At 66.3% G+C, this 56400-nt stretch carries 52 protein-coding genes and 2 tRNA genes (2 of these 54 running past the window's edge); 20 read left to right on the top strand and 34 right to left on the bottom strand.

All coding sequences use genetic code 11. The features are described 5' to 3' along the window. The 3 genes from lpdA to ACORJG_RS13045 form a co-directional block, all read left to right on the top strand. On the top strand, window positions 1-1296 hold the 3' portion of the coding sequence (lpdA, locus tag ACORJG_RS13055) for a dihydrolipoyl dehydrogenase (RefSeq protein WP_427789608.1). Its footprint begins 117 nt before the window's first position; only the last 1296 of its 1413 coding nucleotides appear in the window; its start codon lies off the left edge, out of view; the stop codon is at window positions 1294-1296. Window positions 1297-1444: 148 nt separating this feature from the next. Beyond that, window positions 1445-2530 (top strand): DUF5694 domain-containing protein, encoded by a 1086-nt coding sequence (locus ACORJG_RS13050; RefSeq protein WP_427789607.1) that lies wholly within the window; start codon window positions 1445-1447, stop codon window positions 2528-2530. Between the two features lie 74 nt (window positions 2531-2604). Beyond that, the gene (locus ACORJG_RS13045; protein WP_427789605.1) at window positions 2605-3396 is read left to right on the top strand and encodes an SDR family oxidoreductase; all 792 of its coding nucleotides are present in this window, start codon (window positions 2605-2607) and stop codon (window positions 3394-3396) included. A 10-nt stretch (window positions 3397-3406) separates the two neighbouring features. On the opposite strand, the gene ACORJG_RS13040 is transcribed toward ACORJG_RS13045, so the two are convergent. The 3 genes from ACORJG_RS13040 to fsa are packed head-to-tail and all read right to left on the bottom strand — an operon-like array spanning window position 3407 to window position 5697. Next, window positions 3407-4336 carry a tyrosine recombinase XerC gene (locus tag ACORJG_RS13040; protein WP_427789603.1) on the bottom strand — a complete coding sequence of 310 codons (930 nt, stop codon included), beginning with the start codon at window positions 4334-4336 and terminating at the stop codon, window positions 3407-3409. Beyond that, a complete protein-coding gene (locus tag ACORJG_RS13035; protein ID WP_427789601.1) occupies window positions 4318-5019 on the bottom strand; it encodes a DUF484 family protein in 702 nt (233 codons plus the stop codon). The genes ACORJG_RS13040 and ACORJG_RS13035 overlap by 19 nt, the downstream gene beginning before the upstream one ends. 24 nt (window positions 5020-5043) lie before the next feature. Continuing rightward, window positions 5044-5697, bottom strand: a complete 654-nt coding sequence (gene fsa, locus ACORJG_RS13030; RefSeq protein ID WP_003166309.1) for a fructose-6-phosphate aldolase — start codon at window positions 5695-5697, stop codon at window positions 5044-5046. A 174-nt stretch (window positions 5698-5871) separates the two neighbouring features. On the opposite strand from fsa, the gene ACORJG_RS13025 reads away from it, so the two are divergent. Then, window positions 5872-8034 (top strand): primosomal protein N', encoded by a 2163-nt coding sequence (locus tag ACORJG_RS13025; RefSeq protein ID WP_427789599.1) that lies wholly within the window; start codon window positions 5872-5874, stop codon window positions 8032-8034. A 40-nt stretch (window positions 8035-8074) separates the two neighbouring features. Here the strand turns inward: ACORJG_RS13025 and ACORJG_RS13020 are convergent. The 10 genes from ACORJG_RS13020 to ACORJG_RS12975 all read right to left on the bottom strand — a co-directional run bounded on the left by ACORJG_RS13020 (window position 8075) and on the right by ACORJG_RS12975 (window position 16332). Continuing rightward, window positions 8075-8159 (bottom strand) — tRNA-Leu (locus ACORJG_RS13020). Window positions 8160-8250: 91 nt separating this feature from the next. Then, entirely contained in the window at window positions 8251-9258 is a 1008-nt protein-coding gene (locus ACORJG_RS13015) for a fumarylacetoacetate hydrolase family protein (RefSeq protein WP_427789597.1), read from the bottom strand. A 67-nt stretch (window positions 9259-9325) separates the two neighbouring features. Beyond that, window positions 9326-9616, bottom strand: coding sequence for a hypothetical protein (locus ACORJG_RS13010; RefSeq protein WP_427789595.1), 291 nt, complete (start codon window positions 9614-9616; stop codon window positions 9326-9328). Next, on the bottom strand, window positions 9607-10080 hold the full coding sequence (locus ACORJG_RS13005) for a methyltransferase family protein (RefSeq protein WP_427789593.1): 474 nt from the start codon (window positions 10078-10080) through the stop codon (window positions 9607-9609). The genes ACORJG_RS13010 and ACORJG_RS13005 overlap by 10 nt, the downstream gene beginning before the upstream one ends. Continuing rightward, window positions 10077-11162, bottom strand: coding sequence for an isoaspartyl peptidase/L-asparaginase family protein (locus ACORJG_RS13000; RefSeq protein WP_427789591.1), 1086 nt, complete (start codon window positions 11160-11162; stop codon window positions 10077-10079). Before ACORJG_RS13000 ends, ACORJG_RS13005 begins: the two co-directional genes overlap by 4 nt. A 277-nt stretch (window positions 11163-11439) precedes the next feature. Then, window positions 11440-11709, bottom strand: coding sequence for an ATP synthase F1 subunit epsilon (locus tag ACORJG_RS12995; protein ID WP_346530436.1), 270 nt, complete (start codon window positions 11707-11709; stop codon window positions 11440-11442). Between the two features lie 3 nt (window positions 11710-11712). Then, entirely contained in the window at window positions 11713-13233 is a 1521-nt protein-coding gene (atpD, locus tag ACORJG_RS12990) for a F0F1 ATP synthase subunit beta (RefSeq protein WP_427789589.1), read from the bottom strand. A 37-nt stretch (window positions 13234-13270) separates the two neighbouring features. After that, window positions 13271-14140: a F0F1 ATP synthase subunit gamma gene (locus ACORJG_RS12985; protein ID WP_303698890.1), complete on the bottom strand. Its 870-nt coding sequence runs from the start codon at window positions 14138-14140 to the stop codon at window positions 13271-13273. Window positions 14141-14177: 37 nt separating this feature from the next. Further along, the gene (gene atpA, locus ACORJG_RS12980; protein WP_427789587.1) at window positions 14178-15710 is read right to left on the bottom strand and encodes a F0F1 ATP synthase subunit alpha; all 1533 of its coding nucleotides are present in this window, start codon (window positions 15708-15710) and stop codon (window positions 14178-14180) included. 67 nt (window positions 15711-15777) lie between these two features. Beyond that, on the bottom strand, window positions 15778-16332 hold the full coding sequence (locus tag ACORJG_RS12975; RefSeq protein WP_427789585.1) for a F0F1 ATP synthase subunit delta: 555 nt from the start codon (window positions 16330-16332) through the stop codon (window positions 15778-15780). 332 nt (window positions 16333-16664) lie between these two features. Between ACORJG_RS12975 and ACORJG_RS12970 the strand changes: the two genes are divergently transcribed. The 3 genes from ACORJG_RS12970 to lepA are packed head-to-tail and all read left to right on the top strand — an operon-like array spanning window position 16665 to window position 20176. After that, a complete protein-coding gene (locus ACORJG_RS12970) occupies window positions 16665-17492 on the top strand; it encodes a TerC family protein (protein WP_427789583.1) in 828 nt (275 codons plus the stop codon). Between the two features lie 26 nt (window positions 17493-17518). Continuing rightward, complete coding sequence (locus ACORJG_RS12965) at window positions 17519-18307, top strand: glutaminyl-peptide cyclotransferase (protein ID WP_427793051.1); 789 nt, start codon at window positions 17519-17521, stop codon at window positions 18305-18307. A gap of 60 nt (window positions 18308-18367) precedes the next feature. Further along, window positions 18368-20176 carry a translation elongation factor 4 gene (gene lepA / locus ACORJG_RS12960; protein ID WP_427789582.1) on the top strand — a complete coding sequence of 603 codons (1809 nt, stop codon included), beginning with the start codon at window positions 18368-18370 and terminating at the stop codon, window positions 20174-20176. A 109-nt stretch (window positions 20177-20285) separates the two neighbouring features. On the opposite strand, the gene ACORJG_RS12955 is transcribed toward lepA, so the two are convergent. Beyond that, window positions 20286-23084 carry a M14 family metallopeptidase gene (locus tag ACORJG_RS12955; protein ID WP_427789580.1) on the bottom strand — a complete coding sequence of 933 codons (2799 nt, stop codon included), beginning with the start codon at window positions 23082-23084 and terminating at the stop codon, window positions 20286-20288. Window positions 23085-23485: 401 nt separating this feature from the next. On the opposite strand from ACORJG_RS12955, the gene ACORJG_RS12950 reads away from it, so the two are divergent. Continuing rightward, window positions 23486-24757, top strand: a complete 1272-nt coding sequence (locus ACORJG_RS12950) for a dicarboxylate/amino acid:cation symporter (RefSeq protein WP_427789578.1) — start codon at window positions 23486-23488, stop codon at window positions 24755-24757. 90 nt (window positions 24758-24847) lie between these two features. Here ACORJG_RS12950 and ACORJG_RS12945 read toward each other — a convergent pair whose 3' ends face one another. Together ACORJG_RS12945 and ACORJG_RS12940 are read right to left on the bottom strand one after the other, a co-directional pair. Next, window positions 24848-25114 carry a hypothetical protein gene (locus tag ACORJG_RS12945; protein ID WP_427789576.1) on the bottom strand — a complete coding sequence of 89 codons (267 nt, stop codon included), beginning with the start codon at window positions 25112-25114 and terminating at the stop codon, window positions 24848-24850. Between the two features lie 137 nt (window positions 25115-25251). After that, window positions 25252-25782 (bottom strand): hypothetical protein, encoded by a 531-nt coding sequence (locus ACORJG_RS12940; protein WP_427789575.1) that lies wholly within the window; start codon window positions 25780-25782, stop codon window positions 25252-25254. A 152-nt stretch (window positions 25783-25934) separates the two neighbouring features. Between ACORJG_RS12940 and ACORJG_RS12935 the strand changes: the two genes are divergently transcribed. Together ACORJG_RS12935 and ACORJG_RS12930 are read left to right on the top strand one after the other, a co-directional pair. Next, complete coding sequence (locus ACORJG_RS12935) at window positions 25935-27137, top strand: threonine ammonia-lyase (RefSeq protein WP_427789573.1); 1203 nt, start codon at window positions 25935-25937, stop codon at window positions 27135-27137. Continuing rightward, window positions 27118-27660 carry an FKBP-type peptidyl-prolyl cis-trans isomerase gene (locus tag ACORJG_RS12930; RefSeq protein ID WP_427789571.1) on the top strand — a complete coding sequence of 181 codons (543 nt, stop codon included), beginning with the start codon at window positions 27118-27120 and terminating at the stop codon, window positions 27658-27660. Before ACORJG_RS12935 ends, ACORJG_RS12930 begins: the two co-directional genes overlap by 20 nt. A gap of 156 nt (window positions 27661-27816) precedes the next feature. Here the strand turns inward: ACORJG_RS12930 and queG are convergent, their stop codons facing one another. The 3 genes from queG to ACORJG_RS12915 all read right to left on the bottom strand — a co-directional run bounded on the left by queG (window position 27817) and on the right by ACORJG_RS12915 (window position 30701). Continuing rightward, window positions 27817-28932 carry a tRNA epoxyqueuosine(34) reductase QueG gene (gene queG / locus ACORJG_RS12925; RefSeq protein WP_427789570.1) on the bottom strand — a complete coding sequence of 372 codons (1116 nt, stop codon included), beginning with the start codon at window positions 28930-28932 and terminating at the stop codon, window positions 27817-27819. 25 nt (window positions 28933-28957) lie between these two features. Then, window positions 28958-29644: a glutathione S-transferase family protein gene (locus ACORJG_RS12920; RefSeq protein WP_427789568.1), complete on the bottom strand. Its 687-nt coding sequence runs from the start codon at window positions 29642-29644 to the stop codon at window positions 28958-28960. A gap of 64 nt (window positions 29645-29708) precedes the next feature. Beyond that, entirely contained in the window at window positions 29709-30701 is a 993-nt protein-coding gene (locus ACORJG_RS12915; protein ID WP_427789566.1) for a cation diffusion facilitator family transporter, read from the bottom strand. Between the two features lie 136 nt (window positions 30702-30837). On the opposite strand from ACORJG_RS12915, the gene ACORJG_RS12910 reads away from it, so the two are divergent. After that, entirely contained in the window at window positions 30838-31644 is an 807-nt protein-coding gene (locus ACORJG_RS12910) for an undecaprenyl-diphosphate phosphatase (protein ID WP_427789564.1), read from the top strand. 155 nt (window positions 31645-31799) lie between these two features. Here ACORJG_RS12910 and ACORJG_RS12905 read toward each other — a convergent pair whose 3' ends face one another. From ACORJG_RS12905 to ACORJG_RS12870, 8 genes are all read right to left on the bottom strand, one after another. Next, window positions 31800-32771, bottom strand: a complete 972-nt coding sequence (locus ACORJG_RS12905) for a complex I NDUFA9 subunit family protein (RefSeq protein WP_427789563.1) — start codon at window positions 32769-32771, stop codon at window positions 31800-31802. Between the two features lie 120 nt (window positions 32772-32891). Beyond that, complete coding sequence (locus ACORJG_RS12900; protein ID WP_427789561.1) at window positions 32892-34556, bottom strand: amidohydrolase; 1665 nt, start codon at window positions 34554-34556, stop codon at window positions 32892-32894. A 92-nt stretch (window positions 34557-34648) separates the two neighbouring features. Continuing rightward, a complete protein-coding gene (locus ACORJG_RS12895) occupies window positions 34649-36616 on the bottom strand; it encodes a M1 family metallopeptidase (RefSeq protein ID WP_427789559.1) in 1968 nt (655 codons plus the stop codon). Window positions 36617-36675: 59 nt separating this feature from the next. After that, a complete protein-coding gene (locus ACORJG_RS12890) occupies window positions 36676-37947 on the bottom strand; it encodes a multidrug effflux MFS transporter (RefSeq protein WP_427789557.1) in 1272 nt (423 codons plus the stop codon). Between the two features lie 90 nt (window positions 37948-38037). Next, window positions 38038-39159: an HlyD family secretion protein gene (locus ACORJG_RS12885; protein ID WP_427789555.1), complete on the bottom strand. Its 1122-nt coding sequence runs from the start codon at window positions 39157-39159 to the stop codon at window positions 38038-38040. A gap of 13 nt (window positions 39160-39172) precedes the next feature. Continuing rightward, entirely contained in the window at window positions 39173-40873 is a 1701-nt protein-coding gene (locus ACORJG_RS12880; protein ID WP_427789553.1) for an MFS transporter, read from the bottom strand. Then, window positions 40870-41433, bottom strand: coding sequence for a TetR/AcrR family transcriptional regulator (locus ACORJG_RS12875; protein ID WP_427789551.1), 564 nt, complete (start codon window positions 41431-41433; stop codon window positions 40870-40872). Before ACORJG_RS12875 ends, ACORJG_RS12880 begins: the two co-directional genes overlap by 4 nt. A gap of 350 nt (window positions 41434-41783) precedes the next feature. Continuing rightward, window positions 41784-43511: a gamma-glutamyltransferase family protein gene (locus tag ACORJG_RS12870; protein WP_427789549.1), complete on the bottom strand. Its 1728-nt coding sequence runs from the start codon at window positions 43509-43511 to the stop codon at window positions 41784-41786. Window positions 43512-43704: 193 nt separating this feature from the next. Here ACORJG_RS12870 and ACORJG_RS12865 point away from each other — a divergent pair. Together ACORJG_RS12865 and ACORJG_RS12860 are read left to right on the top strand one after the other, a co-directional pair. After that, window positions 43705-43781 (top strand) — tRNA-Arg (locus ACORJG_RS12865). 635 nt (window positions 43782-44416) lie between these two features. Further along, window positions 44417-45601, top strand: a complete 1185-nt coding sequence (locus ACORJG_RS12860; RefSeq protein WP_409019861.1) for a hypothetical protein — start codon at window positions 44417-44419, stop codon at window positions 45599-45601. Between the two features lie 242 nt (window positions 45602-45843). Here ACORJG_RS12860 and ACORJG_RS12855 read toward each other — a convergent pair whose 3' ends face one another. From ACORJG_RS12855 to ACORJG_RS12835, 5 genes are all read right to left on the bottom strand, one after another. Next, a complete protein-coding gene (locus tag ACORJG_RS12855; protein WP_427789547.1) occupies window positions 45844-47166 on the bottom strand; it encodes a HEPN domain-containing protein in 1323 nt (440 codons plus the stop codon). A 29-nt stretch (window positions 47167-47195) separates the two neighbouring features. Beyond that, window positions 47196-47618 (bottom strand): hypothetical protein, encoded by a 423-nt coding sequence (locus ACORJG_RS12850; RefSeq protein WP_409019858.1) that lies wholly within the window; start codon window positions 47616-47618, stop codon window positions 47196-47198. A gap of 289 nt (window positions 47619-47907) precedes the next feature. Then, on the bottom strand, window positions 47908-49875 hold the full coding sequence (locus tag ACORJG_RS12845; RefSeq protein ID WP_409019857.1) for a DUF3732 domain-containing protein: 1968 nt from the start codon (window positions 49873-49875) through the stop codon (window positions 47908-47910). After that, window positions 49872-50354 carry a three component ABC system middle component gene (locus tag ACORJG_RS12840; protein ID WP_409019856.1) on the bottom strand — a complete coding sequence of 161 codons (483 nt, stop codon included), beginning with the start codon at window positions 50352-50354 and terminating at the stop codon, window positions 49872-49874. The genes ACORJG_RS12845 and ACORJG_RS12840 overlap by 4 nt, the downstream gene beginning before the upstream one ends. Beyond that, the gene (locus tag ACORJG_RS12835; protein WP_409019855.1) at window positions 50351-51562 is read right to left on the bottom strand and encodes an ABC-three component system protein; all 1212 of its coding nucleotides are present in this window, start codon (window positions 51560-51562) and stop codon (window positions 50351-50353) included. The genes ACORJG_RS12840 and ACORJG_RS12835 overlap by 4 nt, the downstream gene beginning before the upstream one ends. A gap of 426 nt (window positions 51563-51988) precedes the next feature. Here ACORJG_RS12835 and ACORJG_RS12830 point away from each other — a divergent pair, with 426 nt between their 5' ends. Continuing rightward, window positions 51989-52669, top strand: a complete 681-nt coding sequence (locus ACORJG_RS12830) for a hypothetical protein (RefSeq protein ID WP_409019854.1) — start codon at window positions 51989-51991, stop codon at window positions 52667-52669. Window positions 52670-52758: 89 nt separating this feature from the next. Here the strand turns inward: ACORJG_RS12830 and ACORJG_RS12825 are convergent, their stop codons facing one another. Next, window positions 52759-53043 (bottom strand): helix-turn-helix domain-containing protein, encoded by a 285-nt coding sequence (locus ACORJG_RS12825; RefSeq protein WP_375854047.1) that lies wholly within the window; start codon window positions 53041-53043, stop codon window positions 52759-52761. Window positions 53044-53094: 51 nt separating this feature from the next. On the opposite strand from ACORJG_RS12825, the gene ACORJG_RS12820 reads away from it, so the two are divergent. From ACORJG_RS12820 to ACORJG_RS12810, 3 genes are read left to right on the top strand one after another with little or no spacing between them, the layout of a single operon-like run. Next, the gene (locus tag ACORJG_RS12820; RefSeq protein ID WP_409019853.1) at window positions 53095-53613 is read left to right on the top strand and encodes a hypothetical protein; all 519 of its coding nucleotides are present in this window, start codon (window positions 53095-53097) and stop codon (window positions 53611-53613) included. A gap of 13 nt (window positions 53614-53626) precedes the next feature. Next, on the top strand, window positions 53627-54265 hold the full coding sequence (locus ACORJG_RS12815; protein WP_427789545.1) for a hypothetical protein: 639 nt from the start codon (window positions 53627-53629) through the stop codon (window positions 54263-54265). After that, window positions 54217-54468: a hypothetical protein gene (locus tag ACORJG_RS12810; protein ID WP_409019851.1), complete on the top strand. Its 252-nt coding sequence runs from the start codon at window positions 54217-54219 to the stop codon at window positions 54466-54468. Before ACORJG_RS12815 ends, ACORJG_RS12810 begins: the two co-directional genes overlap by 49 nt. A 201-nt stretch (window positions 54469-54669) precedes the next feature. Here ACORJG_RS12810 and ACORJG_RS12805 read toward each other — a convergent pair whose 3' ends face one another. Continuing rightward, window positions 54670-55284, bottom strand: coding sequence for a hypothetical protein (locus ACORJG_RS12805; RefSeq protein ID WP_409019850.1), 615 nt, complete (start codon window positions 55282-55284; stop codon window positions 54670-54672). Between the two features lie 105 nt (window positions 55285-55389). Between ACORJG_RS12805 and ACORJG_RS12800 the strand changes: the two genes are divergently transcribed. The 3 genes in view from ACORJG_RS12800 to ACORJG_RS12790 are tightly spaced (each overlapping or abutting the next) and all read left to right on the top strand, a layout consistent with a single transcriptional unit that may run on beyond the window. Further along, window positions 55390-55608 carry a hypothetical protein gene (locus tag ACORJG_RS12800; protein ID WP_409019849.1) on the top strand — a complete coding sequence of 73 codons (219 nt, stop codon included), beginning with the start codon at window positions 55390-55392 and terminating at the stop codon, window positions 55606-55608. Continuing rightward, window positions 55605-56351, top strand: a complete 747-nt coding sequence (locus ACORJG_RS12795; protein ID WP_409019848.1) for a TnsA endonuclease N-terminal domain-containing protein — start codon at window positions 55605-55607, stop codon at window positions 56349-56351. The genes ACORJG_RS12800 and ACORJG_RS12795 overlap by 4 nt, the downstream gene beginning before the upstream one ends. Further along, window positions 56351-56400 carry the 5' end (the start) of a hypothetical protein gene (locus tag ACORJG_RS12790; RefSeq protein WP_409019847.1) on the top strand. The gene runs 2068 nt beyond the window's last position, so 50 of the gene's 2118 nt are visible here — the first part of the coding sequence; its start codon is at window positions 56351-56353; its stop codon lies off the right edge, out of view. Before ACORJG_RS12795 ends, ACORJG_RS12790 begins: the two co-directional genes overlap by 1 nt.

The following is a 56400-nucleotide window of genomic DNA, read 5'->3' as shown; positions in this document are numbered from 1 at the left end:
CGCGCGACCCTGGGCGGCACCTGCCTGAACGTCGGCTGCATGCCGTCCAAGGCCCTGCTGCACGCCTCGGAACTGTATGAGGCCGCCAACGTCGAATTCGCCGGCATCGGCATCGAGGTGAAGCCCAAGCTGAACCTGGCCCAGATGCACAAGGCCAAGGATGACAGCGTCGAGGCCCTGACCAAGGGCATCGAATTCCTGATGAAGAAGAACAAGGTCGACGTGGTGAAGGGCTTCGGCCGCATCGCCGGGGCCGGCAAGGTGGAGGTCGAAGCCGAGGGCGGCGCCAAGACCACGCTCGACACGAAGAACATCGTCATCGCCACCGGCTCCGAGCCGACCCCGCTGCCGGGCGTCGATTTCGAGGACGGCAAGGTCATCGACTCGACCGGCGCCCTGTTCCTGCCCAAGGTGCCCAAGCATCTGATCGTCATCGGCGCGGGCGTCATCGGCCTTGAGCTCGGCTCGGTCTGGCGCCGTCTGGGCGCCCAGGTCACGGTCGTCGAGTTCCTCGACAAGGTCGGCGCGGGCATGGACGGCGAGGTCGCCACCGCCTTCCAGCGCGGCCTGACCAAGCAGGGCATGACCTTCCGCATGGGCACCAAGGTCACCGGCGCCAAGACGTCCAAGGACGGCGTTGAACTGACGCTGGAACCGGCCAAGGGCGGCGAAGCCGAGACGCTGAAGGGCGACGTGGTTCTGGTCGCCATCGGCCGCCGTCCCTACACGGCCGGTCTGGGGCTGGAGACGGTCGGCGTCACGCCGGATCCGCGCGGCTTCATCGCCAACGACCACTTCAAGACCTCGGCGCCGGGCGTCTGGGTCATCGGCGACGTGACGCACGGCCCGATGCTGGCGCACAAGGCCGAGGAAGACGCCGTGGCCGTCATCGAGCTGATCGCGGGCAAGCCTGGCCACGTCGACTACGACCTGGTGCCGTCGGTCATCTACACCGGCCCGGAAGTGGCCTGGGTCGGCAAGACCGAAGAGGCGCTGAAGGCCGCGGGCGTTTCCTACAAGAAAGGAAAGTTCCCCTTCGCCGCCAACAGCCGCGCCAAGATCAACCACGAGACCGAGGGCTTCGTGAAGGTCCTGGCTGACGCCGCAACCGACAAGGTTCTGGGCGTCCACATCTATGGCCCGCAGGCGGGCGAGCTGATCGGCGAGGCCTGCATGACCATGGCCTTCGGCGGCGCTTCGGAAGACGTGGCCCGCACCTGCCACCCGCACCCGACGCGCTCGGAGGCCTTCCGTCAGGCCGCCATGGGCGTCGAAGGCTGGACGATGCAGGCGTAAGCCTTTCCGGGCTTTCGGCTGAAATCAGAACGGCGCGCCCTGCACAGGGCGCGCCGTTTTCGTTAGGGACGGATTGCGGAAACTTAACTTGCCCGGACGCGGCCCGGCCCTCAGCTTCACGGCGGTTTTCAGGAGCGAGGGCGAAGCGATGCGTTTGGGACTTTGGCTGGCGGCGGCGGCCTGTGCGGCGATCGGTTCGGCCGCTGTGGCGCAGGATTATCGTCCCACGTTTCATCCCGACCAGTTGAAGGGCCCCCCGGCGGGCGCTCTCAATGAGGTTCTGGTGCTGGGCTCGCCGCACCTGTCCACCCTGCCGGGCAGTTTCCGGTCCGAACGGTTGGAGCCCCTGTTGACGCGGCTGGAAGCGTGGGCGCCGACCGCCATCGCCATTGAGAACCTGTCGGGCCTGCAGTGCGACGCCATGCGGCGTTATCCGTCGCGCTACGCCGAGACGGTCGAGGACTACTGCTATGACCCTGCCGAGGAAGGGCGGGCGCTGGGTCTGGACGTGCCGACAGCTAATGCCGAGGTCGAGCGCCTGCTGGCGACGTGGCCCAGGTCGCCGTCGGCGGGCGAACGACGGCGCCTGGCGGCCCTGTTCCTTGCAGCGGGAGAGCCCGCTTCCGCCTTGCTTCAATGGCTGCGTCTTCCCGCAGACGAACGCGTGGCGGGCGACACGCTGACGGACGACATGGCGGCGACGCTGAACCGCCGCGTGACGAGAAAGAATGAGGTTGAACTGATCGCCGCTGTCCTGGCGGCTCGGCTGGGCCATGAGCGTCTGTGGCCCGTGGATGACCACACGGCGGACTTCCCGACCCCGCCGAATGAAGAAGAAGCTCAGGGCAAGGCCATCATGGCGGCCTGGGACAACCCCCATGTCCAGGCGATAAGGGATATGGATCAGCGACTGGAGGCGGATCTGGACCAGGCAGACGGCCTGCTGAACATCTATCGTGCCTATAACAGGCCGGAGACACAGATGCTGGCCTATCGCGGCGACTTCGGCGCCGCCCACGTCGAGACCTCGCCGCAGGCGTTCGGGCGCCGCTATGTCGGCTATTGGGAGACCCGCAACCTGCGCATGGTCGCCAATATGCGCGACGTGCTGGGGCGATACCCGGGCACGCGGATGCTGACCATCGTCGGCGTCTCGCACAAGGGCTATTATGAAGCCTATCTGAACCAGATGCATGATGTGCGCCTGATCAGTTCGGACGAGGTGCTGAAGTAGGCGCTCGCCCTCGCAATCTGCGCCCGGCGTGACCATGTCCCTGTCAAACCACTACACAGTCAGGGATCAAGGGCATGGACCTTCAACTCACCGGCAAGCGCGCTCTTGTCTGCGGCGGCTCCAGCGGTTTGGGGCGGGCGGTGGCGACGGCCCTTGTGGCCGAGGGCGCGCATGTGGCCCTGCTGTCGCGTGATGCGGGAAAGCTTCAGACCGTGGTGGATGAGCTGAACGCCATGGGGCCGGGCAGGGCGATCATCGCCCCGGCCGATCTGGCCGATCATGACGCCCTGCTGGAGGCGGTGGACGTCGCCGAGGAAGGACTGGGCGGGCCGATCCAGATTCTGCTGAACAACACGGGCGGACCGCCGCCGTCGGGCGTGGCTGGGCTGGACCCGGCGCTGTGGCGCGAACACTTCGAGGCGATGGTGCTGTCGGTCTTCCGCCTGACCGACCGGGTGATGCCGGGGATGCGGTCGATGGGCTGGGGGCGGGTGCTGAACGTCGCCTCGACCAGCGTGATCGAGCCGATTGGGACGCTGGGCGTGTCCAACACCCTGCGCGCCTCGGTGGCGGCCTGGGCCAAGACGCTGGCCGGCGAGGTGGCGGCTAATGGGGTGACGGTCAACACCCTGCTGCCGGGCCGGATCGACACGCCGCGCATCGAGCGGCTGGACGCCGCCCGCGCCGCCGCCACCGGCGTCGAACCCGCCGAGGCGCGTGCGGAATCGGTCAAGACCATCCCGGCCGGACGCATCGGCACGCCCGAAGAGTTCGGCGCCGTCGCCGCCTTTCTGGCCAGCCCGTTGGCGGGCTATGTCACCGGGTCGCTGATCCGCATCGACGGCGGGGCGGTCAAGGCCGTCTGATGCGCTGGCTTCAGCCGCGCGGGTGGGCTTGGGCGTAGGCCGCCAGCAGGCGGGCGGCGTCGACCTGGGTATATTTCTGCGTCGTCGACAGGCTGGCATGGCCGAGCAGTTCCTGAATCGAACGCAGGTCGGCGCCCGCCCCCAGCAGATGGGTGGCGAAGCTGTGCCTCAACGCATGGGGCGTGGCCGAGGCGGGCAGGCCGAGGCGTCCGCGTAGCCGCTGCACCGTCGCCTGCACATGGCGGGCGCTTAAGGGGCCGCCCCGCCGCGCCCGGAACAGGGCCTGATCGGCGTCGATGACGAAGGGCTGCAGCGCCAGATAGGCGTCCGTCGCCTCGCGCACCTGCGGCAGGACGGGGACCATCCGCGTCTTGTCGCCCTTGCCGGTGATGCGAAGGCTGTCGGGCAGCGGGGCGTCCGATCGCTTCAGCGACAGGGCCTCCGAAATCCGCAGGCCGCAGCCGTAGAGCAGGGTCAGGACGGCGCGGTCGCGCGCGGCCTCCCACGGCTCAATGTCGGGATCAGCCTCGGGTTCGTGCAACAGGCCTTTGGCCTGATCCTCGCTGACGGGGCGGGGCAGGGACGGCTTGACCTTGGGCCCACGCACCAGAGCCAGCTGCGGCGTCGCCACGCCGAGGCGTCGGTCGAGGAAGGCGTGAAAGCCCCGGATGGCGGCCAGCGTCTGGCTGAGCGAGCGGGCGTTGAGCGGGCGGTCCCCACTGCGGCGCTCGGCCAGATGGGCGCGGACTTCCGCCGCCGTGACCGAGCCAAGATCAGCCGCGCTCTGCGGCCCGCCGCGATGGCGCTCCAGAAAGGCCAGATACAGCCGCCCGATGTGGCCATAGGCTTCCAGCGTGCGCGGCGACAGGCGGCGCTCATGGGCCAGATGCTCCAGCCAGGCGGCCAGAGCGTCCTGCGCGCTCAGGCTTCCAGCGGCCATCGCCCCGCCATGCGTTCGACGACGCGGGCGACAAAGGCCACCAGTTCACAGCCCATGGCGGGGGTGAAGCCGTCGTCCTCGCCTGAGCCGAAGGCGCACAGGGCCGCGCGCGGCGCCTCATCGCCGGGGGCGTTCAGGCTCATCCGCACCAGGGCGACCGAGGCGACTTCGCCCTCGGCCGGTCCGAACAGGCTGAGGCCGGTGAAGTTGGGGCCGAGCCAGTGCAGGCCGTCCTCGCCCAGCAGGGCGTCGACGCGGCCCGGCTCCAGCGCCTTCCAGCCGAAGGGGACGGCGCCCGGCTTCTCGATCGCCACGGCGGCGCCCGCCAGACCGAACCGGCCCTGCGCCACGGCGTCCAGATGGCGCGCCAGTTCGGCGTGGGTCTGGGCCTCCATCAGATCCAGAGCGGCGACGTGGGTCTGGGTCTGGGCGGCGAAGTTGGCGCGGGCGATCTCTTCAATCAGCTTGCGCGCGCCCGCTTCGCGCTGGGCCACGGCCTCCAGCCGCGCCAGGGCGGCGCGGCCGAAGTCGACGACGTTGCGGCCGCTGGCGGTCAGGCCCAACTCTTCCAGCAGGGCCCGGTCATCCAGCAGGTGTTCGGCGTGATCTTCCAGCCAGGCGCGCACCTGCGGCCAGTGCAGACTGTTCGCCGGGTCGGCAGAGAGGTCCAGGGAAGTGCTCAAGCGGGACCTCTCATCGGGTCAGAACTACAGGATGGACTGACCGGTCTTGCCCCAGTCCGCCAGGAACGCATCCAACCCCTTGTCGGTTAACGGGTGCTTGACCAAAGCCTTGAAAACGTCAGCCGGGATGGTCGAGGCGTCGGCGCCGGCCAGGGCGGCGGCGGTCACATGGTCCGCATTACGCACCGAGGCGGCCAGGATTTCGGTGCTGAAGTCGTGGATGTCGTACAGGGTGCGGATGTCTTCCAGCAGGCCCACGCCATCTGCCCCGACATCGTCCAGACGACCGACGAAGGGCGAGATGAAGGTCGCGCCCGCCTTGGCCGCCAGCATGGCCTGGGCCGCCGAGAAGCACAGTGTCACGTTGGTCTTGATCCCCTTGTCGGCGAAGGCGCGGGTGGCGCGCAGGCCATCCCAGGTCAGCGGCAGCTTGACCACGACGTTGGGGGCGATGGAGGCCAGCTTGTCGCCCTCCTTGACCATCGTCTCGAAATCGGTGGCCACGGCCTCTGCCGAGATCGGCCCCTCGACCAGGGCGCAGATTTCGGCGATGACCTCGGCGATGTTGCGACCCGACTTGGCGATCAGGCTAGGATTGGTGGTGACGCCGTCCACCATCCCGGTGGGCAGCAGGTCCTTGATGACGGCGACGTCGGCGGTGTCGAGAAAGAGTTTCATGAGGAAGAGTTCTAACCCTGACCAACGCGAAGGGCGACTCCGATTCTTCTCCTCCCCATTCCATGGGGAGGGGGACCACGTAGTGGTGGAGGGGCCTGTCCGGTTTGAAGCGGCCCCTCCGTCACGGCGCTGCGCGCCGCGCCACCTCTCCACGCAGTGTGGAGGAGAAGCCGCGTGAAGGTCGCCTCCGTCCTCATCCCCCTGCCGGTGCCGGAAGCCTTCGACTATGCGGTTCCCGAGGCGCTGTCGGTCGCGCGCGGCGATCAGGTCGCTGTGCCGCTGGGGCCGCGCCTGATCCGGGGCGTAGTGGCCGAGGTATTCGAGACGACCGGCTCCAATCGCAAGCTGAAGGCGGTCGAGCAGGTGCTGGACGATCCGCGCCTGCCGCAGCGGACGCTGGACTTCGTCGAATGGGCGGCGCGCTGGACTCTCAGCCCGCCCGGCGAGATGGCGGCGACGGCGCTGAAGGGCCTGCGCGCGCCCCGACCACGGCCCGAGCGGCGGGTGCGGCGCGTCGAGGGGCGCAGTCCCGCTCGTCCGACCGCGGCGCGCACGGCGGTGCTGGAGGCGCTGGGCGCGCGGTCCATGCCTGGCCCCGATCTGGCGCGGGCGGCGGGCGTCTCGTCCGGCGTGGTCAAGGGGCTGGTCGATGAAGGCGTGCTGGAGGCGTTCGAGGTCGAGGCCGTCGCCGCCTTCGATGCGCCCGATCCCGACCATGCGCCGGCGACGCTGAACCCCGATCAGGCGGCTTCGGCGGCGGCCATTGCGGACGCGGTGGCGGCGGGCGGTTTCTCCCCCTTTCTGCTGGATGGGGTGACGGGCTCGGGCAAGACCGAGGCCTATCTGGAGGCGGCGGCGCGGGCGCTGCGGGCCGATCCGGCGGCGCAGGTGCTGATCCTGCTGCCCGAGATCGCCCTGACCCAGGCGGTGATCGAGCGCATCACCGCCCGCTTCGGCGTCGCCCCGGCCGAATGGCACTCCGGCGTCGCCCCGCCGCGCCGGCGTCAGGCGTGGGAGGCGGTGGTCGCCGGGCGCTGCAACATCGTGGTCGGCGCGCGCTCGGCTCTGTTCCTGCCTTACGCCAACCTGCGCCTGATCGTGGTGGACGAGGAGCATGACGGCTCGTTCAAACAGGAGGAGGGGCTGGTCTATCACGGCCGCGACCTGGCCGTGGCGCGGGCGCGGATCGAGAGGGCGGCGGTGGTGCTGGCCTCGGCCACTCCGTCGCTGGAGACGCTGTGGAACGCGCATCAGGGGCGGTATCGCTGGCTGAAGCTGGCGGCGCGGCACGGGGCGGCGGTCCTGCCCGAGATCGGCCTGATCGACCTGCGCGAATGTCCGCCCGACCCGCAGACCTGGCTGTCTCAGCCCTTGCGTGAAGCCATCGGCGAGACGCTGGCGCGGGGCGAGCAGAGCCTGCTGTTCCTCAACCGACGCGGCTATGCGCCGGTGGTGCTGTGCCGGTCGTGCGGGCATCGGCTGACGGCGCCGGATACGGATTCATGGCTGGTCGAGCATCGCTACACCGGGCGGCTAGTCTGCCACCTGACCGGCTTCTCCATGCCGAAACCCAAGACCTGTCCGTCATGCGGGGCCGAGGACTCGCTGGTGCCGGTCGGGCCGGGCGTCGAGCGGGTCGAGGAGGAGGTGCGCCAGCTCTTCCCGCAGGCGCGCACCGCCGTCTTCAGCTCGGACACCGTGCCGGACGGCAAGTCGGCCCGCGCCCTGATACAGAGCATGGCCGACGGAGAGATCGACATTCTGGTCGCCACCCAGGCTGCGGCGAAAGGCCACAACTTCCCGCGCCTGACGCTGGTCGGGGTGGTGGATGCGGATCTGGGCCTGCGCGGCGGAGACCTGCGCGCGGCCGAGCGGACCTATCAGCTTCTGGCGCAGGCCACGGGTCGGGCGGGGCGGGCGGACAAGCCGGGCCGCGCTCTTCTGCAGACCTGGACGCCCGAACATCCGGTGCTGCAGGCGCTGGCGGCGGGCGACCGCGACGCCTTCGTCGAGGCGGAGATGGCCGAGCGCGAGGCGGCGTCCCTGCCGCCGCACGGGCGTCTGGCGGCGCTGATCCTGTCCAGCGAGAACGCGATGGCGGTCGAGAAGGTCGCCCGCGATCTGGCCGAGGCCATCCCCAACGCCGAGCGGCTGGAGGTTTACGGCCCCGCCGACGCGCCCCTGGCCCTGGTGCGCGGGCGACGGCGCAAGCGGCTGCTGGTGCGGGCCGACCGCGACGTGAACCTGCAGGCCTTCCTGCGCGCCTGGCTGGCGCGGGTGAAGGTCCCGGCCTCGGTGCGGCTGACCGTGGACGTGGATCCGTATAGTTTTCTGTAGAGGCGCGGCGCGGTTAGCTGCCTGCGCTGAAATCGACATATGGTGCCGGTGGTCGGACTCGAACCGACACTCCTTGCGGAACCGGATTTTGAATCCGGCGCGTCTACCAATTCCACCACACCGGCACGGTCTGGATCAAGGCGGCGCAATCTAGCGGCGGCTGTGGTCGCGTCAATCGGTGAAGCGCAGCCGCCGCCAGTTTTTAGATCAGACGACTCAGACCGGCTCCACCGTCTGTTCTATGGCGCCGAACAGGCTGTGGTTCTTTTCGTCCAGCATTTCGATGCGAACGCTGTCGCCGTGCTTGAGGAAGGGGGTCTTGGCCGCGCCGGTCTGGATGGTCTCGACCGTGCGGATTTCGGCGATGCAACTGTAGCCGAGGCCGCCTTCGGACACCGGTTTGCCGGGGCCGCCGTCGGCGTCCTTGTTCGATACCGTGCCCGAGCCGATGATCGTCCCGGCGCTCAGGGCGCGGGTCTTGGCCAGGTGGGCGATCAGGGTGCCGAAGTCGAAGGTCATGTCGACGCCCGCATCGGCGCGGCCGAACTCCTGGCCGTTGACCTGAACCAGCAGGGCGCCGTGCAGCTTGCCGTCCTGCCAGCGGGCGCCGAGGGCGTCCGGGGTGACGAAGACCGGCGACAGGGCGCTGGCCGGTTTGGACTGGACGAAGCCGAACCCCTTGGACAGTTCGCCGGGGATCAGGCCGCGAAGCGAGACGTCGTTGACCAGACCGACCAGCCGGATCGCCGCCAGAGCTTCTTCGCGGCTGGCGCCCAGCGGCACGTCGCCGGTGACGACCACGATCTCGGCCTCCAGGTCGCAGCCCCAGGCCTCGTCCTTCAGCGGGATGTCGTCGCGCGGCGACAGGAAGCCGTCGGAACCGCCCTGATACATCAGCGGGTCGGTCCAGAAGCTCTGCGGCATCTCCGCGCCGCGCGCCTTACGCACCAGCTCGACGTGGTTCACATAGGCCGAGCCGTCCGCCCACTGATAGGCGCGGGGCAGGGGGGCGGCGGCCTCATGCTCGCGGAAGCGGCCGCGCGGCACGGCTTCATGCTCCAGGCTTTGTGCAAGCGCGCGCAACAGCGGCTCGCAGCGCTCCCAGTCGTCCAGCGCCGCCTGCAGCGTCGGCGCGATCAGAAAGGCGTCGGTGAACCAGTTCAGGTCGTTGGAGACGACGACGAGGCGGCCGTCACGGCCGTGCTTGAGCGAGGCGAGTTTCATGAGGTGAAGCTAGTCTTGGCTGAGGCGATTGGGAAGCGGTGAGATGACCGACGCGAGCGCTGTTCGGTCAACGGTCAGGCGGGGTGATGACGGCGCGGGCCTCGGCGCCGACCTGTCGGGCCGGGTCGCGGACCTCGACCTCGACGATGACGGCCCCGGCGGGTTCATGCGACCACAGGTAGCGGCGCTCGATCTCGACCGTGCGGCCGGACGGCGCCATGCCCTCATAGGTATCGCCCCATGGGGTGATGGCCTTCATCTCGACCCAGCGCAGGCCGCAGGCGGCGTCCAGTTCCTCTATGGCCATTTCCGACAGTTCATCGGCGTGAGGCTCGGGCGTTTCGGAGCTTACAGCCATCGGCGGACTCTTTCTTTGTAGGCCGCGTATTGGCTGCCGAATCGGTCAGCCAGATAACGCTCTTCACGGGCGATGACGAAGCGGTCGATGACGATCAGACAGGGCAGGATGAGGCCCAGTGCGACCGGGCTGTCCATCGCGACCGCGAACCCCACGTAGGTCAGGGCGAAGCCCAGATAGATCGGGTTTCGGCTGAAGCGGTACAGCCCGCCGGTGGCCAGCGCCGTGGTCGGCTTCCATGGCTCGGGCGGGGTGCCCAGGCGGCGGAAGGTTCCCGCAGCGATCCCGTCCAGCAACAGGCCGCCGATCACCAGCACGAAGGCCAGACCGCGCCGCCAGTCCGTCGCCAGCCCCAGCGAGGGCTCGTCGATCAGGCGGCCGATGCCGAACCCGGCCAGCAGGAAGGCCAGATAGATCAGCGGCGGGGGCGCGAGGACCCCCGCATGGTCGCGACTGGCGTTCAACGCGCGCCTTCTTCGTCGCCGTAGATGGCCACGCGCGCAGGCGATGTCGAGGACACCGCCCCGCGATACATCCCCGAGGTGTTCATCGAGAAGGCGTGGACGCCGTCCTTGCCCATGACGATAACGCCGCCGTCGCCGCCGATGGATCCGACCTCGGCGATTTCGGCGTCGGCGGCCTGCTGCACGCTGGCGCCCTCGGCGGTGCGGCGGCAGATGTCGCGCGCAACCGTGGCGCGGATGAAATACTCGCCCGTGCCGGTGGCCGAGACGGCGCAGCCGTCGGCGTTGGAGGCGTAGGTGCCCGCGCCTATGATCGGCACGTCGCCGACCCGGCCCCAGCGCTTGGCCGTGGTGCCGCCGGTCGAGGTGCCTGCGGCCAGGCGGCCCTGACTGTCCACGGCCACGGCGCCGACGGTGCCGAACTTGCGCTCGTCCAGCGGGGCTTCATGCAGGTTGAAGGCCAGCGGCGCCGCCGGGCCAAGGCGGGCCGGTTCGGCGGGCGCGCCTTCGGGGCGCGGGGGCAGGGGCTCGCCCGCATCTCGCAGCGCCTTCAGCAGGGCCTGCCAGCGGCTCTCGGTGAAGAAGAAGCCGGGGCCGACTTCTTCCAGCCCGGCCGAGCGGGCGAAGGTCTCGGCGCCTTCGCCGATCAGCATGACGTGGGGCGACTTCTCCATCACGGCGCGGGCGGCGGCGATGGGGTGGCGGGTGCGGGTCAGGCCCGCCACGGCCCCGGCGTTCAGGTCCGTGCCGTCCATGACGGCGGCGTCCAGTTCATTCTTCCCGGCCGAGGTGAAGACGGCGCCCTTGCCCGCGTTGAACAGGGGGTTCTCCTCCATCACCTCGATGGCGGCCTGAACGGCGTCCAGCGACGAGCCGCCGCGCGCCAGCACGGCCGATCCGGCGTCCAGCGCCGCCTGCAGGCCCGCGCGATAGGCAGCGTCGCGCTCAGGGCTGAGCTGGGCGCGCTCGATCACCCCTGCGCCGCCGTGAATGGCCAGCGACCATTGCGGCGCAGTCTGAGCAGAGGCCGATGAGGCCAGAAGGGCGACAGCCGCAGCGGCGGCGAAGGCGATGAATTTCATTTCAGGCTCCCCGGTTGTTGCTTCTCTCCGGCTAATGAACGCTGATGACGCTGGAGGCAGGCGGGCTGGAGTGAGACCATCCTACTCGCCTGTTGCGCCACAGCCGTATCAACGGAGGAACAGGCGAACCTAGTCCCGCTGTTCAGGACTGAGGTCAAGTCGAGCGGTTGCGTCCCTGCCATATGCAGGTCAGCAAAAAGGCGCCGAAGCTGAAAGCTCACGGCGCCTTATGTCGCTTGTGCAGAGCCGGACCGAAATCCGGCGCTGTTCAGAAGCCTCAGGCCGAAGCCAGCTCCGAAGCCTCTTCGGCCAGGATGGTCAGGCCTTCGCCGTTGACGTCGGCGAAACCGCCCTTGACCTCGAAGCGGCGGCGCTGGGCGCCGTCATAGACCGTCACCACGCCTTCGCGCAGGGTGGTCATGAAGGGCGCGTGGCCCGGCAGGACGCCGAAGTCGCCCTCGACGCCCGGCGCATCGACCTGATCGACCGAACCGGCGAAGACTTCGCGTTCCGGGGCTACGAGGGAGAAGTTCAGCTTACCGGCCATGACTTAGGCTTCCGCAGCCATCTTGGCGGCCTTCTCGACCGCTTCTTCGATAGCGCCGACCATGTAGAAGGCGGCTTCCGGCAGGTGGTCATACTCGCCGTCGCAGATCGCCTTGAACGAGCGGATGGTGTCGGCCAGTTCGACGAACTTGCCCGGCGAGCCGGTGAACTGCTCAGCCACGAAGAAGGGCTGCGACAGGAAGCGGCTGATCTTACGGGCGCGCGACACGACCAGCTTGTCGTCTTCCGACAGCTCGTCCATGCCCAGGATGGCGATGATGTCCTTCAGCGCCTTGTACTGCTGCAGGATCTCCTGAACGCGACGGGCGACGGTGTAGTGCTCTTCGCCGATGACCAGCGGGTCCATGATCCGCGAGGTGGAGTCCAGCGGGTCCACGGCCGGGAAGATGGCCTGGGCGGCGATGTCGCGGTTCAGAACCGTGGTCGCGTCCAGGTGGGCGAACGAGGCGGCGGGCGCCGGGTCGGTCAGGTCGTCAGCCGGGACGTAGATGGCCTGGATCGAGGTGATCGAGCCCTTCTTGGTCGAGGTGATGCGCTCCTGCAGGTTGCCCATCTCGGTGGCCAGCGTCGGCTGATAGCCCACGGCCGACGGGATGCGGCCCAGCAGAGCCGACATTTCCGAACCGGCCTGCGTGAAGCGGAAGATGTTGTCGATGAACAGCAGGACGTCCTTGCCCTCTTCATCGCGGAAGTACTCGGCCTGGGCCAGGCCGGTCAGGGCGACGCGGGCGCGGGCGCCGGGGGGCTCGTTCATCTGGCCGTAGACCAGGGCGCACTTGGAGCCTTCACCGCCGCCGGCGACGTTCACGTTCGACTCGATCATCTCGTGATACAGGTCGTTGCCTTCGCGGGTGCGCTCGCCCACGCCGGCCAGAACCGAATAACCACCGTAAGCCTTGGCGATGTTGTTGATCAGTTCCTGCATGGTCACGGTCTTGCCGACGCCAGCGCCGCCGAACAGGCCGGTCTTGCCGCCCTTGGTGTAGGGGCAGATCAGGTCGATGACCTTAATGCCGGTGACCAGGATTTCCGACGAGGTCGACTGCTCTTCGAACGAAGGCGCCTCGCGGTGGATCGGGCGGAACTCGGTGGTCTTGATTGGACCGGCTTCGTCGATCGGCTGGCCGACGACGTTCATGATGCGGCCGAGCGTGCCCGGGCCGACCGGCGCCATGATCGACTTGCCGGTGTCGACGACGGCCTGGCCGCGCGTCAGACCTTCGGTCGTGTCCATGGCGATGGTGCGGACCATGTTCTCGCCCAGGTGCTGGGCGACTTCCAGGACCAGGGTGAAGGGCTCGCCCGTCTTCTGGTCGACGTTCTGGGTTTCCAGAGCGTTCAGGATGCCCGGCAGGTGGCCGTCGAACTCAACGTCGACGACGGCGCCGATGACCTGGGCGATCTTGCCCTGGCCCGCGATGGCGGCGGGAGCGGCAGCCGGAGCGGCCTTCTTGGCGGCCGGCTTCTTGGCGGCGGGTTTCTTCGGGGCGGTGGTGTCGGTCATCGGTGCTTGTCCGTGTCGAATGTCAGCTGTGTCGGGATCAGAGCGCTTCAGCGCCGGCGATGATCTCGATCAGCTCGGTGGTGATCTGAGCCTGGCGGGAACGGTTGTACTGCAGCGTCAGGGCGCTGATGAGGTCGCCCGCGTTGCGCGTGGCGTTGTCCATCGCGGCCATCTGGGCGCCGAAGAAGCCGGCCTGGTTTTCCAGAAGGGCGGCCAGGATCTGCGTCGTCAGGTTGCGCGGCAGCAGGGTCTCGAGGATGTCCTCTTCCGACGGCTCATACTCATAGAGCGCGCCGGCGTCGGCCGAGGCGTCGGCGTCGACTTCGGCCGGGGCCAGCTGACGCGACGACGGGACCTGAGAGATCACCGACTTGAACTGGCTGTAGAAGAGGGTGACCTTGTCGGCCTCGCCCGCCTCGAACTTTTCAGCCAGCAGTTCGGCGATCGGCTGGGCCGAATGCAGGCCCACCGTCTTGTGCTCGCTCAGCTCGAAGGTCTTGACGACCTTGTCGCCGAACAGGCGGGTCAGCTGGTCGCGCGACTTGCGGCCGACGGCCACGATCTCGACCGTCTTGCCGTTGGCGATCAGGCTGTTGATGTGGTCCCGCGCGGCGCGGATGACGTTGGTCGAGAAACCGCCCGCCAGACCCTTGTCGGCCGTGGCGACGACGACCAGGTGCTTCTGGTCGGCGCCGGTTCCGGTCATCAGGCGCGGGCCGTCGTCGCCGACGCCCGCCGCCAGGTTGGCGATGACCGAGGCCATCCGCGACGCATAGGGGCGGGCGTTCTCCGCCTGCTCCTGGGCGCGCTTCAGCTTGGCCGCGGCGACCATCTGCATGGCTTTCGTGATCTTCTGCGTCGCTTTGACGCTTCCGATCCGATCGCGCATTTCCTTGAGGCTAGCCATCCGGCTCTGCTCTTCCTTTGACTACAGGGCCGAACGATCAGGCGAAGGTCTTGGCGAAGGCCGCCAGGATGTCCTTCAGCTCGGCTTCCAGCTCGGGCGTCAGGGCCTTCTTGGTGCGGATGCCTTCCAGCAGCGAGGCGTGGTTGGCGTGAACGCGGGCCAGCAGCTCGCTCTCGAAACGGCCGACCTGCGACACTTCGATGCCGTCCAGATAGCCGCGCGTGCCGGCGTAGATCGACACGACCTGCTCTTCAACCGCCAGCGGCGAGTACTGCGGCTGCTTCAGCAGCTCGGTCAGGCGGGCGCCGCGCGCCAGCAGCTTCTGGGTCGAGATGTCCAGGTCCGAGCCGAACTTCGCGAAGGCGGCCATTTCACGATACTGGGCCAGTTCGCCCTTAATCGAACCGGCGACCTGCTTCATGGCCTTGATCTGGGCCGAGGAACCGACGCGCGACACCGAAATGCCGACGTTCACGGCCGGACGGATGCCCTGATAGAACAGGTCCGATTCCAGGAAGATCTGGCCGTCGGTGATCGAGATCACGTTGGTCGGGATGTAGGCCGACACGTCGTTGGCCTGGGTTTCGATGATCGGCAGGGCGGTCAGCGAGCCCGAGCCGTAGTCCTCGTTCAGCTTAGCCGAACGCTCCAGCAGGCGGCTGTGCAGGTAGAAGACGTCGCCCGGATAGGCTTCACGGCCCGGCGGACGGCGCAGCAGCAGCGACATCTGGCGATAGGCCACGGCCTGCTTGGACAGGTCGTCATAGATGATCAGGCCGTGCATGCCGTTGTCGCGGAAATACTCGCCCATGGCGGTGCCGGCGAACGGGGCCAGGAACTGCAGCGGGGCCGGTTCCGAGGCCGTGGCGGCCACGACGATGGTGTATTCCAGCGCGCCCGACTCTTCGAGGGTCTTGACGATCTGGGCCACGGTCGAGCGCTTTTGGCCGATGGCGACGTAGATGCAGTACAGCTTGGCGGACTCGTCGTCCGACTTGTTGACCGTCTTCTGGTTCAGGATGGTGTCGATGGCGACGGCGGTCTTGCCGACCTGACGGTCGCCGATGATCAACTCGCGCTGGCCGCGGCCGACCGGGATCAGGGTGTCGATGGCCTTCATGCCCGTCTGCATCGGCTCGTGAACCGATTTACGCGGGATGATGCCGGGGGCCTTCACGTCGACGCGGCGACGCTCGGTGAACTGGATCGGGCCCTTGCCGTCGATCGGCTCGCCCAGCGGGTTGACGACGCGGCCCAGCAGGCCCTTGCCGACCGGCACGTCCACGATCTCGCCCAGGCGGCGCACGTCGTCGCCCTCGGCGATGGCGGCATCCGCCCCGAAGATCACGGCGCCGACGTTGTCGCGTTCCAGGTTCAGGGCCATGCCCTTCACGCCGGCCTTCGTGAACTCGACCATTTCACCGGCCTGAACGTTGTCGAGGCCGTGGATGCGCGCGATGCCGTCGCCGACCGACAGCACCTGGCCGACGTCCGAGACATCGGCTTCCACGCCGAAGTTGGCGATCTGCGACTTGAGGATGGCCGAGATTTCGGCGGCGCGGATATCCATGATGGGCTCTTTCGGCTTTCGTCTTCGGTGCGGGCCCGCTGGCCCGGCTTAAACTGGAATTCGGGGCTTAGGCGCGCTTCAGCGCAAAGGTCATCTGGTCGAGCTTGGTCTTCAGCGAGGCGTCGAACAGTTTCGAGCCCACCTTGACCTTCAGTCCGCCCAGGATCGTCGGATCGACGCGGGCGGTCAGTTCGGGGTCGCGGCCCAGGGCGGCGCGCAGCTCGGCCTGGATCTTCTTGGTCTGGGCGGCGCTGAGCGCCACGGCCGAGACCACCTCGGCGGCCACCACGCCCGTCTTCTTGGCGTACAGCGCCTCGAAGGCGGCGATCACGCCCGGCAGGTCCGACGCGCGGCCGTTCTGACCCAACAGGCCCAGGAAGTTGCGCGTGGTCACATTGAACTTGGCCTGGTCGGCGATGGCCGTCAGGCCCTTGGCCTGATCCGCCGACGCCACGACAGGCGAGGTCGCCAGACGGCGCAGGTCCGCGCTGTCCAGCCAGGCGGCCTTCAGCGCGCCCAGATCGGCGCGCACAGCGTCAAGCGCCCCCGTCTCGTCCGCGAGGTCGAACAGCGCCTGTGCATACCGTTCGCCGACTTCCGTCGTCCTGAAATCGTCCGCCACTTATATTGGTCCGCGTCTGAAGCGATTGTCGCAAGACCGGCCGCAGTCGCCTGCGCCAGCCAAGGGCCTGATATGCTTTAAGAAAGCACGCTGGGGACGCATCTTGCGATACGCCCTTCGCTAAAGCCGCGCGGCTGATACCATGCAAGGCCGCAACCCGCAACCAATGGGCGCGGAACGATAACGCCGCACCCGCGCTCTCTTTGGTCGAAGACGCCCCGGTCAAGCTGGAGCGGTGTGAGGAGCCTGCGACGATGACGCCGCCGCCGACCGCTTGATGCGCGCTCACGCTCCCGTTACCGAAAAAATCTTAACCTCCATCAGGAACCCCGATGCTTGAGAGCATAACCCCGCTGTTGACCGATCCCGCCGCCTGGGCGGCCCTTGTGACCCTGGTGGTCATGGAGGTGGTGCTGGGGATCGACAACCTGATCTTCATCTCGATCCTGTCCAACAAGCTGCCGCCCGAGCATCGCCAGCGCACCCGGCGCATCGGGATCGGCCTGGCGCTGATCATGCGTCTGGGCCTGCTGGCCGCGATCGGCTGGATCGTCGGCCTGACCCAGCCGGTCTTCGATCTGGGCTTCCACGGCGAAACCTTCGACACCGCCTTCTCCTGGCGCGACCTGATCCTGATCGCCGGCGGCCTTTTCCTGGTCTGGAAGGCCACCAAGGAAATCCACCACGCCGTCGACACCACCCCGTCGACCGACTTGCTTGAGAAGGACAAGAAGGACGTCGTCATCAACAATGTCGGCGCCGCCATCGTCCAGATCATCCTGCTGGACCTGGTGTTCTCGGTCGACAGCATCCTGACCGCCGTGGGCATGACCGATCATGTGCCGATCATGATGGTCGCCGTGATCATCGCCGTGACCGTCATGCTGCTGGCCGCCGACCCGCTGGCGAACTTCATCGACAAGAACCCGACCGTGGTCATGTTGGCCCTGGGCTTCCTGCTGATGATCGGCGCAGTCTTGATCGCGGACGGCTTCGGCGTTCATGTGCCCAAGGGTTATATCTACGCCGCCATGGCCTTCTCGGCTATGGTCGAGGGGCTGAACATGTTGTCGCGCAACGCCAAGATCAGGAAGAGCCAGGCTGAGGACGCCGTCAGGGCCTCTCTCAACAAGGCTGAGACCGCCGAGCCGGGCGTCTGATCGTGCGTATCGGGCCGGTCATGGCGATGCTGCTGCTGGCGCTGCCCGCGTCAGCGGCGGCGCAGGCGCTGGGACCGGCCCCTTCTTCTCCGCACACACAGCCTGCGCCTGCCCGTGTTCCGGTCTATGGCTATGAAGTGGTGCGTACGTTCCCCCACGACCCGACCGCCTTCACTCAGGGGCTGGTCATCCGCGACGGCGTGCTGATCGAGAGCACCGGCCGCAATCCTTCCAGCGTACGCCGCGTGCGGCTGGAAGACGGCGTCGTGCTGCAGAAGCACGAACTCGATCCTGAATATTTCGGCGAAGGCCTGACCGAGAAGGACGGCCGCGTCTTCTCCCTGTCCTGGATCAACGGCGTCGGCTTCATCTGGGATGCAGACGATCTGAAGCCCGTCTCACGCTTCAGCTACACAGGCGAGGGCTGGGGGCTGACGCATGACGGGACGCGCCTGATCCTGTCGGACGGATCGGCGGCCCTGCGCTTCTTCGATCCCGACACCCAGGCCGAGACCGGCCGCGTCTCCGTCACCCTGAACGGCCGCCCGGTGCGCCTGTTGAACGAGCTGGAATGGATCGAAGGCGAGGTCTGGGCCAACGTCTGGCAGACCGACTACATCGTCCGCATCGATCCAGAGTTCGGCCGGGTGGTCGGGGTTATCGACCTCAGCGGCCTGCTGCCGAAAGATCAGGTGAAGGATCCAGTCGACGATGTGCTGAACGGCATCGCCTGGGATTCTGAGAACCGCCGCCTGTTCGTCACCGGCAAGAACTGGCCCCTCCTGTTCGAGATCAAGCTGACCGGGCCGAGGTAGGGGCGCCACGGTTTCACGCCTCCCGTGGCGCAATCGCTCGGGTCGTGCTACGCGCGCCGCATGACGACGCCTCCTATTGAACGCATCCGCAATTTCTCGGTGGTCGCCCATATCGACCACGGCAAGTCGACCCTGTCCGACCGCCTGATCCAGTTCACGGGCGGCCTGACCGCGCGCGAAATGTCCGAGCAGGTGCTCGACAACATGGACATCGAGAAAGAGCGCGGGATCACCATCAAGGCGCAGACCGTGCGCCTGAACTACAAGGCTAAGGACGGGCTCGACTACGTCCTGAACCTGATGGACACGCCGGGCCACGTCGACTTCGCCTATGAGGTGTCGCGCTCGCTGGCCGCCTGTGAAGGCTCGATCCTGGTGGTGGACGCCTCGCAGGGCGTCGAGGCGCAGACGCTGGCCAACGTCTATCAGGCCATCGACAACAACCACGAGATCGTCCCGGTCCTGAACAAGATCGACCTCCCCGCCGCCGAGCCGGAGCGGGTCAAGGCCCAGATCGAGGACGTCATCGGTCTGGACGCATCGGACGCCATCGAATGCTCGGCCAAGTCGGGTCTGGGCATCGAGAATGTGCTGGAAGGCATTGTCGCGCGCCTGCCTGCGCCCAAGGGCGACATCAACGCCCCGCTGAAGGCCATGTTGGTCGACGCCTGGTACGACCCCTATCTGGGCGTTGTTCTGCTGGTCCGCGTGTTCGACGGCGTGCTGAAGGCCGGAATGCGCGTCAAGATGATGCAGACCGGCTCGACCCATCTGGTTGATCGCGTCGGCGTCTTCCTGCCCAAGAACACCCCGGTCGAGCAGCTCGGCCCCGGCGAAGTCGGCTTCATCACCGCCCAGATCAAGGAAGTCGCCCACGCCGCCGTCGGCGACACCATCACCGACGAGAAGAAGCCCACGGCCGAACCGCTGAAGGGCTTTAAGGAAGTCCAGTCGGTGGTGTTCTGCGGCCTGTTCCCTGTCGACGCCGCTGACTTTGAAGACCTGCGCGCCGCCATCGGCAAACTGCGCCTGAACGACGCCAGCTTCACCTATGAGATGGAGTCTTCAGCGGCTCTGGGCTTCGGCTTCCGCTGCGGTTTCCTGGGCCTGCTGCACCTGGAGATCATCCAGGAGCGCCTGAGCCGCGAGTTCAACCTCGACCTGATCGCGACGGCCCCTTCGGTCGTCTACAAGATCGGCCTGCGCGACGGGACCGAGATCGACCTGCACAACCCGGCCGACCTTCCGGACGTCATGCAGATCGAGACGATCAGCGAGCCGTGGATCAAGGCCACCATCCTGACCCCCGATGAATACCTCGGCGGCGTGATAAAGCTGTGTCAGGACCGTCGCGGCAGCCAGATCGAACTGTCCTACGTCGGCGCGCGCGCCCTGGTGGTCTATGAGCTGCCGCTGAACGAGGTGGTGTTCGACTTCTATGACCGGCTGAAGTCGATCTCGAAGGGCTACGCCTCGTTCGACTATGAGATCACCGACTATAAGGTCGGCGACCTGGTGAAGATGTCGATCCTAGTCAACGCCGAACCGGTGGACGCCCTGTCGATGCTGGTCCACCGCGCCCGCGCCGAGACGCGCGGCCGCGGCATGGTCGAGAAGATGAAGGAGCTGATCCCGCCCCACATGTTCGTCATCCCGATTCAGGCGGCCATCGGCGGCAAGATCATCGCCCGTGAGACCGTCCGCGCCCTGCGCAAGGACGTGACGTCGAAATGCTACGGCGGCGACGCCACCCGCAAGAAGAAGCTGCTGGAGAAGCAGAAGGCGGGCAAGAAGCGGATGCGCCAGTTCGGCAAGGTGGAGATCCCGCAGGAAGCCTTCATCGCCGCGCTCAAGATGGACGAGGACTGATCGATCTTCGTCGCCTCTTCAGCGCGACGCCTTCAGCCGGAGGCTTATTAAGAACAAGGGCCGCCCGACAGACTGTCGGGCGGCCCTTTTTTATGTTTTCAGTCGGGCCTTATCGGGCGGCGCCGCCCTTTGCGGCCGGGCCGTAGAACAGGGCGTTGAACAGCAGGCGGCTGGAGGCGCGGGCCTGGGCGCGGTTCACCACGTCGGGACCCAGGACGATGACGCGGCCCTGGCCGTGTTCAAGGTCCAGCACGGCGTCTGAGCCCGACAGCTTTTCAGGGCCGATGGCCCAGCCGCTGGAGACCGAGACCTGCTGCGGATAGCGCACCAACGAGGCCCCTTCGCCCGCATGGCGGAAGCCTGCGTTGCGGTTGAAGAAGACGTCCATCTGACGCGGCGCGCCGAAGGTCAGGGGGCGGCTGTTGTCGACCTCAGTCTTCATCACCGCGCCGGGGATGAAGAAGTCGGTCGAGGCCAGAGGCTTGCCGTCTGCGCCGGTCAGCACGTCCTGAACCGGCGCGCCCATGGCGGCGGCCAGTCGGTGGGCCGAGCCGATGGTGACGACGCTGCCGCCCGCCCGCGCAAAGGCGTCCAGTTGCGGCACGGTCTTCTCGGCGGTGATGTGGCCCAGCCAGCTGCGGTATTCGGCGGGGATGCTGTCCGGCGCCGGTTGCGGGCGCTGGGCGGCGGCGGACAGGTCGGCCGGGATCATGTCCGAGGCGAACAGCAGGACCTCGAAGTCCTTGTTCAGGTCGCCCGCGTCGAGACGCTGGGGATAGACGACCTCGAACGGATATTCGAACTGTTCGAGCATCCACTTGGTCCAGCCCGAGGCCATCGAGCCGCCGTAACGATCAACCAGGCCGATGCGGACCGGCTTCAAGGCGATCCGCTCGCCGCCGGGCGCGCGGGCGACGGCGTGGGCGTTCAGGCCCAGATCACGCACGGCGGCCTCGACGATCGGACGGGCCTTGTCGTCTGCGGGAATCCACAGGGCGCCGGGCGCCAGGGCGGCGCGACCCGCGCGGGTCTCGCCTTCCTGCCAGTAGACCGGCACGCCTGCCGCCAGCAGGCGGTTGGTCAGGATGTAGCCGTTGATCGGCGCATGGTCGATCAGCCATCCGGCGCGGCCATTGCCCTCGATCTTGCCGGGCGGCGGGGCCATGACGTCGGCGACGCGCTCGGTCGGCGCCTCGAAGCCGTCGAGGATGCGGTCGAACGTCACGCCCATCTGCATGGCCAGGGTGTAGCCGGTGGCGTCATAGGGCAGGGCGGGCGGGCCGCCCGGATACTGCAGGTCGTGCGGGTGGTCCTGCGGCTCGAACATGTCCAGCACGTGCGGGCGATAGGCTTGGGCCGTCTTCACCACATAGGAGCCGGCCGGATAGGTCTTTCCGCCCACGGTGAAGGCGCGGGTGGCGCGCTCGACGTCGACGCCGGTCTTGATCAGGCTGTTCAGGAAGGCGACGGCGGTGGGCAGGTCGGCCTGGTCCGCGGGAATGACATAGCCGCGCGGGTCGCGACGGGCCGGGTCGCGCAGGACGGTTTCATAGAGCGACGGGTCGACCCCGCGCCGGGCGTCGACCGGGGTCGTCGACGCCGCGTTCAGGGCGTCGACCGCCGAAGGCGTGATGCGCCAGGTGTCGGTATTGCCCTTGTCGATGGCGTTCTGGCCCATGCGCCAGATGTTGAACAGCAGCCGGTCCTTGTTGCGCGAGGCGTAGTTCAGCACAGCGCGGTTGATCGATTTGGAATAGTCGATCGACTGGGCGAAATGCCAGGTCTGCGGCGCGATCGGCATCGGCAGGTCGTTGCGGGCCAGCTGGTTCTGCGGGATCAGGCTGATCTGGCTGGGCGTCGGGTGGCCGGTGATTTCGGTCAGCAGGCCCACGGCGTTGTGGAAATAGGTGATGGAGCGCTCCATCCCGTTGTTCCACGTCGAATAGCCCGCGCCGCTGCGCATGGTCGAACCGGGCTTGCCCTCCTCGATCAGGCGGCTGTGCATGGCGGCGCCGACCTCGGACAGGGTGCCCATGACCAGCGGGTCATAGTTGTAATTGAAGGGGTCGCGGAACGGCGGCATGAAGACAACCGTGCCCGCAGGCGCAGGCTGGTGGTGGTTGTAGATGATCTGCGGGAACCACTCGCGGAAGAACATCCGGTTGGTGTTCGTCGTCTCGGTCATCGCCGAGAGGAAATAGTCGCGGTTGTTATCGTGGCCGACGTACTTCTGATACAGCACGGGGATGCTGTCGTACTCGCGCTTCAGCGGATCGGCGTTGCGCATGTACCAGTTGGACACCAGCTCCCAGCCGTCCGGGTTCATCGGCGTGAACAGGATGATGACGTCGTCCAGAACGCGCAGGGCTTCTTCGTCCTGGGCCGTCAGCCACTCATACAGGGCCGCGATCAGGGCCTGAGGCGGGACCGTCTCGGTCGAGTGCAGGCCGCCGTCGATCCAGATGACCGCCTTGCCCTCGGCCGCCAGGGCGCGGGCGTCGGCCTCGCTGACGCCTTCGGCCTTGGCCAGACGACGCGCGATCTCCTGATAGCGGTCCAGATTGGCCAGGTTGGCAGGCGAGGAGACGATGGCGGTGTAGTGGTTGCGCCCTTCGGACGACTTGCCGATCTCGATCAGCTTCATCCGGTCGGATTCGCCCGCCAGCGTATGCAGATAGCGTTCGAACTGGGTGTAGGTGACCAGGTGGTAGTCGGCGCCGACCTCATGGCCGAAGGCCTGCATCGGCGTGGTCAGGGCGCGGCCCGGTGCGGCGATTGTAACAGCGGGAGCGGCCGCCGTGACGGTGGCGGTTGCGGCCTCAAGCGCCAGGGCGCTGGTCGACGACAGGGCGAGGGCGGCCAGGCCGACGGCCCAACGGGACGCCGGACGGAAGAAGGGGCGGGACATGCAGACTCCTGATGCGTTCACTCGATGAGCCTTCTGCGAGGCTTGGCGGGAACCTTGAACGTTTCAACGCGTGGATGCAATTTGCCTTGCGCGGGTTCGTCGCGCTTTTTTCGAGTAATTTTTCTTCACTTTTGTGCGCAACCCGGGTGATATCGGTCGCTTCGGGGATTTGGGCCCTTAGGGGCCCATCCACTCCGGGTGGACGGGGGAAAAGACTTCGTTTTTCGATGAAAATTCGGGCGTGAAAGCGCGCCGCGGCCTCTGAACCACGAGGAGTTCATTGGAGGGCAGAGGATTTTCGGTTATTCGCTCCCCCTTACCTTCTGGGCGGGTGGGGATCCTCCATCGGTTTGTAACTGCGGTCCGACGCGAGTCGGCCCGCAAAGCTGGACGACTTTTGTATGAAACGCTTGTTCGCTTATTTCATCGTGGGAGCGATGATTTTAGGGGTCCTCGCGGGCTGGGGCCTCAATCATTTTCTGAGCGCTGACCAGGCTTCTGCGGCGGCTGTCAACCTCAATCTTGTGACGGACGTCTTTCTGCGCCTGATTAAGATGATCATCGCGCCGCTGGTGTTCACCACCCTGGTTGCGGGTATCGCCCACATGGAAGACGCCGCCTCGGTCGGGCGGATCGGCGTCAAGACGATGAGCTGGTTCATCTGCGCCTCCATCGTCTCCCTGCTGCTGGGTCTGGTGATGGTCCAACTGCTGCAGCCGGGCGCGAACATGCACCTGCCCGAGGCGGTGATCGGTTCGGCGCCTGCGGCTTCGACCGACGCCTTCTCCCTGCACGGCTTCGTCACCCACCTGGTCCCGACGTCGATCTTCGACGCCATGGCCAAGAACGAGATCCTGCAGATCGTCGTCTTCTCGGTCTTCGTCGGCACGGCGGTCGCCGCCCTGGACGACAAGGCTCCGGCCGTGATGCATGTGGTCGAACAGGCCGCCTCCATCATGCTGAAGGTGACCGAGTTCGTGATGAAGCTGGCGCCGTTCGCCATCTTCGCCGCCCTGGCCTCGACCATCGCCACCCAGGGGCTGGAGATGCTGGGCACCTACGCCAAGTTCGTTTTCGGCTTCTACGGCTCGATGGCTGTCCTGTGGACCCTGCTGTTCCTGGCCGGCGCCGTGGTGCTGGGCAAGCGCGTCATTCCGCTGTTCCAGGCCATCCGCACCCCGACCCTGCTGGCCTTCTCGACCGCCAGCTCGGAAGCCGCCTATCCGCGCATCCTTGAGGCCCTGCCCAAGGTCGGCGTGCGCCGCCGTATCGTCAGCTTCGTTCTGCCGCTGGGCTATTCGTTCAATCTGGACGGATCGATGCTCTACTGCACCTTCGGCACCATGTTCATCATGCAGGCCCACGGCGTGCATCTGACGGTGTCGCAACAGATCTTCATGCTGCTGCTGCTGATGGTCACGTCCAAGGGCATTGCGGGCATCCCGCGCGCCTCTCTGGTGGTCATCATGGCGACCCTGACCTATTTCGGCCTGCCCGAGGCGTGGATCGCCATCGTTCTGGGCGTCGACCACCTGCTCGACATGGGCCGCTCGGCCACCAACGTCGTCGGCAACTCCGTCGCCGCCGCCGTGGTCGCCAAATGGGAAGGCGAACTGGACGACATTCAGGATATCGACCCCGATAGCGAAACCGGAAGCCCTGCGGTCGCCTGAGCGGCCTCACCCTTGCGATGACATGGAAACGGCGGCCCTTCTACAAGGGCCGCCGTTTTCAATTGCGGTTGGAGATGAAGCCGGTCGCGGTCAGGGGGCGGCAGGCGCAGGCGTCACGACCTGCGGCACCGGAACGGCGATGATGGCGGGCTTGGCTGTATTCCTGTCTGCAAGCTGGGGCGCAAGGGCCAGGGTGGCCGCGATACCGCCTGCGACCAGGGCCAGAACTGCGACGATCATATAGGTCAGCGTCGAGCGGGCGCGGCGACGGCGGAAGGCGCCGGTGCGCATCCCCTGCACCATGACGTGGGTGCGGTTGCTGAAGGCTTCTGAGCCGATGATGTTATGTTGGGACAAGAGACGCTCCCGACTGTTCCCGTACGGATCAGGTCAAAGAGCGGGCTGATAGGGCCAAAGCATGGCGAACGCGGGTAGCAAAAAGGCGACCCCGAGATCAGGGTCGCCTCTGAAAGCGCGGCCTGTGCGCTATGAAATCAGCCGCCCAGAGTGACGTTGACCGTGCGTCCGCCACGGGTCTGGACGCGGCGCATCAACACCATGACATCATCATCGGCCTTGACCGGGGCGATCAGGAACCAGCTGCCATCCGGCAGGTCGGAGAAGCGGAAGCCGTTGTCGGCGCAGGCCTGCGCCCTTTCATACGAACGGTAGTCGGCGCCCTGTTCTCCGGCCGAACGGGCGCGCACCACGGCGGCCGGAATGGCGGCCCGGTCTGCGGCGCCGTACAGGCGGTCGATGCGGGCGCGGGTATAGCGCGTGTCCGGGATCAGGCCGACATTGCCCGCGCATTCGAAGGCGCGCCCGTCCTGAACGAAGGCGACGCGGCCCTCCACGGCGGCCTGACCGGTCCGGGTCGACCAGGCGAAGTCATCGGCGTTGAAAACGGCCGGGCCGATGGCGCTTCCGCCCATGGGCGTGGTGGCGCAGGCGGTCAGGCTCAGGCCGCCGATCACTGCGGCGACAAGGGCGCTGGAACGGGCCAGCGATCGCGAAGAAGGGGTCATGAGGGGCGGCTCCCGGATTACGGTTCAGGCGACGTTCGGGCATGACCTTGTGCGCCATGCCGAGTCAAGGTTGCCCGCCGCCCTGGCCTGTTCCACAACAGGCGTCAAAGACCGGACGACAGAGGCCGGTCGCCAGCAAAATCAGGGACTTCATGACCGTCACCATCGACGATATCCGCGAAGCGCAAAAACGCATCGCTGGTCAGGTCGACCGCACGCCTGTCCGTTATTCACGCCGCCTGTCGCAACTGACCGGCGCGGAAATCTGGATCAAGTTCGACAATCTGCACTTCACCGGCAGCTTCAAGGAGCGCGGCGCCCTGAACCGGCTGATGCAGTTGACGCCGGAAGAAAAGAAACGCGGCGTCGTCGCCGCCTCGGCCGGAAACCACGCGCAGGCGCTGGCCTATCACGGCGGCCGTCTGGGCGTGCCGGTGACCATCGTCATGCCCGAGGGCACGCCCTTCGTGAAGGTGGACGGCACCCGCGCCCACGGCGCCAATGTCGTCATCCACGGCCTCGACTTCTCCGGCTCGACCGAGGAAGCCAAGCGGCTTCAGGCCGAGCATGGCTATGTCTTCGTTTCGGCCTTCGACGATGAAGGCATCGTCGCCGGGCAGGGCGTCTGCGGCCTTGAGTTTCTGGAGGAGGCGCCCGATCTGGACGCCCTCATCATCCCTATCGGCGGGGGCGGCCTGATCGCCGGCAGCGCTATCGCCGCCAAGGCGATGAAGCCGGACATCAAGATCTTCGGCGTTGAGGCGGCGCGCTATCCGTCCTTCACCGCACGGCGCCGGGGCGAGCCGCCCAAATGCAGCGGCCAGACCATCGCCGAGGGCATCGCCATCAAGGCGGTGGGCGAGATTCCTTTCGGTCTGGCCGATGGCCTGATCGATGAGGTCTTCGTCTGCGAAGAGGCGGATTTCGAGAAAGGCGTTGCCCTGCTGGCGACGCTGGAGAAGACGGTGGCGGAGGGCGCGGGCGCAGGCGGCCTGGCTGCTATCCTGGCCAACCCGGAACGCTTCAAGGGCATGAAGATCGGCGTCGAACTGACCGGCGGCAACATCGACGCCCGGATGCTGGCGGTGGTGCTGAACCGGGAAATGGTCCGCGAAAAGCGGTTGATCGTTTACCGCATTCTGGGCGATGACCGCCCCGGAATGCTGTCGGCGATGGCTGCCGTCATCGGCGGTCTGGGCGGCAATATCATCGATGTGGTGCACAACCGGCTGGCGCTGGACGTGCCCGCCAAGGGGGCCGAGTTCGACATCATGGTCGAAACCCGCGACTCCCGTCATGCCGAGGAAATCGGCGCCGCCTTGAAGGACCAGGGTTATGAACTTCGCATGGGCTAAACGCCCCCTCGGCGCCGCCATGGCCGCGTCCGCCCTGCTGGCGCTGGCCGCCTGCGGCCGCCCGTCCGCCGCGCCTGAAGACCTGGCCAAGAACGCCGCCGAATCCGCCGCCTTCATGAAGCAGAACGCGACGGAGGAGGGCGTGCAGACCCTGCCGTCGGGCCTGCAGTACAAGGTCGTGGCTTCCGGTCCGGCGGGCGGCGTCCAGCCGGACCGCAATGATCTGGTCAAGGTCGACTATGAAGGCACGCTGACCGACGGCACGGTGTTCGACAGCTCGTTCAAACGCGGCGCCCCGGCGATCTTCTCGCCCGAAGGCGTGGTGCCGGGCTGGACCGAGGCCCTGCAGATGATGAAGCCGGGCGATGAGTGGATTCTCTTCCTGCCGCCGGAACTGGGCTATGGCGAAATGGGCGGACCGCCGATGATCCCCGGCAATGCGGTGCTGGTGTTCCGGTTGAAGTTGCTGGACGTAGCCCCGGTGCCCGGCGGCGGCCGCGGCGTAGGCCAGGCGACGGGCTAACTGCTTCCTTCTCCCCTTGAGGGAGAAGGTGGGCGCCGGAGGCGCTCGGATGAGGGGTGTCGACGCGAGGTTCAGGAATGGCGTCGTCGTGGCCGAACCTTCAGACTGCGGCGTTATCACCCCTCATCCGTCTCGCTGCGCGAGCCACCTTCTCCCTCAAGGGGAGAAGGACCATTCCTGTCTGACGTCTTGGTCCGTTTCCAGCGCTAGCCGCCCGGCGCGTTCGGCCTCGAACCGTTCCGGCGTCAGACGTGACAGCGCCCAAGCCGCCGCGCCGCGCACCACCGGCGCCGGGTCGTCCAGCAGCCGGTCGACCGCCCCGATCAACGCCGCCTCGCCTGAGTTCCCCGTCGCATACAGCACGTTCCGGATGAACCGGTCTCGCCCGATGCGCTTGATCGGGCTCTTGGTGAACAGGGCGCGGAAGGCGGGATCGTCCAGCGCCAGCAGGTCCGCCAGCGGCGGCGACTTCAGCGCGTCGCGCGCCTGCAGCCGCGCCTCCGAGGCCTCTTGCGCGAACTTGTTCCACGGACAGGCGGCCAGACAGTCGTCGCAGCCGTAGATGCGATTGCCCGTCGCCGTGCGGAACTCGCGCGGCCAGGCGCCCGCATATTCGATGGTGAGATAGGACAGGCACCGCCGGGCGTCGATCTGGAACGGCGCCGGAAAGGCCTGCGTCGGACAGGCGTCCAGACAGGCGGTGCACCGGCCGCAATGCTCGACCTCGGTCTCGTCCGGCTCGATCTCGGCGGCGGTCAGGATCACGCCCAGAAACAGCCAGTTGCCATGGGTGCGGCTCAAGAGGTTGGTGTGCTTGCCCTGCCAGCCCAGACCTGCGCGCTGGGCCAGCGGCTTCTCCATCAGGGGGGCGGTGTCGACGAAGACCTTCACCTCCTCCTTCAGCCGGGCGGCGATCTGACCGGCCAGGATCTTCAGCCGTCCCTTGATGACCTCATGATAGTCGTCGCCGCGCGCATAGACGGAGATATAGGCCGCCGACGTTTCCTCCAGCTCAGGCCGTGGGTCTTCGTCGGGGCCGTAGTTCATGCCCAGGACGATGGCCGTCTTCGCCCCGTCCCACATGGCGGTGGGGTGGGCGCGGCGCTCCAGCGTCGTCTCCATCCAGCCCATGTCGCCGTGACGGCCCGCATCGACAAAGTGGGCCAGCTTCTCGCCCGCGCTCCACGGATCGCTGGCCGAGGCGAAGCGGCACACGGCGAAGCCCAGTTCGGCGGCGCGTTGTCGGATGAAGATGCGGGGATCGGCCGCCATGAGGGCGCTTTAGCCCTGAGGGGCCTCAGAAGTCGAGGTCGGCGTACCAGGGCGCCGGATGCACGCCGGGGAATCGGTCGCTCAGCAGCGGCCGGAAACAGGGGCGCGACTTCAGCTTGGAATACCACAGCTTCAGCGCCGGCCACGACGCCCACGGAATCTCACCGAAATAGTCCAGCACCGACAGGTGTCCCGCCGCGATCAGGTCGGCCTGACTGAGGCGGCGCCCCGCCAGCCATTCGCGCCCGGCGGCCAGAGACTCCAGCAAGGCCAGATGGGCCTTCATCGCCTCGCGCCCCTCGCGCAGCATCCGTGCGTCGGGCGGGCCGAGCCGCAGCAGGGGCTTCTCCATCCGCTCATGCAGCAGGACGGCGTCGACCTCATCGGTGAAGCGGCGGCTGAACCAGGTCGCCAGACGCCGCGCCTCGGCCCGTTCTGCTACGTCGGCGGGCAGCAGGAAATCGCCCTTGGTCCGATCCTCCAGCCAGCCGAGGATGGCGTCCAGTTCGCACAGGGTCAGGCTGCGGCCCTTTTCGGTCATGCTCAGCACCGGCGGCATGCCCGAGGGGTTCAACTCGAACAGGGGGCAGTCGTCCTCCCACGGGCGCACGGGCTCCTCGCCATAGCTGACCTTGGCCTCGCCCAACGCCAGTCGCGCCGCGCGCGAGGCTGGGTGGAAGGCGAAATGATAGAGGACGGCGGGCGTGGTCATTGTCCGTCTTCATGCCCCTGTGCGCGTTAACACCCTCTTTACCGCGCGCGATTGTCGCAGGCGGTCAGGACCAGGGGCCGGAAGGTTTCGCAGGGGCGTCGGGCGATGGAGCATCAGGCCCTGCATCTGGCGTCGTCGGGCGAGGCGCGACGAAGGCGCCCCCATGGGGTTCGGCCGCGCCGCGCGGGTCGGGATGGATCAGGATGTCGGCGTGGGGATAGGCCGTCAGCACCCGCTTTTCCGCCGCCAGTATGATGTCGTGCGCGGCCTTCAGGCTGAGGTCCGGGTCCAGGTCGATGTGCATCTGGATCATCAGGGCCTGACCGGCCATGCGGGTGCGCAGCTGATGGACGTTGGCGATGCGGGCGTCTTCGGTGACGGCGGCGACGATGGCGGCGCGGTCGGCCTCGGGCGCCGCGCGGTCCAGCAGATGGCTTGAGGCGTCCTTCAGCAGATTGACCGCCCCCCAGGCCAGCCAGACCGCCACCACCAGACCGGCGGCCGCATCCAGCCCCGGCGCCTTGAGGAATGAGCCTGAGATGATGCCGATCAACACCACCACATTGGCCGCCAGATCGGCGGCGTAGTGGGCGCGGTCCCCCGCCACGGCCAGAGATCCGGTCTTCTTCACCGCCTGCGTCTGCATCCACACCAGAGCGGCGGTGACGATGATGGCCAGCACCATGACCCCGACGGCCCACCCGCCCGAGGTGACGGGGCGCGGGTCGAAGATGCGCTGTATCGCCTCCCAACCGATGAAGACGCCTGACGCCAGCACCATGCCCGCCTGCACCAGCGACGCCAGCCCCTCGGCCTTGCCGTGGCCATAGCGGTGGTCGTCGTCCGGCGGCGCGGCGGCCCAGCGCACGGCGAAGAAGGTCGCCAGCGATGCGACCAGATCCAGCGTCGAATCCGCCAGACTGGCTAATATGGAGACTGAGCCCGACGCCCCCAGCGCAAAGGCCTTCATGACGATCAGCAGGACGGCTGCGGCCACCGACAGGGTGGTGATCCGGCGCGTGGTCTCATGGGCGGCGTCGAGGGGGGAGGTCGTCATTTCCTCACACTTGTCGCGCAAAACGACGCCCGCGCCAATGGCGGGGACTGCCGCAGGGCGCTAAGAAGGGCGAAAGGGGCCGCTGTGCAGGCGGGCCTGAACCCCCTGCGACCAGAAAGACCGAGACGGAGCATTCATGGCGGACTGGCTGATGGCGATCCTTCTGGGTCTGGTGGAGGGATTGACCGAGTTCATTCCGGTTTCGTCGACGGGCCATATGCTGTTGCTGGGGCATTTCCTCGGCTTTGAAAGCACGGGCAAGACGTTCGAGATCGTCATCCAGCTGGGCGCCCTGCTGGCCATCATCAGCGTCTATTTCAAGCGGTTGTGGCATCTGGCGACGCGCTGGCCGGTCGATGCCGAGGCGCGGCGTTTCCTGATCGGTCTGTTGATCGCCTTCATGCCCGCCGTGGTGATCGGCTTTCTGGCCTATGGCTTCATCAAGACGGTGCTGTTCGAGACGCCGTTGGTGATCTGCGTCGCCCTGATCGTCGGCGGGGTGCTGTTGCTGTGGCTGGACCGCGTCAACAAGATGCCCAGCTATCTGGACGCCGAACGCTATCCGTTCCGGGTCTATTTCCTGATCGGCCTGTTCCAGTGTCTGGCCATGATCCCCGGTGTGTCGCGCTCGGGCGCCACCATCGCGGGCGGCCTGCTGCTGGGCACGGACAAGCGTTCGGCGGCCGAGTTCAGCTTCTTCCTGGCCCTGCCGACCATGGGGGCGGCGGTCGCCTATGACCTGTTCAAGAGCCGCGATGTGTTGAGCTTCGACGACATGGGGCTGATCGCCATCGGCTTTGTGGCGGCCTTCATCTCGGCGCTGGCGGTGGTGCGATTCCTGCTGGACTTCGTGTCGCGGCGCGGCTTCGGCCCCTTCGCCTGGTGGCGGATCGCCGTGGGCGTGGTCGGCATCATCGGACTGGCGCTGACGGGCGGTCTGTAGAAACAACGCCCCCTAAGCCGTCATCCTCGGGCTTGACCCGAGGATCGGGCTGACCATCGGCAGGGCGCATGAAGCCGAGAGCGCGCGTCTTCACTCGATCCTCGGGTCAAGCCCGAGGATGACGGAGTCAGGAAGACGCGCCGAAGTCAGGCAAATCAGGCGGCGGGGTTTTCGGCGTATTGACCGCCGTCGCGATAGCGCCACAGGTAGTTCGGCGCGATCGCTTCCAGTCCCGAAGGCTCGACGCCCAGATCGGCCAGCCCCTTGGCGCCCGGCGACACGACATTGTCGCTCTCCAGCAGCACGACCTGATCCCGGGTCAGGGCGGGACGCAGGCCGATGACGGCCGGGATCTGGGCCAGCGAACCGATCAGGCGCGCGACCGGGAAGGGCAGCGGCAGCAGGATGTTGCGGCGGTTCGTCTCGCGCAGGATGAACTTCAGGATGTCCTCGAAGGTCCAGACCGACGGGCCGCCCAGCTCGAACGTCTGGCCTTCGGCGTCGGGGGCCACGGTGGCGCGGGCGACGGCCTCGGCGGCGTCGGCGACATAGACGGGCTGGAACTTGGTCTGGCCGCCGCCGATCAGCGGCAGAACCGGCGACCAGCTGGCCATGGCGGCGAAGCGGTTCAGGAACTGGTCGCCCGAGCCGAAGACGATCGACGGGCGCACGATCACAGCGCCGGGGAAGGCGGCGCGCACGGCGGCCTCGGCCTCACCCTTGGTGCGGGCGTAGTCGGCTGCGCCGTTCGCATCGGCGCCGATGGCCGAGATGTGGGTCAGGCGCTTGACCCCAGCGGCCGCCGCGGCCTCGGCGATATTGGCCGCGCCCTCGACGTGCAGGGTCTGGAATTTGCGGCCGCCCGTCTCAAACAGGATGCCGACCAGATTGACCACGGCGTCGGCGCCGCGCACCGCGTCAGCCACGGCGGCCTTGTCGGTGATGTTGCAGCGCAGGACCTGAACCTGGCCGACGTCGCCGGCCATGTGCAGCACGGGCGCGCTCTTGGCGTTGCGCGCGGCGACACGCACACGCCAGCCGCGACGGGCCAGGGCGCGCACGACCTGGGTTCCGATGAAGCCCGAGCCACCGAACACCGTGACCAGACCGGGGGCGAAATCAGCCATCTCAGACGCTCCAAACGCCAAGCCCCGGCCGCAACGGGCGACCGGAGGCGAAAATCCTATGGGCGGGGCTTAACCGAAGCGGCCCCTGCCCGCAACGAGAAGGGACGGGATTCCGCCGGATCAATCGGCCCGGTGGACGATCCGCCCGTCCACGACCGTCAGCACGGCCCGGCCTTTGGGGATGTCGGCGGCGGGGACGGTCATCAGGTCGATGTCGAAGGCAGTGAAGTCGCCGCGCTTGCCCACCGCGATCGTGCCCAGTTCATTCTCGCGGAAGCTGGCGTAGGCGGGCCACAGGGTGAACATCTTCAGCGCCGTCGCCCGGTCCACCGCCTCGTCCGGGCGCCAGTCCGGTCCCTGAAAGCCGTTCAGGTCGCGGCGCGCTACGGCGGCGTAGAACTCGATCAGCGGATCGCCCCGCTCGACCGGCGCGTCCGAGCCGCCGACCACGATCACGCCGCGATCCACCAGCGTATGCCAGGCATAGGCGCCGTCCAGCCGCGCGTCGCCCAGACGGTCGGCGGCGAAATGCAGGTCGCCGATGGCGTGGCTGGGCTGCATCGAGGCGATGATCGGCAGCTCGTCGAAATAGTGATAGTCGCGCGGCCGGATCAGCTGGGCGTGTTCGATGCGCCAGCGCGGATCGGCCAGTTTCCACTCGGCCTTGGGCACGGAACGCAGCGCCTCTTCATACCAGACGGCGACATCGTGATTGCTCTGGTCGCCGATGGCGTGGGTGGCGATCTGGATGCCGGTCCGCAGCGCCTCCTGATACAGCGGCATCACTTCTTGTCGCGAGGTCAGCATCAGGCCCGACGTATCCGGCCGGTCGGCATAGGGCTCGAACAGCTTGGCCCCGCGCGAGCCCAGGGCGCCGTCAGCGTAGAATTTGATCGCGCGGGTGATGATCCGCCCGTCGCCCGCATCGCGCGGGCCGCCCGCCATCAGAGCGCGCGCGTCCTTCATGTCGATGCTGTTGTAGACCCGCAGGGGCGCCTCGCCGTCGCGCGCCATCTGCTCCATCAGCGGCACGTCCTCCCACGGCGCGCTCATGAAATGGACGCCGGTCCAGCCATAGCGGGCGTAGACGTTGAAGCCCGCGCGATAGGCTTCGCGCGTCGCCGCCTCGTCAGCCTCCGGCTTCAGGGCGCCCACCAGAGACTGGGCCGCGTCGACCAGCAGGCCGGTCGGCCGCCGGGCGGCGTCTTTCAGAATCTCTCCACCCGAGGGCGCAGGCGTCGCCGCATCGACCCCGGCGGCGGTCAGGGCGGCGCTGGAGGCGACCAGGGCATGGCCGTCGGCGCGGCGCAGCAGCACGACCCGTCCCGGCGCGGCGGCATCCAGATCTGCGGCGGTCAGAAAGCGTTTCTCGGGCCAGTGCGTCTCGATCCAGCCGCGCCCGGCGATGACGCCCTCGGGGTGGGCCTCGGCCCAGGCGGTCAGACGCGCCATCGCCTCGACGATGGAGGCGGCGCCTTCCAGATTCAGCGTCATCTCGCGCCAGCCGATGCCGTTCAGATGGGCGTGGCCATCGGTGAAGCCGGGGAACAGCGCCGCCCCCTTCAGATCCACGACCTCCAACCCCTCGGCCGACGGCGCGCCGTCCGCCGCCCCGACATAGGCGATGCGCCCGTCTCGCACGACCACGACCTCGGCGGTCGGCCGGGCCTCATCGCCGGTGTGGATGGTCCCGCCCCGGATCAACAGGTTCTGGGCATAGGCGGCAGGGGCTGCGGCCAGCATCAGCGCAACCGCCAGCGGCAGGGTCTTCAGGGTTCGGATCATCAGCGCCTCCAGTCGCGGCGCAGGGGAGCCGCAGCCGCGCCCGCCGTCAAGCGCGTCCCCTCCCCCTCATTGAGGGGGAGGGCTTTGGGGCCTTACGAACGCCCCACCACCTGATCGACTGAATTGCCGGTGACTGGGTGATAAAGCGGCCGGGCCTTGTCGTAGATGCGCGTGGCGATGGGGCGGCCCCAGTCGCCTTCGGCCCACAGGGTCTGGAACAGCGGCAGGACGAATTTGCGCCGTCCCTGCGTGGTCAGGAAGCGCTCGGCCGTGGCGACGGCGGGCTCATAACGGTTGGCCAGCGCCGCCTGCAGCCAGGCGAAGGTCAGTTCGGCGTTGCCTTCGCTGTCCAGCTTCAGCGTCTGTTCTAGGTCCGCCATCTGGGCGGAGGTCAGCCAGTCGGCGCCGGGCTTCAGACCTTCGGGCCGCCACGACAGGAAGCGCAGGCGCTGCTGGGTGTTCCAGTCCTTCCACGGCACGGCCGACGCCGGACCCTTGGCGACGTAGAAGGCGTTGGCCGCCGCATCCACGGCCTCGAAGGCGTGAGAGACCGGCGCCTGGGCGTTGGACGGCAGGCCGGGCTGATAGATCCAGTTCTCCAGCTGAAGCTCGGCTTCCAGACGGGCGTCGCCCTTGACCAGATGCTCGCGGATGTCCTTCAGGAAGCCCACGTCGGTCATGGGCTGGAAGGCGTGTCGGTCGAAATATCCGCGCAGCCAGGCGTCGAACGTCGGGCGTCCTACGATGCGTTCGATGGTGCGCAGGAAGGCCGCGCCCTTGTCATAGGGAATGCCCGACAGGCCGTCGTCCGGGTCGCGCCCGGTCAGGTCCAGATGCAGGCGGGTGTCGCCCGGATCGGTGACGGCGATCTCGGCGACCAGATCGTTCCAGGCCAGAGCCTGTTCCTGCAGGGCGCGCTCGCGGCCGTAAAGCGCCTCCATGATGCGGTTCTCGAAATAGGTGGTCGTGCCTTCGTTCAGCCAGATATCTGCCCAGGTGGCGTTGGTCACCAGATTGCCCGACCACGAGTGCGCCAGTTCGTGCGCCACCAGCGACACCAGCGACCGGTCGCCGGCGATGATGGTCGGGGTGGCGAAGGTCAGGCGCGGGTTCTCCATCCCGCCGAACGGGAAGCTGGGCGGCAGGACCAGCAGGTCATAGCGGCCCCAGCGATAGGGGCCGTAGAGCGCCTCGGCCGCGTCGACCATGCGGGCGGTCGGCTCCAGCTCCCACTGGGCGGCCTTCAGCTGGCCCGGCTCGGTCCAGACGCCGGTGCGCCCGTCGAAGGGGGCGAAGGCCAGATCGCCCACGCCGATGGCGATCAGATAGGGCGGGATCGGCTGATCCAGTTTGAAGCGCCACGCCTTCATGCCGCTGCCCGCCGCCTCGCCCTGCGGGGTCAGATGCTCGGCGGACATGACGACGGTCAGGTCGGATGGCGCGACGATGCGGGCGCTGTAGGTCTGGCGGACGCCGGGGCTGTCCTGCGTCGGGATCCAGGTGCGTGTCAGGATCGCCTGCCCCTGACTGAACAGATAGGGCTTCTGGCCGCCTGCCGTCTGTTGCGGCGTCAGCCATTGCAGGGCCGAGGCGCCGGGCCGGGTGGAATAGGCGACGACGATCTTCTGCGTCTCGCCGCCGCGGAAGGCGGGAAGGCGCACGCTCAGCGGCTGGCCCTTGATCGGGTCGGCGGCGCCCAGGCTCCATTCCAGCGGACGGCCGCGCGCGTCGGTCACGCCCTTGATGTCCAGCATCTTGGCGTCCAGCACCACCTCGGTCGCGCCGGGGCGGCCGGTCACGTCCAGCGTCGCACGGCCTGACAGGGTTTTCGCCGCGAAGTCAGCGGTCAGGTCGACATCCAGATGCGTCACCCGCGCTTCGGCCGGTCGGGCGTAGGAGTGGGGGTCGTTCACATAGGCGGCGGCCGGCGCGACCTGCGCGGCCGGGACCAATGGCGACATCGGAATGCTGTCCGCTGTCGTGGCGCAGGCGCCGAGCGAGGCGGCGAGGGCGGTGATGAGGGCGAGGGCGGAAACCCGCCCGACCGGCTTCAGGGTCATGGAACGCTCCGTATTTTCTACGGAGAACAGGCGCTCTCAGGCCGGAAAGATCAACCCCTTCACCCGGCTGCGGCAGGCGGCGGCAGGTGATGCGCCTTGAACAGCCGCCCCTTTTCCGCGACCAACACCAGCAGCAGGGCCGCCACGCCGAGAATAAGGAAGCCGACCGTCAGCGGCACGGTCGAGCCGTCGAACTGCTGGCCGATGGCGAAGCCCAGCAGGGCGCCGCCGATCGAGGAGATGAAGCCCTGCGCCGAAGAGGCCGTGCCCGCGATATGGCCCATCGGCTCCATCGCCATCGAGCCGAAATTACCGGCGATGAAGCCGAAGCAGAACATCTTGCAGGCCTGCAGGGCGGCGAACATCCACAGGCTGTCGTGGCCGGTCCAGGCGATCACGGCGTGCAGGGCGCTGAAGCCGATGAAGCCGATCAGGGCCGTGTGGGCGATCAGGCGCGAACCCAGCTTCTCGACCAGACGCGCGTTCAGGATCGACGCCACGGCGATGCCGCCTGCGACCAGAGCAAAGACGACCGGGAACAGGCCCGGCGCCTCGAACACGTCGAAGAAGATCTGCTGCGAGGAGTTGATGAAGCCGAACAGCGCCCCGGTGATGACGGTCATCGCCAGGGTGTAGCCCATGCCCGTGCGGTGGGTCAGGGCGAAGCGGAAGGCGCCCGCGATGCGGCCCAGATTGATCGGCATCCGGTCTTCGGGATGCAGGGTCTCGGGCAGACGCAGGCCGGCCCAGATCAGAAAGGCCCCGCCCGACAGAGCGAAGACGCCGAAAATCCACGGCCAGGGCGCCACCAGCATGACCAGTTGCCCCACGGCGGGCGCCAGTATGGGCACGCCCAGAAAGACCAGGAAGCTCAGCGACATGACCCGCGCCATGGTCCGGCCGGAATAGCGATCGCGCACGATGGACACGGCCAGAACCCGCGTCGCCGCCGCCCCGATCCCCATGCCGATCCGCGACAGGATCAGCATGTCGAAGCTGTGGGCGAAGGCCGCCAGTATGCTGAACGCCACATAAAGGCCTATGCCGACGAACAGCACCGGTCGACGGCCGTAACGATCCGACAGCGGGCCATAGAACAGCTGCGCCCCGCCGAAGCCCAGCAGATAGGCGGTGATCACCCACTGGCGGCTGTTCTCATTGGCCACGCCCAGGTCTTCGCCGATATAGGGCAGGGCCGGCAGCATGGCGTCGATCGCCAGGGCGTTCAGCGCCATCATCACGGCGATCAGGCAGACGAATTCGGCGAAACGCGGCCCCTTCGCAGGAAGCGGAGGCCGAGCCTCGGTCGCGGATAAAGGGGCGCTGGTCATCGCGCCCAGATGCGGCCTGCGTCAGCCTGACGCAACCCCGTTCAGAAAAGGTTTCTCGCGCTGCAACATTAATGTCGGCGCGCGGCCGGTTCAGCGCACGTGAATCCGCGCTGTCACCGACATGCCGGGCGACAGGCGCTCGATCCCCTCCTGACCCGGATCGACGGCGATGCGGACGGGAATGCGCTGGGCCACCTTGGTGAAGTTGCCGGTGGCGTTGTCGGGGCGGATGACGCTGAACTCTGACCCGGTCGCGGGCGAGATGCGCTCGACCCTGCCGGTCAGGGTCCGCCCGCCCAGGGCGTCGACGGTGATCTTCACCGGCTGGCCCACGCGCACGTCGCGCATCTGGTTTTCCTTCATGTTCGCCGTGACCCAGACGACGTCGGGCACCAGGGCGGCCATCTGCGTACCGACCGCGACCTGCTGGCCCTGACGCATGGATATCTCGCCCAGACGGCCGTCGCGCGGGGCCGTGATGCGGGTATTGTCCAGGTCGATCTGCGCCAGCCGCACCTGGGCGCGGGCGTTCTCGACGGCGGCCTCCAGCGACCCCCTGCTGACCACGGCCGAGGTGACGCTGGTCTGGGCCACGCCCTCGGCGGCGCGGGCTTGCGCCAACTGGGCTTCAGCGGAACGCAGGGCGTTCTGGGCGACGTCGACCTGGGCCTGAGCGACCCAGCCGCCGTCGAACAGGGTGCGCACGCGCGCGGCGTCGGCGCGGGCCTTGGTCACGGCCGACTGGGCGGCGGCGATGCCGGCCTGCGTCTGGGCCACCGATCCGCGCGCCGAGGCCTGACTCTGGGCCGAGTTGGCCAGCGCGGCCTCGGCGGAATGCAGCGACGCCTGCGCCTGCTCCAGCCGCTGGCGATAGATGCGGTCGTCGATGGTGGCCAGCAGCTGACCCTGCTTCACCGTCTGGAAGTCCTGCACCTCGACCGAGGTGACATAGCCGCTGACCTGCGGGCTGATGATCGTTACCTGACCGCGCACATAGGCGTTGTCCGTCGTCTGCGGCCCGCCCGAGAAAGGCGGCAGGCGCCAGGCGTGCAGCACCAGCCCCACGCCCACCAGGGCGATGGCGATCAGCACCACGGTCCACATCACGCGACGCCCTTTCGACGGCGGCGGCGTAGCGGGCGCAGCCGGTGCGGCCGGAGGCTGTGCAGGTGCTGGGGCGGAGGGCGCAGGAGGAGGAGGGGCGTCGGTCATTCGGATGTCCGGTTCAATCAGTGGCGGCGGCTGCGGATGCAGCGGCCCCGGCGGCTTTGCGGGCCTCGCGCCGGGCGGCGCGACGCGCCTCCAGACCGGGGCCGAAATGGTTGAAGGCGACCCAGACGGCGCCGATGGCGGCGGCCCCCGAGATCAGCAGGAAGACGTCATTATAGGCCAGCACCTGCGCCTGCTGGCTGATCTGCTGCTGCAACAGGCGCAGGGCCTCGGTCTGACGCTGGGCCGCATCGCCGATGACATGGGCGTAGGCGCCGCCCAGCTGCTGCAGGCGCAGCACCGTCTCGGGGTCGCCCAGTCCGACGCCCTCGGCCAGCTGATTGGAGTGGAACTTCTCGCGCAGGGTCTGCACCGTGCCGACCAGCGCCGAACCCAGCAGGCCGCCGACGTTCTGGCCGATCGAGAACAGGACGATGAAGCTGACCATGTTCTTGCCCCCGCCCTGCAGCACCTTGCCGAAGCCCAGGATCATCGTCGGGCCGATGAAGAAGGCGGCGGCGAAGGCCAGCAGGGTCTGACTGAAATAGAGCTGGGTCGGGCGCGTCAGCACCGTCGCATGGCTGTCCATGAAGGCGCCGACCGCGATCATCACCAGAGCGATGGAGATGGGCCGCCACAGCTTCATCGGGTTCAGGGTCATGGCGCTGACCAGCGTCCCGGCCGCTGTGGCGATCAGCATGATCAGAAACAGGCCCTGCATCTGCTGCGGCGCCAGACCCATCTGCTGCAGGAAGCCGACAGCGCCCGTCGTCTGCTCGGACAGCACGATCCGCACCAGCAGGATCGCCAGCAGCAGCCGCACCAGATCGCGCCCGGCCAGCCACTTCAGATCAATCAGGGGATTGGCGCGGTTGTACTCGATCAGCACCGCGGCGGTCAGCAGCATGATCGCACCGATCAGCGCCCAGCCGATCCACGCCGCCTCGGTCCACCAGACGATGCGTCCCAGCCCCAGCACCGCCGTCAGCAGGGCCACCCCGGGCGCGAACAGGGCGAAGGTCAGGAAGTCCAGCTTCTCGAACGCCCGCACCCGCTGCGACGGCGGCATCCGCAGGGCGAAGACGGCGGGCAGGGCGATCAGCACCAGCCCCAGCTCGAACATATAGAAGGCCCGCCACTGGTCCAGATCCAGCAGATGCATGACCCCCAGCCGCGCCAAGGGAATGGCCAGGCTGGACAGGCCGACGGCGATGATGATCCCCTTCAGCCGGTGCTGCGCCGGAAAGGCCTGGATGATGTAGAGGATGCCCAGCGTCGACATCCCCGCCGCCGCCATACCCGCCACGCCGCGCACCACCAGGGTCGAGCCGAAGTCCTCCAGAAACAGGTGGGCCGCCGTCGTCGCCAGAAAGACGATCATGATGATCTCGGCGAACAGGCGCAGGCCGTACTGCATCCTGAACTTGACCAGCAGCAGGTTCATGCAGGCGTTGGTCATGATGAAAACCACGGGCAGCCAGGCCGCCTCGGTCGTGGTCACGCCGAGGGCGCCTGCCAGCTGAGGCACGCTGGCCGTCACCGCCGCATTGCCCAGCTGACCGGTCAGGGCGACCAGAACGCCCACCAGCCCATAGGCCAGCCGCCACGGCGTCGTATGATCCGGCGTCGCGGGCGAACCGGGCAGGACCGGCCGCTCATGCGGTTTCAGGGTGGCGAGGTAATCCTCCCACGGCAGGTCCCAGTGGCGGCGGCTCATGCGGCCTCGCCCGAATGGTCGGCGGGTCGGGGGCGGATGGCGTCCAGCACCAGCTCCAGCGAGCGGCGGCTCAGGGCCTCGCGATCCTGCGGCGCCACGGTGCGCGACGGCGCACCCAGCATCAGGGTGATGACGCGGATGTCCTCGGTCGTCAGGTCGCCGCGCACCCGCCCCGCCGCCTGCGACGTGGCCAGGGCTTCGGCGCCCGCCTGTTTCATGCCGCGCCGGATGGGGGCCAGGGCCTCGTCCTTCAGGTCGCGGATGGCGCTGGACAGGCCCGCATTGTCCAGCATCAGCCGGGTCACCTGCTCCAGAAACCAGATGAAGGCGTCCGGGTCGTCCAGCCGCGTTCGCGTGCGGTGCCCCAGACCCTCGATCTGCTGGACGAAGACGGCCAGCGCCAACTCGGACCGATCCGCGAAGTTGCGATACAGCGTCGCCCGCCCGACCCCGGCCTGTTCGGCGATCAGGTGCAGCGGCGCATCCAGCCCATCACGCGCAAAGGCTTCCTCAGCCGCCTTCAGCAGCCTCTCGCGTCGTTCCGCGGCGTCCTGTCGCATGGGGCGTGTCATGGCGCGCTAAGTGGACACTTGTGTCCGCTTGTTCAAGAGGTGTTTTCTTGAAATGCACAAGTCGCGCGCAAGCTGCACCGGACGCGTCCGACGCCTACGGCTCCACGCTTTAATGAGGCGACCGAGGAAAGATGACGACTGATCGTATCTGGAAGCTTCTGGCCGTGACCGGCCCCTGCGTCATGCTGTCGGGCTGCTATTCCTGCTCGCTTAACGGCGGCTGGGAGCGACAGATGAATCCGTTCTGCACGGAAGGCCGCGCGCTGACGGGCCATGCCGTCAGATCTGGAGCAGACCTTCAACAGGCCTGCTCCAGGTCATCTTCAGTGGGCCATCATTCAGTGCGTGCGCGCCACGCCTTCGCGACGGCTGTCGGCGGCCCCGTCCCAGCGGCCGTTGCGCCACAGGCCGCCATGCAGGCCTGAGGTTTCGGTCGTGTTCGGCTGCAGCACGACGCCGCGCGCCGCCATGCCTTCACGCACCGCGGCGGGGAAGCCTTCGGTATCGGCGCCGAAACCGTCGCCCTTGGCCACCAGGTTCGGCAGATCGAACGCCTGTTGCAGAGGCAGGCCCCAGGCCAGGGCGCCGATCAGGGCCTTGGCGTTATAGGCCAGGATGGACGAACCGCCCGGCGAGCCCAGCAGGCCCACCAGCCGCCCCTCGCGATCCAGGATCAGCGCCGGCGACATGGACGAGCGCGGCCGCTTGCCCGCCGCCACGGCGTTGGCCGCGGGCGTGCCGTCCGACGCCGTCGGGACCATGGAGAAGTCGGTCAGCTGGTTGTTCAGGAAGAAGCCGCCCGCCATCCGGCCTGAACCGAACAGGCTCTCGACCGTGGTGGTCATGCTGACGGCGTTGCCCTTGGCGTCGACGACAACCAGATGCGACGTCCCTGCCGGTTCGCGCGTGGCGTCGGCGCCGACGTTGGGCGCCCCCGCAGGCACGCCATAGGGCGCCGCACCGCGAAGACCCGGCGCCAGAGCCGCGCGCTCTGCGACATAGGCCGGGTCCAGCAGACCCGCGACCGGCACGCTGACGAAATCCGGGTCGCCGAAATAGCGGTCGCGATCCGCATACATCAGTCGCTGCAACTGGCCGAAGGCAGCCCAGGCCTCGGGGCTGTTCGGCCCCTTGTCGATATCCGGCGTCTGCTCGGCCATGGCCAGCAGCTCCAGGATCGAGGCCCCGCTGGACGGCGGCGGCGGCACGCAGATGGTGTAGATCTTATAGGGGCCGCACACCGCTTCGCGCACGACCGGGCGATAACCGGCGACATCGGCGGTGGCCAGGGCGCCGGGGCGCGGGCCTTCATGCACGGCGGCGACGATGGCCTCGGCCAGCGGGCCCTGCTGCAGGGCGGCGGCGCCTTCACGGGCGATGCGGCGCACCGTCTCGGCATAGGCCGGGTTCCGCAGCGTCTCGCCCGCCTGATAGCGCGTGCCGTCCGGCTTGGTGAAGTATTCGGTCGCCCAGCGCGTCTTGGCCTGAGGCGCATCGCCATTGATCATCCCCGCCAGACGCTCGCTGACGACAAAGCCGTCCTGCGCCAGTTTCTCGGCGTCGCCGAACAGTTCCGACCAGGCCAGGGCGCCGTGCTGCTTCTGCGCTAGCGCCAGCATGGGCACCACGCCCGGCGCCCCGGTCGAGCGTCCGCTCAACACCGCATCGACAAAGGCCAGCGGCTTGCCGTTCTCATAAAACAGTTCAGGCGTGGCGGCGGCGGGCGCCGTCTCGCGCCCGTCATAGACAGTGACGGCGCCGCTGTCGGCGTCATAGAACATCATGAAGGCGCCGCCGCCCAGACCCGAAGACTGCGGCTCGGCCAGACCCAGCACCGCCTGCACGGCCACGGCCGCATCCACGGCCGACCCGCCGCGCGCCAGAACCTTCATCCCCGCATCAACCGCCAGAGGATTGGCCGCCGACACGAACGGCCCACGCGCGAGGTTCTGCTCCGCTCCGGCTTGATTGAAGGCCGCCCCGTCCGCACCCGCATCAAGACTGGAAGTGGCGCATCCGCTCAACAACAGGGCCGCAGCCGCGGCTCCGGCGACGAGGATGGACATCCTGCGCGCAGGGCGGACAGGGGAAAATGACAAGGCGCGCACGCAATCTCTCCAGCACGTTGCAGGGGCCTTTATGCCTAGGCCCGCAGCCCCTTCAGGCCAACCCTGCATTTTCTCAAGATTTTCTGAGAAAAGCCGCTTGCCAGTCCGAAAGCGACCCGCTAGATACCCGGCCCTGCCCGCAAGGCGGTGCGCACCCGTAGCTCAGCTGGATAGAGCACCAGACTACGAATCTGGGGGTCAGGAGTTCGAATCTCTTCGGGTGCGCCACTTCGTGTCGGATGTCACAACAGACTGGACTCCGACAGAGAAAGTTGGACGGCGCATGCCGTCACAGGGCCTTTCTTCCGAGCTTTACAAAGCTGGCTGCTTTCCAAAGCACGTTTCGTGCCCGCCGTGGCCGTTCAAGATCAGTCACTTACTAGAAGTCAATCTGAGGCTGGAGCGCAGACTGCCTCAAGTTCCCTCAGAAGAGTCTGACCGTTTAAACGGTAGCGCGCTCAGTACCTGAGGCTCCGCATCATCTCCCGATCAGGGGCATCCGAAAGCTCATCTGACATCGAAAGTGAATCATCGCCTCCCGCCGAAGCGCGCGAACGTGGTGCAGGCGAACTGGACGCGGAGTTCGACGCGCGCCTACCCCTGATGCCTTTGAGCGACCACGTCGCAGCCGATTATCAGACCGCCCACCTGTCATAAGACCACGAAGCCGACATCAACTGGCTCTCGCCGACATCATTCCCCGCAACTGTCCCGACAACCGTCGCACCGCCACCCGCGCGACGTGCGCATTCTGCAAGGATCGCGGGATTTCCCCTAAGCGCCAGGGGTGGACATTGACGCCCCTGCGAGAACACGACTCTAGTTCGATATACGCAGCTCACTTGCCTTGGACTTTCGACGCGATGACTGAAGTCCGCTCAAACGCAGCAGGGTTCGATCTGGAGCGGGTGCGGGCAGCCGCGCAACGCGCGCTCGATCCGCTGCAACCCGCCAACGCCCAGACGACGGCGCCGAAGGATTTCTTCTTCAGCGCCAAACGCCTTGCTTCGTCGGATGCCCTGCCGCCTTACTACCTCGTGCGCTTTCTGCTGGTCGACCTGCTGGGCTTTCGGGACAATGGCCGGTTCGAGAAGGTCGCCTGGTCGGTGCCGATCGATCTCCACGGCCGGGCCTTCCTAATCGAGCACCGTAAACTCGGACTTGGGGTCTTCGGCGGCGGCACGCCGGAAGATCTGGAGGGGGCGAAGACGGTAGCGCGCCTGCTCCACCGAGGGGTCAAGTCGTCAAAGGCCTACTTCACTTGGCTGGCCGAGGAGGCCGGTAAGGCCTCGGCGCTGAATGTCGTCAATAGGGCGCCATCGCTGTTCGGGCGGTTCGTGTTCTTCGCCGACCTGTACGACGCCCGGTCATCGGAGGCCGAGGCGCGCAAGAAGGAGAGCATCCGGACTGACACGGGCCCGAATTCGTGGACCGTCCACTGGCCAGCGCACGAACTGCGAGAGGAGGCAGGGCACTACGCCCTGTCCGCAATCGAAAGCTTTTTCAGCTGGACGGAGCACGTCTTCATCCTGATCGCCATCCTGCGAGGTGCCTACACAACGGGAGAGGCCGTCCGGGATCTGGCGCGGGCAGACTGGGAAACGAAATTCAAAGCCGCGCTCGACATCGATGTTCCTGCGGACAAGGCGTATTTCGACAAGCTGCTTGAGGTACGGCGGCAAGTCCGCAACTTCGTCGCCCACGGCTCCTTCGGGAAAGATGGTGAGGCCTTCAGTTTCCACTCGACGGCAGGTGCGGTTCCCCTGCGAATCCTTGATCAGAAAGGCGGGGCTCGTTTCGGCCTAGGAGCCGGCGCAGCCTATCGCGATCAACAAGCCCTCCAGCTTCTGCGGGATTTCGTCGCCCACCTCTGGTCGGGCGTGCGTGAGCCGGCTGAGCTCTACATCATGAACCATGGCCACCCTCTGATCCTGACCTATGCCCAAGACGGCCGGTACGCGCAGGCCATGACCTCGTTCGACCAGATGGAAGCCCTTGCGGACCGGCTGGCCTATGAGTTCGATCGCCACGCCAACATGGAATACTGACCGCGCCATCCGGAGAGATCACCCACAAGATTTCGAAACGCCATGCAGGTGTCATTTGGCGGCGTGGCGCCAGCAGCGGACATTCACAGGTGGCCTAGAACCGGACCCATACGAGACTGGCCGCGCTCTTACACTGCAGAGAATGTTGGCTTCTCTCGTTTGACCTAAGCGCTTCCACCACACTCCGCGTGCCCCGAGGTTTCGGTGTGTCGGACTTGGCACGCGGAGTGTGGTGGAAGCGCTTAGGCACGGATGGCGAACTGGACGAACCGCTCATCGAGCATGCGTTGGCCGACGCCCGAGATATCGGCGCCGATCGCCTGAAGCAGGACGAGATGGGACATGGCCTTCAGGAACTCCGTGCCGTCCCAGAGGTCCTCACGCTCAAGAACCTCGGACGACAGATCCAGCCCATGCGCATAGAAGTTGCGGGTCACCACTAGTCGGTCAATGAAGGGGTTCCGCCGGAGATCAGGGCGGAGTACGGCCAATTCCGGCGCAAGGGTGTCCCAGTAGGCCCGTAACCGTTGGCGCAAGCCAGGCTCGTGCGCATGAGCCAGCATGCCCCTCACGCGGTCAATCATGCCGTCGGCGACGCCCCGCTCCCTGAGTGTCTCGACCACGGCGTCGACGTTGATCGGATCGCCGACCGGCGCACCCGAACGGCGGTGTGCGGCCTCAATCGCCTGGACGAACTGCTGGAAGCGCAGCGGCAAGCCGAGATCTTCCTTCTCTAGCGCTTCGAAATGGAGGTCGATTGCTTCCTCAAGCGTACCGGCCCGGTCGAGCCAGGCGTCCAGCAGAGTGGCCAGAGCCGCCGGATCGTCGAAGGCCGCGATCCTGTGTCCAGGCCGATCTGACCGTTTGACCGGGTGAATGCCGAAGACCTCAGCGTCATGGGACCGTCTGCCCTCCAGCGGCAGGCGCAGGATGACCCGTTCGATATCGAGGACACGCCCCATTATCAGAGAGCAAAACTGCCGGATGCGATGGAGGACTGGTAGGGCGTCGTACAGGCCGACCGCCTCGGGGAAGGTCACGGTCATCGGGTAGGCAAACGTCATTGTCGCCTGATCTCGCGTCTCGCTGCGGGTTTTAGCATCCTGCCCTAATGCGACCTGAAGACCCGCCGTCGGACAGTCGAGCGTCACCGCACCCGGCGATGAGTAGCTCCAGTTGACATGGGCCGATCCGTCATGGCCGAACACCAACTCCTGTCGGAAGCCGTTAACGTGGTGGATTTCCGGCAGGTTCTCGACATACAGCATCCAAGTCGCGGAACGGACGTCGTCGAGCGAGGTGAAATCCGCGCTCTTGATCGCGTGATGCACCAACACAGTGGCCGAGCCGGCGACCCCTAGCAGCATACGCGACGCGCCCTCGCGCAGACCGAGAAGCGTGAAATAGCCGGTCGCCGCACGAAACCGCATGAGGCCGTCCTCGGGCAGATCGAGCCGCTCACCGCCCCCCAGCGCGACATGAAGGGACAGACGTCCGTCGGACTGCGACAGCGTGGCCCCGAGCGTCCGCTCGCCGATCAGGACATGACCGACTTGATCTTCCATATCGCGGCTGGCGCCGTGGCCCGGGCTCACTACTCGTAGCGTCCCACGAGCTTCTTAGATTCCATGCGAGCGAAGAAGCCCGGCGCGTCCTGCGTAAGATGGCTGCCGTCATCTCGACAAATGCCATCGTGAGGTCGGCAGAGCATCCGGTATCCATACGCCTGCAACTCGACCAGCGCGCGCTCCATCACACCCGCGCGTTGATAGCGACCGCCGTCGCCCTCCAAGAAAATGTGGGTGATCAGCCGAACCATCGGTTCGTCCTCGTCAACCTCGCGATGGGTCAACTCGCCGACTTTCACCTCCGTCGGCGACAGAATGGTCACCTGTTCATCGTCGTCGAATTTCAGAGCAACGTCGCCATGTGGTGTCTGATGGATGAACGTTTCGCTCATATTGAGTTCTTTCGCGGCTTCGAGATCACGATAACGGAAAGCAGTCGACCAGGTCATGGTCCAATGCTGAGGGATTGGGATGGATTTTCGGTCGAGGTCCAATTTCTTGGAGTAAGTCCTAGCTGCGATGCGCCAGATGCGGTCATGCGGAGCATGCTGTAAAGATGACATTCTGCGCGTATGCGCTGCCCTCAAATCACTTATGGACTTGGGCGCGACGCGGCTCGCGCAAGTCGCCAAGGAGGGAAACCTGTTGGCGCTATCTGAGGTCCTGCACTAAAATATCCCGATCCAGAGCGAGACATACTCAAAACGGTCTCTGCCAGCCTGCCGATAGACGAAGCCATCAGACGCTGGGGCGCGCCGGCCAGTCCGCAGGGAGCAAGCCCTTGCCAGAGGCACGGGTCCACCGCTCGCGCGTAGCGGAGACATACCGGGGGTCGTCTGCAAAATAGGCGTGCTCGATCAGGATTACCTGCAGATCTTTCCGACGTTCGACCTCGGCGAAGAGGAACTCCATGTGCTGGCGCATGGCTCTGATGTCTTCATCCTCATCGTCACCTCCGTCGGAGATAGAGAGCTCGTCGCGTTTCTGTCCTTCCGTTGAAGGAAAGTAGGGGCGGCTGATCTGGTCGAAAATCAAAACGCCAGGCACGGGAGCCCGGACCCTTTCCAGATACCGCTGGAGCGCAAAATTCAAGGCGATGTGAATGGCCAGGTAGTTCTGGTCCGAGCCCACGTCCGACATCTTCAGCACCACCGCGCTGTCGGCCTCAATTACCGCGATGTTCGGCTCGGTGGCCGAGAAATCAAGTTCCGACCCAACGCACGGCTCGATGGTCGGCAGCTCAGAAAAGGCCTCGGAAGCGTATTCGGAAATCTTCCGCTCGGCGAGGCGGAGCTTGACCATTCGCGCTTCCGGATCGACGAGCCCCTCCAGGTCTCGGATCTGGTCCCTGAGCACCGTCAGATCCATGGTCTGCGGACGGTTTTCGTCCCCCATCGTGTCGAGGAAATAGGAGACGCGCCCCATAAGGTGGGCGCGAACCTCGGCCAGATCGGCGAGCCTGCGGCTTTCGTCGGACTGACGCATCCACGAGGCGATACGGTCATCGACGCTCTGAAGTTCGCGCTTCAATCCGTCGATCTGCCGGCTGAGGTTTCCGTCGTAGTCGATGAGGCGAGGTTTGACCCGCTCCACGGCTGCGCTCTCATCCCTGACTTTCGCCAGGGTCGTCCGCAGCGCGCTCACTGTGCGAGCGCCGATGTCCGATCTCTGAGAACAGAGCGGGCAGTGGTCCGACACATCCGACAGTCCGAGGTGCGCACCGAGATCGAGCTTCTCGCGCTGCCGCAGCACGGTCGTTTCAAACCCAGAGACATCCTGAATGGCAATGCGAGCGGCATCCACCTGACGTCGCGCCTCGGACAATCGCGTCAGCACATTCCGTCTCTCGCGGTGCAGAGTAGACAGTTCGCTTTCGCTCGGAAGGGTTCGCGCGGCGCCCGAAGAGGTCGCGATCTGTCCCAGAAGGCCGATAAGTTCGGCATCCGCGGCTTCGACTGAGGGTGTGGTGGCTACGCCGAGACGTTCCGCCTCCGCAAGAAGACTGAAGGCTCGAGTACGCATCGCACTGTCGGCAGTGGCGCGCAGACGGTTGCGGTTCTCGTTTCGCTCCAGATCACGCTGGAGGGTCCGGAGCCGACGTTCATTCAAAGCGCTGGCTTCATCCGTGGCCCGGAGGAAGTACGGGATCGTCGCGACGATATCGTGAGCCTTGTCCGCCTGCTCGAGGCCATGAAGGAGGACCTGCTCGCTGTAGATGACCTCCTTAGTGACGAACATGTAGGGCGTGACGTGCCGAACGGTGGCGCGCCCGCGCATACGCCCCCAATCGTCGGGCTCTCCCGGAAGATCGCCGATACCGAACGCCCGCTCAAGAAACGCCTTCCCAGCGGCCAGCGGAACGGGGCCCTCAAAATCCTCAGGCGTCGTCGGGATGGGGAGGTTACGTCCCGCGGTGGCGAACATCTTGTGACTGGTGTCCTGCCCGACAGGCGGAATGATCCGCCCGACGATCATCTCTTCGTCGCCTGCGACCCACTTCACCCCGACGGCTATGCTGTGACGTCGGATGTGCGCGGGAAGCTCGCACTCGCTGGATCCCAGGCAGTAATCGACCGCCTTGATGAGAGCGGACTTACCCGTCCCGGATGCTCCGGTGATGATGTTGAGGCCGGGCTGGAAGGGCACAAGGCGCTGCCGACCATCCAGGCCGAGGAAGAAGATCGATGCGATGTTCCAGCGGCTCATAGACTGATCCCCACAATATCAAAGATTGTCTTGGTCGACCCGGCCATGCCCATCCAGTACCCAAGTCTGTCAGCGCGCTTGACGGGCCCCGCGAGCTCGAGTGATAGGCCCTTCGCAAGGTCCGTTTTCAAAGGCATCGAGCCGAGCAGCAGCCGTCCTTCGATGTCGAGTTTGACCACCTTGGTGAAACAGCCGAAACGCACGGCCTCGCTGACGAGTCCAAGAGATCCGTTGAGACGCTCACCAAGCTCCAGCTGGATCTGCGGATTCCGTTCGATCCATTCGCGTAGCCCGGTCTTCTTGTTCGTGCCGTCGAACGTGCAGAGTAGATCACCGGACAGACAGATTGGAAGAGCGAGATAGGCGAGCGGGAGGTCGACTCCCTGAGTTCCGGCCTCGTTGAAGCCTCTGGTAAAGCTGCTAAGCACCCACGCCCCCCAGGCAGGGTTCGTCTCGGCGTAGACGTCGTGCGCAATCATTCGGTTTCGTCCTTGAGACGTTCGGCGAAGTCAGGGTGCCAGCCGACTTCCCTGTTGATCGCAAGAACCTGGAAACTTCCCCGGACGTAGTAGGACGCTTGCCATCCTGGTGAGATCGGCTCGATGAACTTTGGCGCGTCCTCATGCGTCCAGCGCAGCAATCCGAGGCCCTGGGCGCATTTCTCTTCTTCGCCCACGCTCGCGCAATCGTCCACGATGCGGCCGTGGCGGTCGGACCATTCCTCACGCATGATCGCATCGTGCCGCTCGATCTTCGAGGCCATAGCCGGTCGATCAACGATCCACTTCGCCCTCTGCTGGCGGGCCCTCCATTCCTCGCGGATGGCCCGGGCGATTTCGGAGTTGCCGCCTCCAACCAGATTGATCTGCCGGGTCAGCAGACCTTCAGGCTGGTAGTCGGCCGGGTGCGCCATGAGCTCAAAATCCGGCATGAGGACATCTTGCTCAATGTCCGAGATCCGTTCTGCAATCTCCTGGAGCAGTTCGTCCCGGCCGATGTAGCGCTGACGACGACCGCAGAGGGAATAGACGACCTGACGGTCCCACCATTCGATCAGGGAACGCGCGATCTGCGGGCGGTCAACCGCCTTAACCTGATAAAGTTTGGCAGCGATCTCGGCTTCCATCTCGGCGATGGTCGCCGCTCCGGTGACGACAGTGATGCGCCGAACAAGATTGAGCCGAACTGACGGCGACAACTTCAGGAATGCCGCGCATCCGTCCGCGCGATCCGCATGCGGGAGCGCCCTACCTTCGGCCTTCGCCACATCACGTTCGAGCGCCACCCGTTCGGCCTCTTTCACCAGGGCGGCGACGAGGGGGTCACGTTTGGACTTCGGCATCCGAAGCGCGCCCAGCTCGCTGTTTGCGGAGAGTTCTCCGACCGTGACCAGATGGAAGCTGGTCTCGGGCAGAGAGAGCGACGGCAACAGGTCGATCCAAACCTTGAATGTGCGCCACAGCGCCCGCGAAGCCAGAGTCACCGCTGGCGGATTTTCGCCCATTGAGTGTTTCAGCTGAAACAGGAGCGTCTCGTTGTTGACCTTCAACTCAACGTCGTCGGCCCGCTCCACGGCGACGATCGCTGAGTCGTCGGCTAGGCCAACGAGCGTGCTCAACCCGACAAATGATTGGAAATAGAAACCCAAGGCCGAAGCTTCGGCCGAATGCTGTGTGGCGGTGCCCATAGTCGAGTTATCCGAGTCAGACTTCCCTTGTAACAGCTTGGCCTTAAGACGCTACAACCCAGAGGCCGCTCGCAGGCTCCGGCCCTCAGCTCCGTCGCCGGAACGTTCGCGCGAGCCCGCCAGAGGGCCCAACGTGGGCGTGATGCGATCAGGGCATATTAGAGGATTGCGCCGCGCGGCGAGTCCCTCAACGCCCCACACATGTACTCTTGGCGGGGTCGCCGTTTGTACATGCGAGTGCCGTTGCGGATGTGTTTGGTTCGCCGTTCCGGCCTATCTCATCTCCGGTTCACAGATGCATAGGAATCGCCATTCATTGGCTGTGCAACCGACGATGGCATCATGGACCCCTTGAAAATCTCGATCCGAAAGCCGCCTTGGGGCCGCACGCCTCAACTTCCGCTCTATCCAGCGGAAGATCCTTTCGTGAAAGGCTACCGCCGGGCTGCTGCCGGTCGGACGGAGTTCGCGGTGTTCGCGAGCCGAGTGAAAGACCTCGAGGCCAGGGTGAATGCGATCCCACGGCTATCCTGTCTGCGGCCGGAGTACAGTCTGTATGCGGAGTATGTTGAGGATCAGACCTTTCAGATCCGGTTCGGAAATCGCCGCACGTTTCGCTTCGATGCAACCCAAGACGGCTCGGCACTCCTTGTCGAGACAGGCCCCCGGCTGGTTTACAGTCTCGGCGCGGACGGCACCGTTGCGATCATGCTGTACGGCGCCCGGTCGAATGCGATCCGGGCCAGGGAGGACATCATCTACCTCGCGATAGGCCGGTTTGGATACACGACCCTGCTCGACAGGCTCGATAGGGATTTGAAAACACTGGCGGCCTACGGACACGCGACCTCCATCGACGGCACGCCCACGTTCGGGGAATGGGCGAGGGTGCTATGGTTGAGGAAGCTTCACCCTCACACCACCGAGGAAGGTTTTCAGGAGGCCAGGCTCGGCGCGGGTGCCGTGGGACGGTTCATGGGCAAAACGATCCTCACGGCCAGCCTGAACGCACTCCTGCGCCCGATCTTCCTGATCCTCGTGATTTGGTGGCTGGCTACCTATCAGGCTGACTTGGCCGAACTCCTTCCGGGCAACACGCTGAGATAGATTCGCGGCGTCAGACCTGAGAATTCGTGGCTGGGCGACTCCCTGACTGAAAGCAGAACTTGCCAACCGCCGCTTTGTCAGAAGCAGCCCTAGGACTTCGGGTGGCGGCCGCTCGGTAGGGATCGCGGCTCAGCCTCCCCCTGCTCAGGCAGAACGAAAAACGCCGAAACGGACACCCCCAGTACGCCCGCGAGTCGATCCAGCAGATCGACCGACGCATTGCCCAACTGGCGCTCGATCTCGCTGAGATACGCACGATCAATACCCGCGTCAGCAGCCAAGCGCTCCTGTGAGATGCCGCGTTCGGTTCGCAGCTTCTTGAGATTCCACGCCACCAGCGCCCGTCCGTTCATGGCGGCAAGCGACAGCTTCACCGCTCGTTAAACCACGGGATATATCCTACAGATTAAATCTGGAGGGTTCTGATGAAGAAGATCGTCTTCGCCGTTTCGGTTCTGACTGCGGTCGTTGCGTTCGGAGGCGCCGCATCTGCACAAACCGACGCCTGCTCGACGAATGGCGGCTACCCGCCCGGCAGCCCCAATGCTGTGATGGCGCGGATGCGGAACATCGCCAGCGGCGCCTATGCAGCCTGCGTCGAAGCGCAACGCGCCCGCACGCCGCCCGTGAACTGGACGCCGACGCGCATTCGCGCCACTGCGCGTCAGGCGGTTGTGAATAAACTGCGCGATCCGTCGTCAGCCCAGTTCCGGAATGTACGCCGCATCGAACACTCCAACGGCTCGACCATGTTCTGCGGCGAGGTCAACGGCCGAAACGCCTATGGCGGCATGTCGGGCTTTCAGCGCTTCGAGGCCGGCGTTGGAACGACAGGGAACGCCACAGCCTTGATCGACGGCGGCGAGGAACTGAACGCCGCCTACTTCGAAGGCGCCTGGAACCAGTTCTGCGGCCGCATCGCCGGCACGCCCGTTCAGTTCTGACGGAGGGCCGGTCATGGGGATGAAGTCGATGCTTCCTAAGGCTGCGATCGTCGCGGCCCTGATCGCTCTGGCGGGCTGCGCCTCTACTCCGCCGCCGGAGGTGCGGATGATCCCCACCGCCGACCACGGCGTGGGCGTGCGCTTCTCGCGCGGCAACGCTCTGATGGTGTCGAACGGGCCGTCGGGCGCGATCATGCTGCTGCCGGTCCGCTACAACGACACGCAGAAGTTCTATTTCTCCATCGCTGCCTTCAACACCTCCGGCTATCCGATCAACATCGGCTCAGAGGACGTGCGCCTCTATCTGGATGGGCAGCCCTACCGCGTCGAGGATTTCGACTACCTGCGCCACAGCGCGCGCACGACCGCCCAGCGTGAGATGAACCTGGCCTGGGCCGACGCGGCGGTGGAGTACTTCCTCACACTCCAGGAGTTGGAGGACCATCCGCGCCGCCACGACATCGCCTACCGCAGCGCCTCGGGGCAGTTACAGGCGTCGCATGACCACATCCAGCGACGCCTGCACCAGACCATCTCCACCCTGGGGGGACCATGCTGGAAACCACGACCATCGACCCCGGCACGGCCCATGGCGGCGCCATCTTGGCGGAACAGATCGTCATCCCCGACGGCATGCTCCGCGACATGGTGATCGAAGTGCGCTTCGGCGGCTTCCCCCATCGGTTCCGATTGAATCTGGCGCCGTCGGGCACCTACGCCCCGACGCCGGTCGACATCCCGGCCGTCCCCGCCCAGGTCACGCAGGAGCTGATGCGCACCCGCGAGACCTGGCACTGGACCGACGGTCCGCCGCCGTCGCCGGCCATCTTCAAGGGCATGCCGGTGATCGAATAGCGGCCGCGACCAGAAGTTGAATGACGCAGCGAGCTAAAAAGCTGATTCTGAAAGAAAATCCTGGGAGTCACTTTTTAAAAGACTCCGGCTCTTTGATGACATTCCACTCATGTGTAGCGGCTTAGCCCACCTTAGCCTCCCTTGGAGCCGGCGATCACGTTGACCGTCGATCCCATCGATCGCACGTCGCGGTGGGAACGCTTAAGGCATCGCGGCGGCAATGAGCTTGAGAACCGTGTGATCGACCCCGCGCGTGACCGACATGCCCTCCATCATCGCCCTCAGGAGGAGCCGGTCACGCATCGGCAGACCCTCCCAGTCATCCGGATATGAGACCGCTGGCGATTCCTCAAAAGACGAGAACTCCGTAATCTGCAAGCCGACGATGATTTCGGCGACCAAATGGGTAGCGGTGACCCGAACTCCGATTTCACCGCTGAGCAAGTTGCCCAGGAAGCCATCGTCCTGGATTGCGCGGCCATGATGGATGTCCGCTAGGAAAACAATCAGTCGCGAAAGCGCGACCTCAAACTGGAGCTCTTGAAGGGGCTCCAGATCACCTTCATCCCCGCGAACGTGCCAAAGGTCACCGACCAAACGCGTGACCGCCTCGCCTTCATGCAGAGAGTCGGCGGACAGCATCACGATCAGTATGCGGGCAACGTCCAGCGATGAAAGATGCTGGGCGCTACGACCACGCCCAGTGGTGGAGATGAGCCCCCCCTTTCTCAGCGCCCCATAGAACGATGTCACCGTCGCTTGGGGGCGCGCGATCGCGTTTGCGATGACCCCAATCATTTCACCTGCTGTCGCCATGCCACCCATCTAACAGAATAATTCTGAATGGTCATTGACAATCTATATCATCGAGAATAATTCCGAATGATATGGACCCGGAGGTCGCCACATGGAGGCTTGAAGATGTTTGGAGAAAAAGACCGGAAGCAGAGCGAACTGCCGCAGGCGGCCGCAGAAGACGCCGAGATGGCAAAGGATCGTCGCGCCCAGTGGGCCAAGTATGACGCTATGATGTCCAGCGTCCGCGCGGCGTGTGTGCGCCACTTGGCGATCATCCGCAAAGAACAGGCGCGCGCAGACGAAGAGCTCACGGCGCGTCGCCGCGCCGGTGCGGGCCAATGACGATGTTCGACATCCAGCGTAGCCGCCAGCGCCCGATGCCGCTGCGCTCTTCCTTGTCCGACGACAGTCTTGGACTGGTCCCGGGCGCTAAACCGCTTCGCCTGACCGCGCGGCGGCGCTCGCCCCCATCGTCAATCCGGGGCTGGTTCGCGTCGCCTAAGGCTCTCGGCGAAGCTCCGTTCGAAAGCTTGCTTGAGCGTGACGCGCAGGCAGTCATCAGCGCTGACCCGCAAGTCGAAGCCTATGCGGTTCAATGTCACCGCCTGACCTATTTTGTTCCGACGGCGAACGGGCTCGAAAGGCGCAATTACGTGCCCGACCTCGTTCTGAAAATGCGGGATGGCCGCCGGATCATCGTCGAGGTTAAAGCCAGCGCGCTGGCCGAACAGCCTGCTTGGACAAAGCTCGAGCCGTACATCCGTCGCGCGTATGAAGATGATTACGACGCACAGTTCCGGCTGATCACCGAGCGGCACATTCGTCGCCAACCTCAGCTCTCAAACGCACAGGTCATGTTGGCTCATTGCGGCGCGCCAGACCCTAAGGCCGAGCTCGCTGTCCTGCAGGTTCTTGACGCGGAGCACGGGCTGATCTCGATCCGCGGCTTGAGCGAAGTGATGGCTCAGCTTGGCCTCAGCTATGAGCAAACCTTCACGACGGTGATGAAGTGCGCATTCGCGGGAAAGGTGGAGGTCGATACGACCGAGCCGTATTCGCCCTCCAGCCAGGTCTGGGCGCTCTGATGATCATTGCACCTACCTCTTCGAACCCGCAGTTCGCCTTCCGCCAGAA

It is taken from the genome of Brevundimonas diminuta (genome assembly GCF_050310045.1).
GTDB classification, from domain to species: domain Bacteria; phylum Pseudomonadota; class Alphaproteobacteria; order Caulobacterales; family Caulobacteraceae; genus Brevundimonas; species Brevundimonas diminuta_F.
Note: the sequence above shows the minus strand (reverse complement) of the source record. Positions and strands in the feature narration are given on the sequence as shown.

Coding starts and splice junctions, on each gene's coding strand:
- ACORJG_RS13045 (WP_427789605.1), top strand. CDS start 2,605: ATGGACCTTCAACTCACCGGCAAGCGCGCTCTTGTCTGCGGCGGCTCC.
- ACORJG_RS12850 (WP_409019858.1), bottom strand. CDS start 47,618: ATGACCTGGTCGACTGCTTTCCGTTATCGTGATCTCGAAGCCGCGAAA.
- ACORJG_RS12840 (WP_409019856.1), bottom strand. CDS start 50,354: ATGATTGCGCACGACGTCTACGCCGAGACGAACCCTGCCTGGGGGGCG.
- ACORJG_RS13010 (WP_427789595.1), bottom strand. CDS start 9,616: ATGGCTGTAAGCTCCGAAACGCCCGAGCCTCACGCCGATGAACTGTCG.
- queG (WP_427789570.1), bottom strand. CDS start 28,932: ATGGCGGCCGATCCCCGCATCTTCATCCGACAACGCGCCGCCGAACTG.
- atpD (WP_427789589.1), bottom strand. CDS start 13,233: ATGACCGACACCACCGCCCCGAAGAAACCCGCCGCCAAGAAGCCGGCC.
- lepA (WP_427789582.1), top strand. CDS start 18,368: ATGACGACGCCTCCTATTGAACGCATCCGCAATTTCTCGGTGGTCGCC.
- ACORJG_RS12855 (WP_427789547.1), bottom strand. CDS start 47,166: ATGGAAGATCAAGTCGGTCATGTCCTGATCGGCGAGCGGACGCTCGGG.
- ACORJG_RS13000 (WP_427789591.1), bottom strand. CDS start 11,162: ATGAAATTCATCGCCTTCGCCGCCGCTGCGGCTGTCGCCCTTCTGGCC.
- ACORJG_RS12875 (WP_427789551.1), bottom strand. CDS start 41,433: ATGCGACAGGACGCCGCGGAACGACGCGAGAGGCTGCTGAAGGCGGCT.
- ACORJG_RS12800 (WP_409019849.1), top strand. CDS start 55,390: ATGTTTGGAGAAAAAGACCGGAAGCAGAGCGAACTGCCGCAGGCGGCC.
- ACORJG_RS12995 (WP_346530436.1), bottom strand. CDS start 11,709: ATGGCCGGTAAGCTGAACTTCTCCCTCGTAGCCCCGGAACGCGAAGTC.
- ACORJG_RS12815 (WP_427789545.1), top strand. CDS start 53,627: ATGGGGATGAAGTCGATGCTTCCTAAGGCTGCGATCGTCGCGGCCCTG.
- ACORJG_RS12895 (WP_427789559.1), bottom strand. CDS start 36,616: ATGACCCTGAAGCCGGTCGGGCGGGTTTCCGCCCTCGCCCTCATCACC.
- ACORJG_RS12930 (WP_427789571.1), top strand. CDS start 27,118: ATGAACTTCGCATGGGCTAAACGCCCCCTCGGCGCCGCCATGGCCGCG.
- ACORJG_RS12935 (WP_427789573.1), top strand. CDS start 25,935: ATGACCGTCACCATCGACGATATCCGCGAAGCGCAAAAACGCATCGCT.
- ACORJG_RS13040 (WP_427789603.1), bottom strand. CDS start 4,336: ATGGCCGCTGGAAGCCTGAGCGCGCAGGACGCTCTGGCCGCCTGGCTG.
- fsa (WP_003166309.1), bottom strand. CDS start 5,697: ATGAAACTCTTTCTCGACACCGCCGACGTCGCCGTCATCAAGGACCTG.
- ACORJG_RS12900 (WP_427789561.1), bottom strand. CDS start 34,556: ATGATCCGAACCCTGAAGACCCTGCCGCTGGCGGTTGCGCTGATGCTG.
- ACORJG_RS12950 (WP_427789578.1), top strand. CDS start 23,486: ATGAAACGCTTGTTCGCTTATTTCATCGTGGGAGCGATGATTTTAGGG.
- ACORJG_RS12890 (WP_427789557.1), bottom strand. CDS start 37,947: ATGACCAGCGCCCCTTTATCCGCGACCGAGGCTCGGCCTCCGCTTCCT.
- ACORJG_RS12805 (WP_409019850.1), bottom strand. CDS start 55,284: ATGGCGACAGCAGGTGAAATGATTGGGGTCATCGCAAACGCGATCGCG.
- ACORJG_RS12920 (WP_427789568.1), bottom strand. CDS start 29,644: ATGACCACGCCCGCCGTCCTCTATCATTTCGCCTTCCACCCAGCCTCG.
- ACORJG_RS12940 (WP_427789575.1), bottom strand. CDS start 25,782: ATGACCCCTTCTTCGCGATCGCTGGCCCGTTCCAGCGCCCTTGTCGCC.
- atpA (WP_427789587.1), bottom strand. CDS start 15,710: ATGGATATCCGCGCCGCCGAAATCTCGGCCATCCTCAAGTCGCAGATC.
- ACORJG_RS12795 (WP_409019848.1), top strand. CDS start 55,605: ATGACGATGTTCGACATCCAGCGTAGCCGCCAGCGCCCGATGCCGCTG.
- ACORJG_RS12885 (WP_427789555.1), bottom strand. CDS start 39,159: ATGACCGACGCCCCTCCTCCTCCTGCGCCCTCCGCCCCAGCACCTGCA.
- ACORJG_RS12820 (WP_409019853.1), top strand. CDS start 53,095: ATGAAGAAGATCGTCTTCGCCGTTTCGGTTCTGACTGCGGTCGTTGCG.
- ACORJG_RS12880 (WP_427789553.1), bottom strand. CDS start 40,873: ATGAGCCGCCGCCACTGGGACCTGCCGTGGGAGGATTACCTCGCCACC.
- ACORJG_RS12915 (WP_427789566.1), bottom strand. CDS start 30,701: ATGACGACCTCCCCCCTCGACGCCGCCCATGAGACCACGCGCCGGATC.
- ACORJG_RS12965 (WP_427793051.1), top strand. CDS start 17,519: ATGCTGCTGCTGGCGCTGCCCGCGTCAGCGGCGGCGCAGGCGCTGGGA.
- ACORJG_RS12955 (WP_427789580.1), bottom strand. CDS start 23,084: ATGTCCCGCCCCTTCTTCCGTCCGGCGTCCCGTTGGGCCGTCGGCCTG.
- ACORJG_RS13015 (WP_427789597.1), bottom strand. CDS start 9,258: ATGAAACTCGCCTCGCTCAAGCACGGCCGTGACGGCCGCCTCGTCGTC.
- ACORJG_RS12845 (WP_409019857.1), bottom strand. CDS start 49,875: ATGAGCCGCTGGAACATCGCATCGATCTTCTTCCTCGGCCTGGATGGT.
- ACORJG_RS12985 (WP_303698890.1), bottom strand. CDS start 14,140: ATGGCTAGCCTCAAGGAAATGCGCGATCGGATCGGAAGCGTCAAAGCG.
- ACORJG_RS13050 (WP_427789607.1), top strand. CDS start 1,445: ATGCGTTTGGGACTTTGGCTGGCGGCGGCGGCCTGTGCGGCGATCGGT.
- ACORJG_RS12905 (WP_427789563.1), bottom strand. CDS start 32,771: ATGGCTGATTTCGCCCCCGGTCTGGTCACGGTGTTCGGTGGCTCGGGC.
- ACORJG_RS12835 (WP_409019855.1), bottom strand. CDS start 51,562: ATGGGCACCGCCACACAGCATTCGGCCGAAGCTTCGGCCTTGGGTTTC.
- ACORJG_RS12870 (WP_427789549.1), bottom strand. CDS start 43,511: ATGTCCATCCTCGTCGCCGGAGCCGCGGCTGCGGCCCTGTTGTTGAGC.
- ACORJG_RS12970 (WP_427789583.1), top strand. CDS start 16,665: ATGCTTGAGAGCATAACCCCGCTGTTGACCGATCCCGCCGCCTGGGCG.
- ACORJG_RS12860 (WP_409019861.1), top strand. CDS start 44,417: ATGACTGAAGTCCGCTCAAACGCAGCAGGGTTCGATCTGGAGCGGGTG.
- ACORJG_RS12910 (WP_427789564.1), top strand. CDS start 30,838: ATGGCGGACTGGCTGATGGCGATCCTTCTGGGTCTGGTGGAGGGATTG.